At 44.5% G+C, this 57,671-nt stretch carries 39 protein-coding genes (2 of these 39 only partly in view); 17 read left to right on the forward strand and 22 right to left on the reverse strand.

The features are described from left to right. The 3 genes from J8L84_RS02020 to J8L84_RS02030 form a co-directional block, all read right to left on the reverse strand. Positions 1 to 553: the 5' portion of an HlyD family efflux transporter periplasmic adaptor subunit gene (locus tag J8L84_RS02020; protein ID WP_348771795.1), read on the reverse strand. The gene continues 512 nt to the left of window position 1, outside the view; 553 of the gene's 1,065 nt are visible here — the first part of the coding sequence; the start codon lies at positions 551 to 553; its stop codon lies off the left edge, out of view. A gap of 371 nt (positions 554 to 924) precedes the next feature. Then, positions 925 to 1,806: a 3-hydroxyisobutyrate dehydrogenase gene (gene mmsB, locus J8L84_RS02025; protein ID WP_211069219.1), complete on the reverse strand. Its 882-nt coding sequence runs from the start codon at positions 1,804 to 1,806 to the stop codon at positions 925 to 927. 33 nt (positions 1,807 to 1,839) lie between these two features. Then, positions 1,840 to 3,339 (reverse strand): CoA-acylating methylmalonate-semialdehyde dehydrogenase, encoded by a 1,500-nt coding sequence (locus J8L84_RS02030; protein ID WP_211069220.1) that lies wholly within the window; start codon positions 3,337 to 3,339, stop codon positions 1,840 to 1,842. A gap of 127 nt (positions 3,340 to 3,466) precedes the next feature. On the opposite strand from J8L84_RS02030, the gene J8L84_RS02035 reads away from it, so the two are divergent. Continuing rightward, the gene (locus J8L84_RS02035; protein ID WP_211069221.1) at positions 3,467 to 4,348 is read left to right on the forward strand and encodes a LysR family transcriptional regulator; all 882 of its coding nucleotides are present in this window, start codon (positions 3,467 to 3,469) and stop codon (positions 4,346 to 4,348) included. Positions 4,349 to 4,458: 110 nt separating this feature from the next. On the opposite strand, the gene J8L84_RS02040 is transcribed toward J8L84_RS02035, so the two are convergent. The 8 genes from J8L84_RS02040 to aldA all read right to left on the reverse strand — a co-directional run bounded on the left by J8L84_RS02040 (position 4,459) and on the right by aldA (position 20,635). Then, positions 4,459 to 6,552, reverse strand: a complete 2,094-nt coding sequence (locus tag J8L84_RS02040) for a TonB-dependent siderophore receptor (RefSeq protein WP_211069222.1) — start codon at positions 6,550 to 6,552, stop codon at positions 4,459 to 4,461. A 220-nt stretch (positions 6,553 to 6,772) separates the two neighbouring features. Further along, on the reverse strand, positions 6,773 to 9,358 hold the full coding sequence (locus tag J8L84_RS20350) for a hybrid sensor histidine kinase/response regulator (protein ID WP_211069223.1): 2,586 nt from the start codon (positions 9,356 to 9,358) through the stop codon (positions 6,773 to 6,775). 101 nt (positions 9,359 to 9,459) lie between these two features. Continuing rightward, a complete protein-coding gene (locus J8L84_RS02050; protein ID WP_247670491.1) occupies positions 9,460 to 11,499 on the reverse strand; it encodes a tetratricopeptide repeat-containing sulfotransferase family protein in 2,040 nt (679 codons plus the stop codon). Positions 11,500 to 11,679: 180 nt separating this feature from the next. Further along, complete coding sequence (locus J8L84_RS02055) at positions 11,680 to 14,208, reverse strand: TonB-dependent receptor (RefSeq protein ID WP_211069224.1); 2,529 nt, start codon at positions 14,206 to 14,208, stop codon at positions 11,680 to 11,682. A 117-nt stretch (positions 14,209 to 14,325) separates the two neighbouring features. Continuing rightward, positions 14,326 to 15,855: an aldehyde dehydrogenase gene (locus J8L84_RS02060; protein ID WP_211069225.1), complete on the reverse strand. Its 1,530-nt coding sequence runs from the start codon at positions 15,853 to 15,855 to the stop codon at positions 14,326 to 14,328. Positions 15,856 to 16,199: 344 nt separating this feature from the next. Further along, a complete protein-coding gene (locus J8L84_RS02065; RefSeq protein WP_211069226.1) occupies positions 16,200 to 17,828 on the reverse strand; it encodes a GMC family oxidoreductase N-terminal domain-containing protein in 1,629 nt (542 codons plus the stop codon). 7 nt (positions 17,829 to 17,835) lie between these two features. Continuing rightward, positions 17,836 to 19,059, reverse strand: coding sequence for a mandelate racemase/muconate lactonizing enzyme family protein (locus tag J8L84_RS02070; RefSeq protein ID WP_247670492.1), 1,224 nt, complete (start codon positions 19,057 to 19,059; stop codon positions 17,836 to 17,838). A gap of 151 nt (positions 19,060 to 19,210) precedes the next feature. After that, positions 19,211 to 20,635: an aldehyde dehydrogenase gene (aldA, locus tag J8L84_RS02075; RefSeq protein WP_211069227.1), complete on the reverse strand. Its 1,425-nt coding sequence runs from the start codon at positions 20,633 to 20,635 to the stop codon at positions 19,211 to 19,213. Positions 20,636 to 20,998: 363 nt separating this feature from the next. Here aldA and J8L84_RS02080 point away from each other — a divergent pair, with 363 nt between their 5' ends. The 3 genes from J8L84_RS02080 (at position 20,999) to J8L84_RS02090 (ending at position 24,238) form a co-directional block, all read left to right on the forward strand. Beyond that, complete coding sequence (locus J8L84_RS02080) at positions 20,999 to 21,763, forward strand: IclR family transcriptional regulator (RefSeq protein ID WP_211069228.1); 765 nt, start codon at positions 20,999 to 21,001, stop codon at positions 21,761 to 21,763. Positions 21,764 to 22,112: 349 nt separating this feature from the next. After that, positions 22,113 to 23,078 carry an NAD(P)-dependent oxidoreductase gene (locus J8L84_RS02085; RefSeq protein ID WP_129735676.1) on the forward strand — a complete coding sequence of 322 codons (966 nt, stop codon included), beginning with the start codon at positions 22,113 to 22,115 and terminating at the stop codon, positions 23,076 to 23,078. A gap of 263 nt (positions 23,079 to 23,341) precedes the next feature. Then, positions 23,342 to 24,238, forward strand: coding sequence for a LysR substrate-binding domain-containing protein (locus J8L84_RS02090; protein WP_211069229.1), 897 nt, complete (start codon positions 23,342 to 23,344; stop codon positions 24,236 to 24,238). Between the two features lie 37 nt (positions 24,239 to 24,275). Here the strand turns inward: J8L84_RS02090 and J8L84_RS02095 are convergent, their stop codons facing one another. After that, a complete protein-coding gene (locus tag J8L84_RS02095; protein ID WP_211069230.1) occupies positions 24,276 to 25,649 on the reverse strand; it encodes an L-serine ammonia-lyase in 1,374 nt (457 codons plus the stop codon). A 617-nt stretch (positions 25,650 to 26,266) separates the two neighbouring features. Here J8L84_RS02095 and J8L84_RS02100 point away from each other — a divergent pair. Beyond that, entirely contained in the window at positions 26,267 to 27,982 is a 1,716-nt protein-coding gene (locus J8L84_RS02100; protein WP_211069231.1) for a BCCT family transporter, read from the forward strand. 75 nt (positions 27,983 to 28,057) lie between these two features. After that, entirely contained in the window at positions 28,058 to 29,410 is a 1,353-nt protein-coding gene (locus J8L84_RS02105) for an MFS transporter (protein WP_211069232.1), read from the forward strand. 130 nt (positions 29,411 to 29,540) lie between these two features. Here J8L84_RS02105 and purU read toward each other — a convergent pair whose 3' ends face one another. From purU to J8L84_RS02140, 7 genes are all read right to left on the reverse strand, one after another. Further along, positions 29,541 to 30,431, reverse strand: a complete 891-nt coding sequence (gene purU, locus J8L84_RS02110) for a formyltetrahydrofolate deformylase (RefSeq protein ID WP_211069233.1) — start codon at positions 30,429 to 30,431, stop codon at positions 29,541 to 29,543. A gap of 38 nt (positions 30,432 to 30,469) precedes the next feature. Then, positions 30,470 to 31,069 (reverse strand): sarcosine oxidase subunit gamma family protein, encoded by a 600-nt coding sequence (soxG, locus tag J8L84_RS02115; protein WP_211069234.1) that lies wholly within the window; start codon positions 31,067 to 31,069, stop codon positions 30,470 to 30,472. Continuing rightward, positions 31,062 to 34,187, reverse strand: a complete 3,126-nt coding sequence (locus tag J8L84_RS02120) for a sarcosine oxidase subunit alpha (RefSeq protein WP_211069235.1) — start codon at positions 34,185 to 34,187, stop codon at positions 31,062 to 31,064. Before J8L84_RS02120 ends, soxG begins: the two co-directional genes overlap by 8 nt. After that, on the reverse strand, positions 34,184 to 34,477 hold the full coding sequence (locus J8L84_RS02125; protein WP_057794898.1) for a sarcosine oxidase subunit delta family protein: 294 nt from the start codon (positions 34,475 to 34,477) through the stop codon (positions 34,184 to 34,186). Before J8L84_RS02125 ends, J8L84_RS02120 begins: the two co-directional genes overlap by 4 nt. 17 nt (positions 34,478 to 34,494) lie before the next feature. After that, positions 34,495 to 35,745 carry a sarcosine oxidase subunit beta family protein gene (locus J8L84_RS02130; RefSeq protein WP_211069236.1) on the reverse strand — a complete coding sequence of 417 codons (1,251 nt, stop codon included), beginning with the start codon at positions 35,743 to 35,745 and terminating at the stop codon, positions 34,495 to 34,497. Between the two features lie 96 nt (positions 35,746 to 35,841). Further along, a complete protein-coding gene (glyA, locus tag J8L84_RS02135; protein ID WP_211069237.1) occupies positions 35,842 to 37,095 on the reverse strand; it encodes a serine hydroxymethyltransferase in 1,254 nt (417 codons plus the stop codon). A gap of 357 nt (positions 37,096 to 37,452) precedes the next feature. Beyond that, positions 37,453 to 38,550, reverse strand: a complete 1,098-nt coding sequence (locus J8L84_RS02140) for a hybrid-cluster NAD(P)-dependent oxidoreductase (RefSeq protein WP_211069238.1) — start codon at positions 38,548 to 38,550, stop codon at positions 37,453 to 37,455. 341 nt (positions 38,551 to 38,891) lie between these two features. Between J8L84_RS02140 and J8L84_RS02145 the strand changes: the two genes are divergently transcribed. The 9 genes from J8L84_RS02145 (at position 38,892) to J8L84_RS02185 (ending at position 51,780) form a co-directional block, all read left to right on the forward strand. Continuing rightward, positions 38,892 to 40,169, forward strand: a complete 1,278-nt coding sequence (locus J8L84_RS02145; RefSeq protein WP_211069239.1) for an aromatic ring-hydroxylating dioxygenase subunit alpha — start codon at positions 38,892 to 38,894, stop codon at positions 40,167 to 40,169. A gap of 364 nt (positions 40,170 to 40,533) precedes the next feature. Further along, positions 40,534 to 41,601, forward strand: coding sequence for a GlxA family transcriptional regulator (locus J8L84_RS02150; protein ID WP_211069240.1), 1,068 nt, complete (start codon positions 40,534 to 40,536; stop codon positions 41,599 to 41,601). Positions 41,602 to 41,914: 313 nt separating this feature from the next. Continuing rightward, positions 41,915 to 42,895: a dipeptidase gene (locus J8L84_RS02155; protein ID WP_211069241.1), complete on the forward strand. Its 981-nt coding sequence runs from the start codon at positions 41,915 to 41,917 to the stop codon at positions 42,893 to 42,895. Between the two features lie 2 nt (positions 42,896 to 42,897). Beyond that, positions 42,898 to 43,428 (forward strand): 4-vinyl reductase, encoded by a 531-nt coding sequence (locus J8L84_RS02160; RefSeq protein WP_211069242.1) that lies wholly within the window; start codon positions 42,898 to 42,900, stop codon positions 43,426 to 43,428. Positions 43,429 to 43,486: 58 nt separating this feature from the next. Beyond that, positions 43,487 to 45,547, forward strand: coding sequence for an NADH:flavin oxidoreductase (locus J8L84_RS02165; RefSeq protein ID WP_211069243.1), 2,061 nt, complete (start codon positions 43,487 to 43,489; stop codon positions 45,545 to 45,547). Between the two features lie 132 nt (positions 45,548 to 45,679). After that, a complete protein-coding gene (locus J8L84_RS02170) occupies positions 45,680 to 47,629 on the forward strand; it encodes a (Fe-S)-binding protein (protein WP_211069244.1) in 1,950 nt (649 codons plus the stop codon). Beyond that, positions 47,622 to 49,142, forward strand: coding sequence for an electron transfer flavoprotein subunit alpha/FixB family protein (locus J8L84_RS02175; RefSeq protein WP_247670493.1), 1,521 nt, complete (start codon positions 47,622 to 47,624; stop codon positions 49,140 to 49,142). Before J8L84_RS02170 ends, J8L84_RS02175 begins: the two co-directional genes overlap by 8 nt. Continuing rightward, a complete protein-coding gene (locus tag J8L84_RS02180; RefSeq protein WP_211069245.1) occupies positions 49,135 to 49,944 on the forward strand; it encodes an electron transfer flavoprotein subunit beta in 810 nt (269 codons plus the stop codon). Before J8L84_RS02175 ends, J8L84_RS02180 begins: the two co-directional genes overlap by 8 nt. A gap of 165 nt (positions 49,945 to 50,109) precedes the next feature. Then, complete coding sequence (locus J8L84_RS02185; protein ID WP_211069246.1) at positions 50,110 to 51,780, forward strand: L-lactate permease; 1,671 nt, start codon at positions 50,110 to 50,112, stop codon at positions 51,778 to 51,780. 116 nt (positions 51,781 to 51,896) lie between these two features. On the opposite strand, the gene J8L84_RS20355 is transcribed toward J8L84_RS02185, so the two are convergent. Further along, positions 51,897 to 52,052: a hypothetical protein gene (locus tag J8L84_RS20355; protein WP_247670494.1), complete on the reverse strand. Its 156-nt coding sequence runs from the start codon at positions 52,050 to 52,052 to the stop codon at positions 51,897 to 51,899. Between J8L84_RS20355 and J8L84_RS02190 the strand changes: the two genes are divergently transcribed. Further along, complete coding sequence (locus J8L84_RS02190) at positions 52,041 to 54,446, forward strand: DEAD/DEAH box helicase (RefSeq protein WP_247670495.1); 2,406 nt, start codon at positions 52,041 to 52,043, stop codon at positions 54,444 to 54,446. The genes J8L84_RS20355 and J8L84_RS02190 overlap by 12 nt on opposite strands. A 117-nt stretch (positions 54,447 to 54,563) precedes the next feature. Further along, positions 54,564 to 56,117: a DNA cytosine methyltransferase gene (locus J8L84_RS02195; protein WP_211069248.1), complete on the forward strand. Its 1,554-nt coding sequence runs from the start codon at positions 54,564 to 54,566 to the stop codon at positions 56,115 to 56,117. Here J8L84_RS02195 and J8L84_RS02200 read toward each other — a convergent pair. Together J8L84_RS02200 and J8L84_RS02205 are read right to left on the reverse strand one after the other, a co-directional pair. Continuing rightward, positions 56,101 to 57,519, reverse strand: coding sequence for a hypothetical protein (locus tag J8L84_RS02200; protein ID WP_211069249.1), 1,419 nt, complete (start codon positions 57,517 to 57,519; stop codon positions 56,101 to 56,103). The two genes, J8L84_RS02195 and J8L84_RS02200, sit on opposite strands and share 17 nt — an antisense overlap. After that, positions 57,520 to 57,671 carry the end of an ATP-binding protein gene (locus tag J8L84_RS02205; RefSeq protein ID WP_211069250.1) on the reverse strand. 1,993 nt of this gene lie beyond the right edge of the window, so 152 of the gene's 2,145 nt are visible here — the last part of the coding sequence; its start codon lies off the right edge, out of view; its stop codon occupies positions 57,520 to 57,522.

A 57,671-nucleotide genomic window follows, 5' to 3' on the forward strand; every position in this document is an offset into this window, starting at 1 on the left:
ACTTAGAGGCTTCAATGGTTGCGTCTGCAGCGGCCAATCTGGCCGACGCGGCATTTACGGCTGCCTTTGCGCTTTCTACCGTAGTTTGGTTATCTTCCGCCAACTGTTTTGACACGGCACCGGTTTTTGAGAGTTCATCAGTGCGTTTAGCGTGAGCTTCAGCCGCTTTTAGTTCGGCTTCGGTTTGCAATAACGCTGCCTCTAGCGCGACTTTTTCGCTTTCACGCTGTGCAATCGCCATATGTGCGGCGGCAACTGCACTTTGCGCCTGTACTCGCTGGGCATTGGCTTGACGCAATTGACCTTGAATAGTCGTGGTATCTAGCTTAGCGACTAGCATTCCTGCTTCTACTTGCTCACCTTCATCCACATAAATGGCTTCTACTCTTCCCGCCACCTTGGCAGCAATACCAATTTCAACCGCTTCAATTCGACCATTACTCGACACAACATCTTCTTGCTCTGCACCACCGAAGAAGGCGTTATAACCAAGCACTAATAATACAATTAACAAAAAAACTAAAACGAAGGGGGTCTTCTTCACTGTCTTCACGGCAACGCTTCCTGTGTAATAGATCTCGCTGCCTGAAGAGCGCGAGTAGTTTCACGGTGTGGGGAACGCATAAGCTGCCCCCGTGATTTAATCAATTATTGGCTTACTAGATGTAATGACTCATTTTACCTATTGGGAAAGAAGCATCTTTGTTCTAAATCAACAAAAGGCAGTGTTGACCGAGTAGTAGGTTGGCGTTTTTAACACTGGTATTGCTCAAAAGCGTGAGCGAGGGTAGTTGTACGGAAAGTAAGAGATTATAGAACCTGAGAAAGGTGCAAAAAATGAGATTCAGTCTCACGTTTTTGCACCTTAAATAACTAAGTTTCACACAAAGTTTTTAGCTAAAACCCTTGCTTTTAAGGCGTTGGCTAAAGGGTTTTGATAACAGAAGAAAAATCCAGCCCGCCGTTTTCTTGTGCTTTTTCACAATACTCCCGGTACAACTCAGCGGCTCTTTCACCCATAGGGACATTTGCCCCAACTGATTCAGCGCCCTGCATGGCTAAGGTTAAATCTTTCAACATTAATGCTGCAGCGAAACCACCTGCAAAATCATTGTCTGCAGGGCTAACTGGCCCTACTCCTTTTACTGGGCAGTAGCTGGTCATCGACCATGTTTGGCCCGACGCATTCGAGGCAATATCGAAAAACACCTGCGGATCTAAATCTAGCTTTTCTGCTAACTGAAATGCTTCACAGGTAGCAATCATACTGGCACCTAGCAGCATATTGTTGCAAATTTTTGCAGATTGCCCTGCTCCACACTCCCCCGCATGAATAATTTTCTTGCCCATAGCCGACAGCACTTTTTCAGCTTGTTCGAAGGCCGCGCTTTCGCCACCCACCATAAAAGTAAGAGTGCCGTCGCCAGCAGCTTTAGTGCCACCAGATACTGGCGCGTCTACCATGAGCAGGCCTTTCGCTTTTGCCATGCCGCCGACTTCCTTAGCAGTGGCCACATCTATGGTTGAACAATCTAATAGCAAGGTGCCTGATTTTGCATTGGGTAACACGGTTTCTTCGTATATGCCCTTAACGTGCTTGCCTGCAGGCAACATGGTTACCACCGCATCGCAGTTTTCCACAGCTTGCTTGGCAGATTCGGCTAATTGGCAGCCGTTGGTTTTAGCGACTGCCATGGCTTCATTACTCAAATCAAACGCCAATACGCTAAATCCATTTTTCACTAGGTTTTTAGCCATGCCCGAGCCCATATTACCTAGGCCAATAAACGCAATATTTTTAGTCATTATTCACTCCAGATTTATGTCGTTGGACTCGCCTTATTCCATCGTAGGAATAACAAACGCATTGTCGTTAGTATCAGAACCATCAGGCCAGCGCTGAGTGACCGTTTTCACTTTGGTCCAAAATTTCACCCCTTCCATACCATGCTGATTAGTATCGCCAAATGACGAACGCTTCCAACCGCCGAAGGTGTGATAGGCCACAGGTACAGGAATAGGTACATTAATACCTACCATGCCCACGTTCACCCGTTGCGCAAACTCTCTGGCGGCATGGCCATTTCGGGTGTAAATAGCCACCCCATTACCATATTGATGATCGCTTGCTAGCGATACCGCATGATTGAAGTCTGTGGCGCGAACAATTTGAAGTACAGGTCCGAAGATCTCTTCTTGGTATGAGCGCATCTCTGCCGTTACATTGTCGAACAATGTGGGCCCAATGAAATAGCCGTTGGTGTGCTCTGGTATTTGAGACGTGCGACCGTCGTAAATAAGATTCGCACCTTCCGATATGGCAAGTTCAATATACTCTTCAATACGTGACTTATGGGTAGTCGTTACCACAGGCCCGTAGTGCGCCGACTTATCTTCTGAATGGCTTACTTTAATAGCTTTAATGGCTGGAATAAGTTTGTCGATAAGCTTTTCTGCTGTGCCCTCGCCTACAGGCACTACCACAGGTAATGCCATGCATCGCTCGCCGGCAGAACCATATGCTGCACCCACTAAGTCTGCGACCACCTGATCTAAATCAGCATCTGGCATCACAATACCGTGGTTTTTAGCACCGCCCATGGCTTGAATACGTTTGCCAGCACGGGCTCCGCGTTCATAAACATAATTGGCAATGTCAGATGAGCCCACAAAACTGACTGCTTTTACCTCTTGATGGTCAAGCAGTGCATCAACCGCTACTTTGTCACCATGCACCACGTTCAATACGCCTTTAGGTAACCCCGCTTGTAGCATGAGCTTGGCTAATTCAACAGGTACCGATGGATCGCGCTCTGAAGGTTTTAAAATAAAGGCATTCCCGCAGGCAATGGCTACGCCGAACATCCACATGGGAATCATTGCTGGAAAGTTAAATGGCGTGATCCCCGCCACCACACCTAAGGGCTGGCGCATGGAATACACATCAATACCCGGTCCTGCGCTATCGGTGTACTCCCCTTTTTGCGCATGAGGTATGCCGCAAGCAAACTCAATAACCTCTAGCCCTCGTTGAATATCGCCGTGCGCATCAGATAGCACTTTACCGTGCTCGCTTGATAGCAACTGGGCAAGCCTGTCTTTGTCTTGCTCGACAAGGCGTTTAAATTCAAACATAACGCGTGCACGACGCTGGGGGTTTGTGGCGGCCCATTCGCGCTGGGCTTTTTGGGCAACGTTAACAGCGTGGTTTACCGTTTCCACAGTAGCCAGCGTAACGTGGGCTTGAACCTTACCCGTGTTAGGGGCGAACACATCGGCGTGACGCTCGCCGTCAGCAGTATAATCTTTGCCTTCAATAAAGTGCGTTATGGTTCTCATGGCTACCTCGACAACTAAAAAATAAAAACAGAATATTTACAATTTTGAAACCTTGCGTTAAAAACCGCAAGTCAATATAGTTACAGCACGGTGCTGCATTTTTGCAGCAACTCAAAAAGGTAATCGTGTGAATTGGGATGATTTAAGGCTGTTTCTTGGTTTAGCCAGAAATGGAAAAATTAGCATTGCTGCCAGAAACTTACAGCTTGACGCAACCACGTTGATACGTCGTGTAAAAAGGCTGGAGACCGCCCTAAATTGCAATTTGTTCGAGCTAAGTAATAAAGGCTATTTGCTTACCGATCACGGTAAACGCTTAGTTCACTACATTGAACATGCTGAAAGACACATTTTAGAAGCGAAAAATGATTTAACCGACGAGCGTCAGGAGCTTTCCGGCACAGTAAGAGTGAGTGCTTCTGAAGGGTTTGGTTCTTGGGTATTAGCCCCTGCATTGGCTGAATTTAAACAGCGCTACCCCGCTATTTGTGTGGAATTAGTGGCAAATAGCGGCTTTTTGAATATCAATAAACGGGAAGCCGATATTGCCATTTTGCTAGAAAAGCCCACGAAAGGCCTGCTGTATACCAAAAGGCTTACCGATTACCGCTTAAATTTGTACATGCATGAAGACCTAGTAGCAGCACACGGCGCCCCTAGCTCTATCGAACAACTAAGCCCCTTCAACTTGGTCAGTTATGTGCCCGATTTAATTTATGCGCCCCAACTTAACTTCATTGAAGAATCGCTACTTTCGCCGCTTCACGCCCTTAAAAGCACCAGTATTAATGCGCAATTTCAAATGCTTCGAAATAAAGCGGGCGTGGGTATTTTGCCTCATTTTATTGCCAAGAATGCCCATGAACTACAACCGGTACTGCAAGATAAAATAAACATTACCCGCACCTTTTGGCTAGCAACCCATCGCGATGTAAGGCACTTAGCCAGGGTAAATGTATTTTTAGATTGGTTGAACAATACCGTGCAGAAGCACGCTGATATATTCTGATTTAGTTTCAGGGTTATCGCGCTAATACTCACACCAACGCTATTTAGGATGGGTCAACATAAATAAAAAAAGCGCCCTAAGGCGCTTTTTAGCGTTTTATTTTATACCTTTTAGAATGCGTAAGTCAGGCTTACTGAACCATTCACTGGTGCACCATAAAAGCCTATGGTGTGTAGGCTGGTAATGTATTTTTCGTCAAAGATATTATTGATGTTTGCACGCAAGGTAAGGTCGTTGGTTACCGCGTAAGTTGCATAGGCATTCGCTAAGAAGTAGCTGCCCTGCTCTACGTTGTAATCGGTGTTACTAATTTCAGATTGCCATCTTCCGCCTAATCCCACCGTTAGCGCTGGTACTGCTGGCAGTTCGTAGCCTAATTGGAAGGTCACTACATCACGAGGCGCCCACAGGTTTGCGTCGTTGCCTGCTTCATCTTCCACATCAATAGCGGTATACGATGCCTGAACACGTAAAGCATCAGTAATCTGACCGACGACTTCCACCTCAAACCCTTCAGACTCTACCGACACGCCTTCGTAGTAGTACTGCTGATTTTCAGGGTTAATGCCTGCAAAAGAGGCTAAGTTGTCTTGTTCAGCAGTAAAATATGCAAATGTGGTCATTAAGGTATCATCTAACCACTGGGCTTTAACACCAGCTTCAAAGTTTTTACCTTTAGTGGGTGCTAAGTATTGGCCAGATAAATCATATTGCTCTTGCGGCTGATACACATCTGAATAGCTTACATAAGTATTGATGTTTTCGGTTACCGCGTAGGTCGCGCCGACGTAAGGGCTAGCCTCACTTTCTTCGTTATCGATTGCGGTACCCGCATTGTTACCACTGCGCTCAAAATCAATCGCATTGAAGCCCGCAATAACAAACAATTCATCGGTTAGGCTTATTTTTGTAGAGCCAAAGTAGCGGGTAAGATCTTGTTCAATGTCAGAATAAAGTACCGCGTCAAACCAGTCAGGCTCTGCAATGGCATCAAATGCATACGGGAACGCTGGGGTTGCGCCATAGGCAGGCGTATTGGCATAGTCGAAACCGTACTGATACATGGTATCGCTGCTTGAGGCATGGCTTACACCCACGTTCAATTCATGCTGGCGACCGAAAAGCTCGAAAGTACCAAAAGTACGCGCTTCTATAAGGTTTGAATCTATGTCTGAATCATAACGACCCGGCCAGCCTGCTAAACCTAAGCCAGTGTCTTTATCGATAGTACCGTAAGCATAAAATAATTTATCTTGTTCTTCGTAGCCTCGGTAGTTATAGCTTACTTTCACTTCCCAGTCGTTATCGAAAATATAGTCAAATTCTACGAATGCGTTGGTGTTTTCAGTGTCCCACATTGCCCACTCTTGCGCGGTGGTATCACTTACGTCCCACTCAGCTTGCGTGCCGTCTGTGTAATTGAATACTAGCCCGCCCCAATTGTTTCCATCGGTGTTAGCATCTTGGTAAGAGTAGCCCAAGGTAATAGTGGCGTTATCGGTAAGTTGCCCATCCACTACGCCATATAAAAAGGTGCGATCGTTCTCTAGGCCATCCAAGTAAGACGCTTTATCTTCTATAGCACCTACAAAACGTGCAGCCCAGCGGCCATCTTCGGTTAATAGAGTAGAGTAGTCAGCCTGCATGCGTTTAAAGTCGAACGACCCTGCGCTTACTGTCACTTCACCACCTTCTTCGTTGGTGGGGCGCTTGCGTACATAGTTCAGAGTACCTGATGAATTACCTACCCCCGTAAGCAAACCATTAGCACCACGAATAACTTCAATTTTTTCATAGCCGTAGGCTTCAAGCGCGCCTGTTACAATGCCCCAGTCGTTAGGTAGACCCACGCCATCAATTTGGGTATTTTTAATTTCAAAACCACGGGCGGTGTAGTTCGTTCGGTTCGTTTCCCACTCTTCTACGTTGATACCCGGTGCAAGTTTAAGTGCATCGTTAACATTGTAAGCACCAAACGACTGCATTAGCTCTTCAGAAATAAGGCTAATGGACTGAGGCGTTTCGCTTAGCTCCATTGTTAATCCGGTCGCCCCGCGACTAACACGATTTTGACGTACACCAACAATGTGAATTTTCTCGACCTGAGACTCATCTACCGTTGTAGTGTCTGGTTGCGTTTCTTGAGCGTTAATCGAAAAAGCAAGCGCTATAGGGGTAAGCGCAAAGAGCGTGGTCAGTTTCATTGTGTTCTCTACAGTGATTTTGGTTTAGTTTTTAGTCGCAGGGGATTATACGTAAGTAGATAAGAATCACAAATGATAATTATTAGCATTTACATAATTATCACAATACGCGATCTTTAAGTAAAAATGATCGTCATTGTGATGTATTCAAAATATAAATGAGGCAATTGAGTTGGCCGAAGAAGCTAGCGCCCTCGGCCATTGCTGGATAGGGAAAATACTAGTTGTCGGTAAGCCTCAACTTCACCTGCGTGATAAGATCTTGTTTCACCACGGGCTTAACAATATGCCCTTGCATACCGGCATCGATACAACGCTTTCTGTCAGCTTCCATGGCGTTAGCTGTCATAGCCAAAATAGGAATATTGTCCCAGGTAGCATTTGCGCGAATGTGCTCTGCGGCTTCTACGCCCCCCATAATAGGCATTTGCATGTCCATCAATATTAAGTGGGGTTTAAACCCACTCAGAAGAAGATCTAAACACTCTTGCCCGTTCTCGGCAAATTTAACAATAGCCCCTGCGCTTTTTAGCATTGCTCCCGCAACTTGCTGATTAATGGGGTTATCTTCTACCACCAGCACTAACCTTTTAGCCAGTAGCTTTTCATCATCTTCAACCACAGGATTTTGCGCTAATTCTTCGGTAGATTGATTACACGAGATAACCGTGTCATACAAAGTAGAAGGCGTGAATGGCTTGTATAAGAGGTCATCGAATAACACCAAGCTGTTTTTATCAAAGCTTTTTGTGTTGTGTGAAACCACAACTAAGTGGGTTATTTCTTTTTGTTCTTGCTGCCAGCTTGCCAATGCTTCTTTACTAATAACACTTAAGATGGCTTCATCAATGATAATGACCCTAGGTAAGCTATTCGAGGCTTTGTGAGACGTTAACTCTTCAACACTTTTCGCTACAAAGGACGGCCATCCAAGAACAGAACATTGACGCTGAATGCCAGTTTCTACATTCACATTTTGCGTAAGCACTATCGCCTGGTAGGACACGACATCTTGCTCACTTAAGCTTTCTGCTTGTGCTGCCGAGGCTTTTTTAAGTATAACATTAAAGTGGAATTTACTGCCTTTACCTTGCTGGCTAACTACACCAATCTTGCCGTCCATCATTTCCACTAACTGCTTGGCTATACTTAGCCCTAGTCCTGTTCCACCAAACTTAGTGTTGGTATCGCGGCTAGCCTGAGTAAACGCCCCAAATACTTGGTTGGCTTGCTTTTCAGTCATGCCAATACCCGTATCTTGAATCTCAAAACCTAACTGAACGGTATCTTCATTTTCGCTTAGCAGTTCAACGCTTAAGTTTACTTCCCCACGAGAGGTAAACTTAATGGCGTTGCTAATTAAATTACTGATAATTTGATTAAGCCTAACCGCATCGCCAACAACATGTTTAGGACATTTAGGATCAACATCAATCCACAGCTCAATGTGTTTACCGTAAGCGGCTCGGCCCATCATTTTACCAACCTGATTAAGCAAGCTATCTAAACGGAATGGGGCTTCAACCATATCGAGTTTGCCAGCTTCAATTTTAGAAAAATCGAGTACGTCATCAATAATTCGGCTTAACAAAGAAAAGCTTGTGATGGCTTGCTCTATATTATCATTGATTTTTTTGTAGTTACGCTCACCTAACGTGATTTGCAGTAGGCCATATACACCATTCATCGGCGTACGAATTTCATGTGACATTCTGGCAAGAAAATCGGCTTTGGATTTCTCGGCATTGTTGGCTTTATTTTTTGCCTTTATGGCAAGCTCTTTTTCCAAACTCAATTGATTAAGCAGTCGTATCAATAAGTATGCCAAACCTATTAAAAACAAAGCTGCGGCAACAAAGCCGAAAGAAATAAAGTGCTTGGTTCGCTCCAAATACGCCACGGCCTCAGTGGGCTTTTCCATGACTAACCAGTAGTAAGCATCTTCAATGTCTGTGTCGTCAGTATTTCTTTTACCAATAGGAATAATGCCGTGTTTGAATCGGCTGGTAAAATTGCCGTCTGGGGTAACATCTTCGCTGCCATTAAAGCGTTTTTCAAAACCTGGAAACTGCATACTTACTTGGTTTTTAGGCCTGTCGAGCAGCCAGCCCCACGCTGAGTTATTCGGAGAAGTTAAGAAGAATCCATCAGGGTTTATTAGCCAGTGTGCGTTTGTGAATTGCAGCTCTTTTAGGCGTGAAAACAATTCACGCAAATCAAAATTCAGTACAACTAACCCTAAAATTTCGCCATCAACGCGATATTTAGCAACACTTCTGATAGTTGGGCGATAAGGGAGCTCTATTATTCCCCGCTCCTTGTTTAAATCTAAGGGCGATACATAATAGTCTTTAGCTGACTCAACGGCCTCAATAAAATAATACCGTTCAGCTTTGTTTTGTAGGTCTTTGGTATCTCGCCAAATCAGGCTTTTGGCTGATTTTTCAGCACGTAGTTGCTCATTACCATCAAGCGCAATATAACGAATTTGCTGTAAACTTGGGTACGCATCGAAAAGTGCTGACCAATGTGCAGTAAGGTACCGCTTAGCATCGCCTTCAACGAGTGAATCCACAATGAGGCTACTTTTACTTTCTTGAATAGCGAGTGAACGCGCATCCAATATAACGTGGTTTATTTCGCTCTGAAAATTTTGATGAAGGACGTCGAATTGTTGACTGATAGCGTCATTACTAAACCGCTTAGTTTCTATCCACAAGATATTGGCTAATACTGCCAAGATACCTATAAATAATACGCAGAAAATAGAAATAAAGAGTGCTGATTTAGAGACTTTATTGACCACAATGCATCCTTTCGGGTTACTGCAACGGCTATCGTATTATACGAAAGTATAACACCTAAGTCGTAACGTACCGCAAATAAGCTAGCTTTGGCTATTAATGGCTACTTTAATGCTGACACCAAAGTACTTAATGGCTCTAAATCTGATTCAAAATGCTTCCATTGCTGCATTCCGCTTTGATAAATAGGCTGGCGAACCTGCTCAGCACTAGCCGTTCTTACTGAGCGTTTGGTTTTATAAAAATCTAAACAACTTTCTTCAAAGGGTAGCCCGCAAAAATCAAGCAGCTTACGTACTTGTTCTTCAAAATCGGTGACTACGTCTTCATATTGCATCTTTAAAATTTTACCTGGTAGCACTGTGTTCCAGTGCGCCATAAGCTCAACATAATTATTGTAGTACTTTCCAATATCTTCAAGGTTGTAGCTAAATTCCTGTCCTTCCGCAAACAACTGCTTAAAGATACTAAACCCGCATGACATGGGGTCTCGTCGCGCATCAATAATTATCGCATTGGGTAAAATGAGGTGAATAAGCCCGATATGCCTGAAATTATTTGGCATTTTATCTATAAAGAAGGGAGCACCTTGACGATAAACTTCGGTATCTCTAATAAATTCTTCGCCAAATTTAGAGAGCTGCTCCGCCGAAAGTTCAGCGAGAACTTGCGGGTAACGCTTAGGCTTATCAATACCGCCACGGCCATTTAATCGATGAGAAAGCGACATTATGTTAGGCAGTTCCATGGTGCCATCAACCATGGAATGGGAAGACAATATTTGTTCTAACAAGGTAGAGCCAGCACGGGGCAGGCCCACTATGAATATTGGTGTTGCCTGGTTCGTCAGTATGCTAGGGGGGTTCGAGGGAGGTGCGTGTTGCGAAAACAGTGCTGGCGTACATACTTCTATCTGTGCCTTACACTCAGCATCTACCCGCGCAGCTTGATAGCCTAATTGCTGCTTTTTAAGCGCATTCCCTTTGGCATAATAGGAAAAGGCTTGTGAGTAATCGCCAGTATCTTCAAATGCTTTTCCTAACGCAAAGCTTAAATGAAATCTATCTTCAAATGGGGTATTGGGCGCTTGTTCACGAGCTTGCATTGTCGTGATTTCATCGGTGCTAAAGCTGTATGTTTTAAGGTTCGCTAGGCTCCAAAATGCATCGCCAAAATTTTCTTGGCACGCACCCGCTTTTTGATAGGCGGTAACGGCATTGTCGGTGTCCCCGACCGTTTTATACGCATGCCCCAACATAATAAGTACACCTGAATTATCTGGTAGCTGATTGAGTATTTCACGATAAATATGAATAGCTTGATTAAACTCGCCCACGGCTTGGCTTTCGTTGGCCACGGCCATTTGATAGCGCACATCATTCGGTGACTTACTGCGTAAAAGTAGTGCTTGCTCTAAGGCTTTTTCATAGCGTTGCCTCTTATGCAGAACATTGACGTAATCTAATCGGGCTTGATGAAACTCTGGGTCGAAGTGCAAACAGCTTTCTAGCAAAAACTCGGCGTCGTCTAACACTTTATGTTTCACACCAATAACAGCAAGTAAGCGCATCGCTTCAGTATGTTTAGGCTGTTTTTTAAGGAAAAAGCGACATATTTCTTCCGCTTTAACCACGTTGTCTTCGTTTATTAAACTACTTACACTCACCAACGCTTGTGGCATGCCAGACCAATAATCCACTTGATTTTGGGCGTGATCCGCAGACCATATTTGACCCTCTGCGCGATATAGCTCGCTTAAATTTTTCCAACTCGCAATCAGTGCAGCATTCAGTTGTACTGCTTTTTCATAGGCACTAATGGCGGCTTGGCTATTACTCAGTCGGTAGTTGTGGCCTTCTTCTTGATAGGCTCTAGCGTAATTTGGATGGTAGCTTTTAAGTGTATTTAGGGTTGCTAATGCGAGCAGGGGCTGCTGTAAGTAACGCTGACATACCGCCGTTAAATACAGCGCGTCAATATTGTCTGGGTAACGAGTGAGTAGGCTTGATGTAATGGCTAGTGCGTTTGAAAATTGCTTTTTTTGCAGCAACAATTTGGCTTCAGTGAGGCTATCACTCATGCTACTAACATTACTAAACTGCTTAGTTTTAGCTTCAGAATTTTTGGGTTCAGAAACACCCATATACGTTACTCCAGCTCAATCGCTTATTGCACTAGTCTTAAATAAAGTGGCTAACTACCTATAAATATTGGTAAGTACCTATTTAGACAAACACAGATTTAGCATACATGACTTACGTTTATAAACAAAAAGCGGCTATGGGTAAGCCGCTCTTTGATACGTGTTATCTAGCTACTTACATTAGTTAAACGCATAAGACACACGCATACCAATGGTACGAGGGCGATTGGTGGTTACCCTTCTTATATCATCGATAGTGTTAATGTACTTTTCTGCAATCTCATCAGTAAGGTTATCAACGTAAAGTTCTACCCCCCACTCATCAAAGTTTGCACCTACTGAAGCATTAACTAACGTGTAGCTGTCTTGCTTTTCTCGGGCATCAATATACATAGAGCTATAGCTCTCGTCAGTATATTGAAGGGTGACTTGACCGTAAGCATCTACATTTTTCACCGTCCAATCATATCGTCCACGCAAGCTGTAGTTAAGCTCGGGCGACAATGCTAATTCGCTCCCTTCTGGAGCCAACGTAAACGATATACCGCTTACCAAATCAGTAATTTCTGAATGGTTGTTAGACACAGCGGCGAATAAAGTTAAGTTGTCGGTAGCTGTCCATGCTGCATCAAGTTCTATACCTAGAATTTCTGCGTCAGCCACATTGTCAGTAAAGGTTAATTGTAAGATGTTGGCGCTATCAAGAATAGCAACTTGGATGTTGTCCCAATCAATTTGATAGATTGCGCCGTTTATCTTCAGGTTACCGTTGTTAAACGTGGTTTTCCAACCCAGCTCCATGTTGACCACTTCATCACTTTCGTAGGTATCTGGTACCACGAAATCTTCAAACTCAGGCAGATTATTGGTGTTAATTGCCGGGCCAGACAGTCGGTTGAAGCCACCTGCGCGGTAACCTTCTGAGTACGTGGCGTACACCAAAATATCTTTACTGAACTGATAGTCCAACGTGAATTTAGTAATGGTGCCATCTTGTTTTAGCGGCGAGATATCAGCCAAGCTAACATCATAGTTACGGCCGTAGTCAGGGAAGTCTTCTGTCGCGCCGAACACGCTAGTATTGGCAAAGGCAGATGAACCTAAGAAGGTCGCTTCTAGTTCGTAATAACGCAACCCAGCTGTGGCGGTAAGTTTGTCGGTAATATCCCATGCTAACTCACCAAAAATAGCCGTTTGCTGTTCTTCACGGGTCAAGTCGTTGATGAAGGTAACCCCTGGCTCTCTGAAGTCTGGATTGTTCGCCGTAGAGCCTACGTTTGGTCTATTCTGGAAGAAACCTAGCTCTGGTGCAGCGGCGTAATCATACTCACCATCATGAGTAATAGTTTGATCGTCATAGAACAAGCCAAGCACACCACGTACCGGTTTATCGTACGGTGAGCTGAAACGAATTTCGTGCGTTAAACGTTCGTTAGTTACCTGACCTACAAAGCGCTTGCTTGGATCTAAACACTGTCTTACTTCGGTATAAGTACAGGTGTAATAATCGGCAGCAAATGCACCACTGTTGTTGTAACCAATGTAGTCTACGGTTTGATAGATATCGCGATCTAAATAACCACCGGTATAAACAATGTCTACGTACTCTAACTGTTTCTCAATGGTCCAAGAAGTTAAGTCGAAGCTATCTTCCAGCCTGTCATCATCGAAGCGTGCAACGTTCATTTCGCCTAACGTTGGATCGTAATCAAATACGCCATCAACGTCTAAATCTTGATGGGTATGTTGTAACAAGATACTGAAGTCAGCGGTTGGTTCCCAGCTTATGCCGAAACGAACCCCAATATATTCACTGTCGTTGAAATCGTCTTCAACAAACTCTTCATTATCAATTTCGGTATACGTTGCATCAACCCATTGGTCTTTTAAACCTTGCTCAACATCACCATTATTAAAAAAGTCTGGGTTTGCGTTGGGGTTAATAGTTGGGTCTAGCGTGAACGTACTGTAGACGTTGTCAATATAGCCACCTTGCTTATCATTGTATGCAGTAATACGTACCGCCAACTCATCTTCAATGATAGGAATATTGACAAAGCCTTCAATCGAAGTGCTGTCATCGCCGCCTTTAGTTTGTGAATAGTCTAGTTCGAATCCAGCATCAAAACCGCCAGAATCCGGCTTGTTGGTGATGATACGTAAAGCACCTGCTTGTGCACTAGCGCCAAACAATGTGCCTTGTGGACCTGCTAGTACTTCTAAACGCTCAACGTCGGTTACGTAAACATCTAAGTTACGCCCTGTTGCACTAATAGGCATGTCATCTAAGTATAAGCCTACTGTCGGTGCTGGGGTAAATTCAGTTCCGGTAATACCATTATGACCTAGTGCTAGACCGCGAATATAAACGTCAGACTGACCTGGACCACGCCCCCCCATACTTGCGCTAGGGATCATTTCTATATAATCATCGAACTTAGAAATGTTGTTTTCTTTAAGAGCCCGTTCGCTTAGTGCGGTGACTGAAATAGGTACGCTTTGAATACTTTGAGCCCGGCGGGTTGCCGTTACTTCAATAAGCTCAATAGCTGCCCGTTTGGGCTTTTTAGTGGGTTGTGTTTCCTCAGCAACTTGTTCAGTTGCTTGCTGTGTTTCTTGAATATCCGCAAACGCTAGAGGAACATCTACAGCAGCCGCCATCGCTATACATACTGCATAATTGACTTTCGTCTTTCTTAACATTCTCATGAATATCTCCAATTTTTATTATAATTCTCTTACACACTCGTTATGTTGTTACTTAGGGTACTGCTTGTGTTTTTATTGCCTTACATCTTTATTATTTGAATTCGTTTTGTGCTGCTTTTACGCTAGGTTTATCCACGTAGACTTGCTTTGGGTGTAAGCGGTAAAACACTCAAGGGATTTATCTCTAGAGTTACCCGACTGCTTGTAACCACCAAACGGTTGGGTCATATCACCGTCACCAAAGCAGTTCACCCAAATAACACCAGCCTCAATCGCTTTTATCATTCTGTGGGCGGTATTTAAGTCAGAAGTCCATAAGCCCGCCGCCAATCCATATTTAGAATCGTTCGCAATCTTTAACGCTTGCGCTTCGTCATCGAAGGGAATTAACGCCACAACAGGGCCGAAAACCTCTTCTTGAGCAATAGACATCTCTGAGGTGACTTGGGTAAATAGTGCTGGCTGTATATAGGCGCCATGCTCTAAGCCTGAAGGCACTTCTCCGCCAAACGCCAGTTTTGCGCCTTCTTTATTACCTGCTTCAATTTTTTCCAATACGCCTTGGCGTTGTTGAAGTGAAACCATGGGGCCCAAACTCGTGGCTGGATCTAATGGATTGCCCGGTTGGTATACTTCACGGCTCTTCTCAATAAATTTTTCCACAAAGGCATCGTGAATGTCTTTGTGAACCAGCAGTCGAGAACCTGCGTTACATACTTGGCCTACGTTGTCGTAGATGCCAGCAATGGCAATATCTACAGCTTGATCTAAATCAGCGAGATCAGGCATGAATATTTGCGGGCTTTTGCCCCCCGTTTCTAACGCCACACGCTTCAAATTCGATTCACCGGAGTACGTCATGAGCTTTTTGCCAACCGCGGTAGACCCCGTAAAACTTATTTTGGCTACATCCATATGCAGTGCTAATGCCTTACCGGCAATATGGCCATAACCATTTACGACATTAAAAACGCCTGCAGGTCCGCCAGCTTCAATAAACAGCTGAGCAAATCGCGTGCAACTCAGCGGAGCTTGTTCTGAAGGCTTCAATACAACGCAGTTCCCTGCAGCTAACGCAGGTGCCACCTTCCAAATGGCCATAAGTAGCGGATAATTCCATGCCGAAATAGCCCCCACTATGCCTAGTGGTTCGTGCTGAATCATATGTAATGCATTATTTTCGGTGTTGGTAACCGAACCACTTACCTTATCAATACACTCAGCAAAAAATCGCAGTGACACTGACACTTCGGGTATATCAATAGTTAAGCAATCGGTAATGGGTTTACCCATGTCTAAACTGTCTAGCAATGCGAGCTCGCCCGCATGTTCATCCACCAAGTCAGCCAATCGCAAAAGTACATTCATGCGTTCACGAGGAGGCATGTGTCTCCAGCGCCCATCATCCCATGCCGCTTTACAAGAACTTACGGCTGCATCGACATCTGCATCACTTGCTGATGCGACCTTAGCGTTAACTTCGCCATTGGCTGGATTGATGGAATCGAAGGTTTCGCCACTTCTTGCAGGCACATAACTACCATTTATGAATAAGTCAGACTGTATTTCCAATTCTTCTGCAATACTCACCCAATCTTCGAGTGAAAAGTTCGCAGGATCTGAGTTATTCAACAACGTGGATGGCATATATAAAACCTCTCAAAACCTTTTTGCTCATTTATTCATCAATCATAAATCGAAATATAACAACGGCACAATTGAGCATTATTTGATTATTCATTAAAATTTCTAACCTATGCGCAAGTCGGTTAAAAATTTTCACATATAAATAGCAATTTTGACGTTTCCGTCTTTAATATCACTGTTATTTTTATTAATTTTCGACACAACAAGTGAATAGAATTAAATTAAAAATATTAACGCTAATAAAAAATTAAATTCACTATGACGCAATAAGTACTTTTTGGTCGTTTATAGAAAATATAGCTAAGCTTAAATTTACTTTTTATAAAAAATTCAAAAAGTAAAAACTAATGATTACGTTGATCTTCTAAAATTAAATCGGCGCCTTTTTCAGCCACCATCATTACTGGTGCGTTGATGTTGCCCGACGTGATATTTGGAAAAATGGAAGCATCTACAACACGAAGACCGGTAACACCATGAACTTTCAGTCTTGCATCTACGACCGCATTACTTTGTTCAGGCCCCATGGCACAGGTTCCGCAAAGGTGGTAAATCGACCCGCCTTGCTCTCTGAAGTACTGCAGCATGCTATCGTCATCATTAACGGTAACACCCGGTTTTACTTCTTCGGCGGTAACCGCTTTTAATGCGGGAGCTTGCATTAAGCGCCTGATGAGTCGGCTCCCCTGACGCACTTCTTCTAGGTCTTTCTCGGTAGATAAATAATTGGGACGGATAAATGGCTTATCGCTGGGATTGTTCGATGACAACTCTACCGTGCCTTTACTGCTAGGTCGGCAAGAATTAAACGCGACTAAAAACCCTGAATAGGGGTCCGGCGCTAACTTAGCATTAGGGTCGGCTGGAATTTGATATGACATGGGGTTGAAGTACAACTGAAGATTAGGCAGCGTTTCGGTATCTGACCCTTTTACAAAGCCTCCACCTTGATTAACGCTTATCGATAAAGGTCCGCTACGTGTAAACACATATTGTAGCGCCGCTTTAGCTTGCCCGAACAACGACCCCAAGTCGTCGTTCAATGTTTTTACTTTTGCTTTGAAGTAGTAACTAACACATAAATGGTCTTGAAGGTTTTGGCCTACAGCAGGGGAATGCGTTACAACAGGAATACCATACTTATCGAGTAAGCGAGTATCTCCAACCCCTGAAAGCTGGAGTAATTTTGGCGAATCTACTGCGCCAGCTGACAGCACAATTTCTCTTTTCGCTTTGAGGGTTTGCTGAACACCCGCGGTATTTACTTGTACACCATAAGCATGGTTGTCTTCATTGAATAAGACTTTTTCGACCACCGTATCGCGCAATACATGCAAGTTAGGGCGCTTTAGTGCTGGTTTGAGGTGCGCCGAGTTACTGCAATGGCGAAAGCCTTTGTAAATATTGGCATCGTAAATACCAATTCCTTCAAACTGTGCACCATTGAAGTCGTCGTTTAATGTGAAGCCAAGCTGTTCAGCACCTTTCAAATAATGACTACAAAAAGGATGTGCCCCTTTTTTCATTTGAGTAATACCCACCTTTCCGCTGCCAGAATGGTGTTCGGTGTCGCCTAACGGGTGTCGCTCTAGCTTCTTAAAATAAGGTAATACATCGGCATACGACCAGCCTTCGTTGCCAGCTTTTGCCCACGCATCGAAGTCTGAAGCTTGTCCGCGCACATATATCATTGCATTGATGGAGCCCGAGCCGCCTTGCCCTTTACCACGAGGGGCATACATTTTACGCCCCGCCATGTTTGGCTCTTCTTCACTGTAATACATATAATTGTAGGTAGGGTGATAGTAGGTTTTCGCAAAACCAATAGGCAACTTAATCCAAGGTAAGCGGTTTTTCCCCCCAGCTTCAATCAAGAGTACGGAATAGTCACCAGACTCACTTAGCCTATCAGCAAGAATACATCCTGCTGACCCTGCACCGGTAATGATAAAGTCGTACTCAGAGATACTCATGTTTGCCCTACCGTTTCCAGTCTTGATTAGACTGTTCTTTCACATCGTAGGGCTTGGCATCCATGGATAAATGTAGTGCTTTGCCTGTGTAGGGCGAATGTGCTTTCACCACATCCATATTTAACTCAACACCCAAGCCTGGCTGGGTAGACGGAATTATGTAGCCGTCTTTCCATTCAATCTTTTGTTGTAGAACGTCGGCATGAAAACCGTCCCACGTCATAATACTTTCTTGAATAAGGAAGTTTGGCGTAGCAGTGGCAAGCTGCACACTTGCAGCCGCACCAACTGGGCCATTGTATAAATGAGGCGCTATCTGGGCGTAATGCACTTCTGCAATACTGGCTATCTTCTTAGCCTCTAGTATGCCGCCTACTCGGCCCAAATTCATTTGCAAGATAGACGCGGCGCCATGCTTAAGTAAATCGAAGAACTCGTATTTCGTGGTTAGGCGCTCGCCGGTAGCCACTGGAATGCTGGTATTTTTGGCGACTTCGGCCATGGCCGATGCTTGACTAGGAGGAACAGGTTCTTCAAACCACAAAGGATCGAATGGTTCGAGGCGCTTGGCTAAACGAATGGCCCCTGCTGGGGTCATTTGGCCATGGGTACCCATGAGTAAATCGCACTTATTACCTACCGTTTTGCGAATTCGCTCGCAAAAAGTAGCGGCTTTATCGATAGCTTCTAAGGACAGTTGATGACCACAGTAATTGCCATAAGGCCCTACGGGGTCAAACTTCAATGCGGTGAAACCTTGCTCCATATTCTTCTCGGCACATTCAACCGCCAAGTCAAGATTGTCGTAATCGTAATCGCCGTCTTCATTTTCAGGATATAAGTAAGTGTAAGTACGAAGTTTATCGTGAATTTTTCCACCGATAAGTTCGTAAACAGGCTTGCCTGCTGCCTTGCCGATAATATCCCAGCACGCCATTTCTAACCCGCTGACCACGCCCATCATGCTTAAGTCGGGGCGCTGTGTGAAACCGCTAGAATAGGCTGCGCGAAAGAAGCGCTCTACATGGTGGGGGTCGAAACCTTTTAGGTAGCGATCGAACACATCTTCAATAGCATGAGTCATTACACTAGGGTGAAAGGTAGCGGCGTAAACCTCACCAACACCTTCAATACCACAGTCGGTTCTAAGTGAAACAAAAATCCAGTACATACCCCCTACGTGAGGCGGCGGCGTAGCAACGACATAAGATTCACAAGAAACAACTTTCATGGTTTTACCTTTTTTTCACCCGCACCAAGGTGCGAGTTTTTATAAATTGTGTAACGATTTGGCACTGTTGCCAGCAAAACTGATATATAAGCGCTAATTTTTAACGAACGAGTACTAACGTATTAGCGTTGAATAAATTATTGATTCAACGCTAGTATTTAAGAACAACTAAGCGAGTTTGCGTGTATTCCAGCATGCCATGTTTACCATCGTCGCCCCCTAAACCTGATCGTTTCCACCCAGCGTGAAAGCCTTGATAAGGGTCGGAAGGAGTACGGTTGATATACACTTCACCCGCTTCCATTTCATTCGCCACTTTCATTGCGGTACGATAGTTTTCGGTATAAATCACAGACGCCAACCCGAACTGGTGATCGTTGGCTAACGCCAGTGCTTCATCCACATTCGAATATTTCAAAACAGGTAATACAGGCCCAAAAATCTCTTCTTGAACGATTTCCATATCTTGGCGGCAATTGGTCAGTAAGGTCGGCGGGTAGAAATAGCCTTTGCCTTCAGGAATGACGCCACCAAGCTCTAGGTTAGCCCCATCATCAATGGCTCTTTCCACCATTTGATGAATGTTCAAACGCGCATTGCCATTAACTAATGGCCCCATGAAACCAGGGTTGTCTACACGGCTACCAAACTGTTGGCTTTTCATGTTTTTATGTAGTAAGGCTACAAATTCATCGTAGATATCTTCGTGTACGTAAGCCCGCTCTACCGCCGTACAAAGCTGGCCGCAGTTGGTATTTTTAGAACCTACTATTTCCCTAGCCGCTTTTTCTAAGTCGGCATCTGGCTCAACAATCGCGGGGGTTTTTCCGCCTAGTTCCAACGACGATTTAGCAATATTAACTTGCGAGTACTCTAGAACCTTGCGTCCAGCGCCAACGCTTCCCGTAAGGGTAATCATGCCCACTTTAGGGTGTGTACACACCAATTCCGCCGTAGCGTGGGTCATGGTAAGTACGTTCACTACGCCCTTGGGAATGCCCGCTTCTTGAATAACTTTGGCAATGGCAAATGCTGAACAAGGCGTGTTGTTACTAGGCCTAACTACCACCGTATTTCCGGTAATAAGCGCCGGTGCAATTTTGCGAAGAAATGTGTAAACAGGATAGTTAAACGGGATTAATGCCACCACAACGCCAATAGCTTCTCGTTGCAATAGCAGGTTTTCATCTGGGGTATCGCTGGGAATAATTTCGCCTTCGATACGGCGCGCCCATTCAGCATGATAACGAGTTATATCAGCGGCATACACAGCTTCGTTGGTCGCATCTTCTAGACTCTTCCCTGACTCTTCAGCCAGTGCAGCACCAATATCATCTTTGCGTAATACCAGGGTGTCAGCCAACTTTTGGAGGTAACCACCACGTTCTATGCTAGTAAGTTTTCGCCATGCGCGCTGTGCTTCTGTAGCACTTTCAATCGCAGATGCAGCTTCTTCTGGGCTTGCCGCAGGGACCTGAGCAATAAGCGCTTCAGTTGCAGGATCATAAACGTCTATTAATGAATTTTGAGTAGAGCTAACAAATTCATTGTTAATAAAGTTCTTTTCGATTCTCATTGGGCAGGCCTTAAATCTTAGTTAATCCATTGTAAGCAGGGTTAAAATTTCAAGTCAAACTTTTATTATATTTAGAATATTGATTCCATATATGGAAAAACGAGTGGTGTATTTCTTGTTTTTTGAGGTCAGATTAATGCACGAAATAGTAAACTTTTGTTTATTTCATGCGTTTATATAGCCGAATAGCCGTCGCTTTAAATTGCCTCCACCTAACTTTACAGCCTATAGGGCTTTATTTACCTACATATAGCTGAGTTTTATCTTAAGCTAATCTTAAATTTGCCTTGCTTGCCTGCTGGCCTTACTACACCAGATAACGTAAGATTATTTTTTTATATATAAAATAGTGGCAAGTGGTCGATGGAAACGTTAAAAGCAAAATCAAAAGCGCCGGCTGTAGATGCCTCTATTTTAATGATGAATTTAATTGCTACGTCATCATACCCTTTGACCCTTTCGGAAATTTGCTCTCAGCTAGATATGCCGCCGGCCAGTGGGCACCGTATTATTAACGCGTTGTTAGAACATCAGATGATTGCATTGGATCCAAATCGTAAAAAAGCCTACTGCATTGGTTCTAAAATCTTTCAAATTGCGTCCACCATATACAACAAACAAAGCATCATCCCGTTCTTCTATCCCGTGGCTGAAATTTTAAAAAACGAAATTCATAAATCTATTTTTTTATATTCCCCAGTAGGCAATCGGGTGGTAACAGTAGCAAAGGTAGACTCTTCACTGAGTGGCCCTTTAACCTTCCATTTAGGGCAAACCACCGCCATGCACTGTTCTGCATCTGGGGTGGCCATTTTGTCTATGCAATCTCCAGTACTACAAAAAAATTACTTTGATGTAGAGCAAAAGCACGACCCTAGCATCACCAATCAGTTGCCAAAGATACACGAGGAGTTAGCGCGTGCTAAACGCTTGGGGTATGCGGTTACTCAGCGAGAGAACGGTAGCCATTATTGCTGCATTGCCGCGCCAGTATTGAATTTGAGAAACGAGCCTATTGCGGCAATAAGTGTAGTGATAAACGCTGATTTTTTAAGTAAACAAAGCGCCCGAGACTATTCAAAAAACCTTGTGCAAGCCGCTCGCCAGTTGTCTGCCCACATCGTTTAGCTATAGCGGCACCCTTTAGTATCTATCCATTAATACTGTCACGGTGCAAAGGCATACTGTTTCCTATACCTCTTCGTTTTCCTATACCTCTTCGCTTTTTAAACTTCTTCGTTTTGCCCGCTTCATTCCTATTTCGTCCTTACCTCACTTTTGCTTTCCCCCTGCTTTGTAGGGCCTCGGATAACCAAAAAGTGATTGGTTAGAAAAATTAACCATACACCCAAAATTAATCATTTTTACCTAATCCATTTTTATATAACTATCGGTTTTCTTGAAGTTATACGAACTTCAACAGGCCAACAGCTGTGCTTTGCAATGGCACACCGCAATATAATAAAAAGGTAAACACATGAAGATAGGATTCATCGGATTAGGTAATGTGGGTGGCAAATTAGCAGGGAGCTTAATACGTAACGGCTGCGACCTTACCGTTAGAGATTTAAATCCAGAATTCGTCGCAGACTTTGTTGCACGTGGCGCCAAGTCTGCCGACTCAGCAAAAGAGATAGCTGAAAAGTGTGATGTTATATTCACATGTTTGCCTTCTCCAGCCGCGTGTTCTCACGTTATGGAAGCCGAAGACGGCGTGTTGGCAGGTATTAGCCCAGGTAAGATTTGGCTAGAGATGAGTACAACCGATGAAGCTGAAGTTCGCCGCATTGGCGCCTTGGTAAAAGAAAAAGGTGCCATGCCTGTCGATTGCCCCGTATCTGGAGGCTGCCATCGTGCCGACACGGGTAACATCTCTATTTTTGCAGGCTGCGACCGTGAAGCGTTCGATACCGTTCTACCTATTTTGACCATTATGGGCAGACGTGTGCTTCACACAGGCGAGCTTGGTTCAGCATCAACCCTAAAAGTAGTAACTAACTACCTATGTACTGTGCACCTTGCTGCATTGTCAGAGGCATTAACGGTTTCTAAAGTGATGGGTATGGACATGAACGTAGCCTATGAAGCCATTAAGGCGTCGTCGGGTAATTCATTCGTTCACGAAACTGAATCTCAGGTAATACTTAACGGTAGCCGTGATATTGGCTTTACTATGGATTTAGTATCTAAAGATGTGGGTCTGTTTGATGAAGTGGCAAAGCGCGCAGGCATACCTTTAGAGCTTGCACCTTTAATGGTAGATATATTTAAAGATGGTGAAGAGCGCTACGGCCCTCGTGAATATTCGCCTAATATCATTCGCAGAATGGAAGATGCTTGCGACGTTAAAGTACTTGGTAAAGGCTTTCCGGCGTTTATGGTTGACGACGAGCCAGAAGAAAAAGGCTACGAAGTTGTGGTACCACTAAGAAGCGATTACTAAAGCCAATATTTCCCTTTATCGATCGCTTAACTAAGCGTTAAATAAGAAGTAAATAGGAAAAATTGCACTAGGCGGCACCTTTATTAGAAGGCAACCTGAACGGGTTGCCTTCATCTTATTGGCTTAAGATTAGTACCTTTAAGCATATGTGTTTAGGGGTAAAAACAGTTGCTTCAGCGAGTCTATCTGTAGTTATTAGTTGGATTTTACGCCATTGTTTGGTAGTTATGTTGTGATAATTTTTCAATGATAAAGGTCTTTAAATGGAACGTCGGTTACTTCCGCCACTCAGTACCATAAGCGGTTTTGAGGCCGCTGCACGCAGGCTGAGCCACCGCGCTGCGGCGGAAGAGTTAAATTTAACGCATCCAGCAATTAGCCATCAAATCAAAAATTTAGAAGAGAATTTAGGGGTAAAATTATTTAATCGCGACGGCAGAAATGTCATTCTTAGCGATGAAGGAAAGTTGTTTTACCCCTATGTTTTAGAAGCACTTGAGCAACTTGCTTTAGGTGTCGCCACGGTTAAAAAAGCGGTAGAGCACGCGCCACTGCGAGTACAAACTTACGTCACCCTATCTATACGCTGGCTGGCTCGCCGATTACCCGCTTTTCACGATGAACACCCCACGGTGAATGTTCAACTTGATACCTATGCTTCGAAATGGGAGTTCGACGAAGAGTCTTCCGATGTAGGCATAGTGTTTTGCGAAACCACGCCTTCAGACCGGTATCATTGGGCGCCCATTTTCGACTCCCGTGTATACGCGGTGTGCAGCCCAACCTTGCTTGAAAAATACAACGGTAAATTAACACCCGAAGATTTATTAGATTTACCCCTACTGTCTGTAGAAACCGAAGTGGATTATTGGAAGCGGTGGTTTGAGAGCGCTAATCTTACACCCAATGTTATTACACCCTATATGGTGGTAGATACAAAAGCTGTTGCCCTTGAAATGGCCATTAACAATGAAGGGGTGGCGTTGGTGAATGGGCCCTTTATAGACGACGATTTACGCATGGGTCGATTAGTAAAACCCTGTGAGCATGAAACCACGTTTTCTGGAAGCTGGGGCATTATTTGCCGCAAGGAAGACAAAGACAAACCTGATGTTAAACACTTCTTTGACTGGATGCTAAAAATCACTTCCCAGATGTAGTGTAAGGCCTGAAAGTCTTATTTGCCGAGGGCACTATTTAGCATTCTATAATATTGACCGCTAGGCCTCCGCGAGCGGTTTCCTTGTATTTTGACTTCATATCATTGCCGGTTTCAAGCATGGTTTTAATCACTTTATCGAGAGAGACTTTTTGATCGCCGTTGCCCCGAAGCGCCAGTCGAGAGGCATTAATCGCTTTTATTGCTCCCATCGCGTTTCTTTCAATACAAGGTACTTGTACTAAGCCACCTACAGGGTCGCAGGTTAGCCCTAAGTTATGCTCCATGCCAATTTCAGCCGCATTCTCAACTTCGCTTACCGTGCCCCCAAGTATCTCGGTTAACGCTCCAGCGGCCATAGAGCAAGCCACACCCACTTCACCCTGGCAACCTACCTCAGCCCCAGAAATAGACGCATTCTTCTTGTATAAAATGCCAATGGCCGCTGCCGTCAGTAGATACCGTACCGCAATATCTTCATCTACTGGGCGAACAAACTTTTCATAGTAATGCAGTACGGCAGGAATAATACCCGCCGCACCATTAGTAGGGGCAGTAACCACTCGGCCACCTGCCGCATTTTCTTCATTTACTGCCAATGCGAATAGGTTAACCCAGTCCATTGCCTGCATAGGGTCGCAGGTACGTTCATTTTGAAGTCGGCGGAATAACTTAGGGGCACGCCGTGTCACTTTTAAGCCACCAGGTAAAATTCCCTCGTTGGCAATACCATTAGATACGCAGGTTTGCATGACCTGCCATAGATGCCATAGCTTCTGTTTAACTTCACGATTACTACACACTACGCTTTCATTCGCCAGCATCAGAGAACTAATACATAACCCGTGTTCTTTACATAAACGCAGTAATTCAGACGCAGAGGAAAAAGGGTAAGGTACGCTTTTATCGTCTTGTTCCACCGCAGCGGCCTTTTCTTGATGAAAGTCTTCTTCCCGCAATATAAAACCGCCACCAATGGAATAGTAACTTTGACTAGCAACGATGCGTTGCCCTTGAAGCCCATGGAAGGTTAAACCGTTTGCGTGAAGGGGCAGTGTTTTACGGCGATGAAATACAATAGCGTTTTCACGCTTAAAAATAACTTGACGCTGACCATGCAATTTTAGCCATTGTTGATGTGCAATATCAGCCAAATTGCGCTCGACACTTTCTATCTCGATAGACTCTGGGGTAAAACCTTGAAGGCCCAATATAACCGCCTTTCCCGTGCCATGCCCTTTACCCGTTTGCCCTAGCGAACCAAACAACTCTACACGTATCTCATCAACCTGTTCAAACAGTTGAAGGTGTTTAAGCTGTTCACAAAAGGCGATACCAGCTCGCATGGGCCCAACGGTATGAGAACTTGACGGCCCTATACCAATACTGAACATATCGAAGACGCTGATCATGGCTTACTCGTTAAATTAATTTTTACCCTGAATGGCCGTCTATTAAAGCACTGTAGATATGTTTCACTTTTCCAATCAAGACATTTACCGGTTCATATAAGACATACAAATTTTATTTCTATATACTAAAAATTGGTTTGTATTAATTCCAAACTAAAAAAACGTGAAAATTGGTAAAGCCAGAGAAAAACTCAGATCTAATTAAAAAATGCTAAATGATTTACAAGCTTAAAAATTAATTTTTATAACCAGATAATCAACGGTAGTAATTTTTTAAATTTGTAGCGACGTATTTAGAAAGTTATGAGTCGTTATAATCAATATATCAACACCCTTGAATGCTAATCTGGCACGAAGAGCGCTATTCAAGAATAATAGTGAACATACTCACTGCCATTATTTGACTACAACAATGGCATCATTAATAAGCAATAACCGAACAAGGTTTGTTCACTTTTCGCAATCGACAAGAAGTTTGGTGAGAACAAAAATTAGGCACAAACGCACATTCACACTGTGATTGCCATTTACAATATACATTCACCAAATCTTGGCTTTACCTTAAAAATTTAAAGCGCTGCTTCGTACAGCAAACAATAAGTAAAAGAAGGTAAAAAATGTCTCATAATGCAGCTAAAGCATTAAATGCAAAAAAAGCCCTAGCTAAAACGCCCCCTACATGGCTACGCTTCGATTTTAAAAACGATATTAAACACAGCGTATTTTGGCCTCCCTTTTTGCTCCTTCTCGCCGCCATGGTTTTCAGCTTTGTTGATTTAGCACACTTCTTGCGCGTGGTTACCAACATAAATGATTGGATATTAGATACCTTCGCATGGTTGTTCAGCTTTTCTACGCTGTGTTTGCTGCTCTCACTTATCGCCACTTTTTTCTCCCCTTTAGGCAAAATTAGAATTGGTGGTAGCCGTGCTACGCCATTGCTCTCTAAATGGCAGTGGTTTTCTATTACTTTGTGTACCACTTTGGCCACCGGCATTTTGTTTTGGAGTGCGGCAGAGCCCATGTTCCATTTCTATGAACCGCCCGTGTCACTCAATATTGAAGCGCAAAGTGAAGCGGCAGCGGTATTCACCATGGCCACCATGTTTATGCATTGGACGTTCACTCCCTATGCAATCTATTGCTTGCCGGCATTGGTGTTTGCCCTGTGTTTTTATAACTTACAAATGCCTTTTTCTCTTGGTTCGTCACTAAGACCATTTTTAGGTAAGTTGATCACCCCAGCTACCGGCAAAGTTATCGATGCTATTGCACTGTTTGCGTTAGTTGCCGGTATGGCTTCATCGTTAGGCACAGGGGTGTTGATGTTAAGCGGCGGGTTAGAGTCGGTATTAGGGCTGCCCAATACCAAAACCGTAATGGCATTAGTGTGTGCCGCCATTGTTATTACCTTCGTGGCATCTGCGGTAAGTGGATTACAAAAAGGTATTGCTAAGCTATCTAACCTGAACGCTAAAATTTTTATCGTCGCTTGTATATTTGTGCTTTTCTTTGGACCCACCAGCTATGTATTTTCGTTAGGTATTGAAGGGTTAATTGACTATGGCACTCACTTTTTTGCTAGAAGCCTAAATACTTACACAGGGCCGAACGACGACTGGCCAAAATTATGGATAGTGTTTTATTGGGCAAATTGGTACGCATGGGCACCCGTGGTAGCGTTATTTTTAGGAAGAATTGCCCGTGGTTATACCGTTAGGCAGTTCATTGTCGTGAACTTAGTACTGCCTGCCTTATTCGCCATGATATGGATGTCTACCTTTTCTGGCAGCACCTTGTTTTTTGACCAAGAACTAAATGGCGGTATTCGCCAAGCCATGAACGCAAACGGGGCTGAAGGCGCTATTTATTCGCTATTCGATAACCTGCCAATTAGCGCTATTGTGGCTACGATTTTCATTTGTATCACGTTTATTTCTTACGTCACTGCGGCGGATTCTAATACCGATACCATGAGTAATTTATGCTCTGCAGATACTAATGAACCAGAGACTAACGAGCCAGAAACAGCCGCTAATGTTGAATGCGCCACAGATACTACCGAAGAGGCGAGTGCAAACTCTGGCTCATTGTTAATGCTGAAGTTCGTGTGGGGCATTAGCATTGGCGTTATCGCGTGGGTAATGGTGAGTTTTGCCAGCATTGATGGCATTAAGATGATGTCGAATTTGGGCGGTTTGCCTGCCATGTTTATCATTATATGCGTAAACGCTTCATTATTCGTGCTGGTATACCGCGTAGTTCGTGGCAATATGCTGGAACCGAAGCCAGCTAAAAACCACAGGAATATAGACCCTCCTGAAGGTTTTTAACTATCCCTAATTAACCGGTTACAGAGATGGCGTTAGAAAACTTACCTACTGGCGCCTCTTATATTGAGTAGAGTTATGCGCGTTTTACTTCAATCCATGTTTTCGTTGCTGCTTTCTGCGGCCATTTTACTGATAGGCCACGGTTTACAATATACCCTTGTGCCTTTGTATGCCGTTAGCCTTGATTGGGCGCCCTCTACCATAGGCTATATCGGTTCTAGCTATTTTCTTGGCTTCGTATTTGGCTGTTTAAGTGTGCCAAAGCTTGTGGCTAAAGTAGGTCATATCAGAGTGTTTACTGTATTAATTGCCTTAACTACGGCCTCTATGCTGTTCATTGGCATGGTGAACCATTTTGAATCGTGGTTGATAGCGCGATTGCTGATGGGTTGGTCGATGGCAGGTATCTACATGGTAATTGAAAGCTGGCTAAACGAGAAAACCAGTACTGATCATCGCGGCAGTATACTATCGATATATGCGGTTATTACGTTATTCGCTATCTGTGTAGGGCAATTGTTGGTCGGTTTCGATATTGGCTTTGAAAGGCTATTCATGCTGGCTGCTGCACTATTGGTATTAGGTATATTACCTATTGGGTTGACCTCTCGCACAGCGCCAAACCCTATCCCAGATATAAAATTTAGCTTCAAACGTATTATGTCGGTTTCGCAAATTGCCATGGTAGGTGCCTTCCTTGGCGGCTTTGTTACGGGTGGATTTTGGGCATTAGGGCCAGTGGCCGCAGACAGCAATGGCCTTGATGCCGGGCAAGTGGGTATTTTTATGGCCGTCACCCTGTTAGGAGGGGCCGCATTGCAATATCCATTAGGTCGATTATCTGACTTTATCGACCGACGCCTAGTTATTGCGGGCTTAGCTATAGTTGGCTTCATTATTTGTATTATTGCTGTACAGCCATTTTTTGAAGGCCCATCATTTATATTCATCACCATGTTTTTATTCGGCGGTTTAGTCTTTCCGCTTTATGCACTGTGCTTAGCCCACGCGAACGATAACACCGACCTTTCGGTGATTGAGATTGGAAGTGGTGTGTTAATGATGAATAGCTTAGGCAGTGTATTTGGGCCAATAGTGGTGTCTTCGTTAATTAAATACACCCAGCATGCCTTATTTATTGTGTCTGCCCTCGCCTTCTTCATTTTGGCTTGCTGGACGGTATACCGCATTAAATTCCACAAAGTGGATCGGGAGCACTTCACCCCGTTCGTTAACGTTAGCAAAACGACCCATGAGGTTATTGAAGTGGGTATTGATGAAGCAGAGCATGTTGATTCTGAAGTAGCTTCTGCTGTTAAGTCAGTTTCAGAGCCAGAACCAGTAACGGAATACGTGACCGCTTCTGAACCAGAACAAGACGCTGCAATAGCAGCTTATGATGAGCACGAACCAAAACCAGGTGCTTAGGCTAAACCTTAGAAGGCGCGCAAGCTTAATAAGCAGGCTTTAACGTAAGTCATTCCGGCTGGGCTAACGTAAGAAATAAAGATTGGGGCTAAGCAGTAAAAACTTACCCCAAACTTATACTGCCGTGGCGTTATTTAGTGAACACCACGGTTTTTTGGCCATAAAGAAATATGCGATTTTCAATGTGATTTTGCACCGCGCGAGCCAGAGTTAAGCACTCTACATCACGCCCCTTTGCGGCTAAATCTTGCGGCAAGAAACCGTGATCGACCGTTTCCACTCCTTGGCTAATAATAGGCCCTTCATCAAGTTCATCACTAACATAATGAGCCGTAGCGCCTACTAACTTAATGCCTTTTTCATAAGCTTGATGGTAAGGCTTCGCTCCTTTGAAGCCGGGTAGCAACGAGTGGTGAATATTAATCGCTCGGCCTTTTAGCTTCACGCACATGTCGTTCGACAACACCTGCATATAGCGGGCAAGTACCACTAAATCCGTATCATATTGCTGAATAACTCCCCACACCAAGGCTTCTTGTTCAGCCTTAGTTTCGCTGCTAATAGGAAAGTGGTAGTAAGGAATATTGTGCCATTTTGCTAGGCTGTCGCAGTCCGGGTGATTAGACACTATAGCTTGAATATCAACGGCTAAACTGCCCACCCGCCAACGGTATAACAAATCATTTAAGCAATGATCTTGCTTCGACACCATGATCACAATTTTAGGTTTATATGCCTTTGCGACCAACTGCCATTGCATCGAAAACTTATCGGCTTGCGGGCTAAAACCTTCAAAGAAGGCTTGTCTGTCGAAGTTCGCACCATTGTCGGGCCGAAATTCAATGCGAATAAAGAACTGTCCGTTTTCGGTATCGTCAAACGAGTGAATTTCGGTAATGTAGAAGCCGTTTTGATACAAATAACGGGTGACCACATCTACCGTACCCAATTTACTTGAACAGCTAGCGGTAATAATTTGTGCTTGCGCGTTTTGTTGTTGAGTATTTGTAGGCAGCGCCATTGCTGTTCCTTTCACGAAATATAAAGAGGTAGACCCAATTATAGGGTTACACGCAAACCATATTCTTTGCTGCTTTCCTGTAACCACAACCAAAAGTAGTCGGCAAAGCTTCGGCGTACGATAAGCTGAAAACTGTCGTTACCAGTGCGGCGAATATGAGTAGACGATTTAGCGAATGCGGTACCGATAACCTTTCCAACAGGAAACTGCTTAAGGTGAAAATCGTAGCCCGTTGATTTTTGCAGTACCTTAATACAATCAGGCCCGCTGATCTCAAGAATAGTTTGCCCGCCACTAATATCAGACACCGCAAAGTGTCCAGTGATACTTTCCCTTAGAGCCGCTTCTGTTGCTTCTTCTTTCCCGCCTTCAACAATAATGAGCCACTCATCAGGCGATAACCACATAATTGTAGCGTTATCATTTTGTAGAGACGTGCAAGGGGTTAGCGGTAGCGTTAAACCCAGTGCTTTTTCTACGCCGTTTTTAAATTCTGGACTGTCGCTATTGCCTCGTAGATTAAGGTGCCCCAGCAGCTTAGCTTCACGAAGAGACACGCCGCCTTCGTTCGTTACACTGGCTAAAGACTCAAAATCTGCATGGTACAAAGGTGACTGTACATTAACGATATTAGACATTTTGACGGTCTCCTTTGGCATCATAAAATACGGAACTGCATATCTCGGCTTCCACTGTGGTGCCATCGGCCAGAGGGACAAAAACAGACTGCCCCATGCGTTCAAGACCTCCTTTCACCACAGCCAGTGCAAAAGAGTGACCTAAGCACGCACTGTAATAACTAGAGGTAACATGCCCCACCATAGTCATAGGAATACTTTCGTTGGGGTCGAACACAAGCTGCGCGCCTTCGGGCAATACAAAGTTTTTGTCTTTTGGCTTTAGGCCAACGAACTGCTTGCGATCGCTGCGCTGGTTATCTTCTCGGATCCACGAGCGTTTACCTAGGTAACTGAATTCTTTTTTCTTCCCTACCACCCAGTTCATGTCTAAATCTTGCGGCGTTACCGAGCCATCGGTATCTTGCCCCACTATAATAAACCCTTTTTCAGCCCTTAAAATATGCATGGTTTCCGTGCCGTAGGGGGTTATATCAAACTCCTCTCCGGCGGCCATTACCGCTTCCCAGGTATGAAGTCCATGGTTGGCTTGCACGTTTATTTCAAAAGATAATTCACCCGTGAACGAAATACGGAAGATACGCGCCTTCACGCCCGCCACTTCGGTGGCTATCCACCCCATGTAAGGAAAGGCCTCGTTGCTCACATCAGCATCAGTGAGTTTTTCCAACACCTTACGGCTATTGGGGCCTGAAATCGTCATGGTAGACCAATGATCGGTCACTGTACTAAAGTACACTTCTAATTCAGGCCATTCAGTTTGATGCCATAGTTCTAGCCAGCTTAAAACAGCAGGCGCACCGCCTGTGGTGGTGGTCATTAAGAAGCGGTTGTCGTTAATACACGAGGTTACCCCGTCGTCAAACACCATACCGTCTTCTTTACACATTACCCCGTAGCGACATTTCCCTACGGCTAACTGGCTCCATGGGTTGGTATAAACACGGTTTAAAAACTCTCGAGCGTCTTTGCCTTGAATATCTATTTTGCCAAGCGTTGAAGCATCTAAAATACCCACGCTATTTCGCGTGGCTAAGCACTCACGTTGAAGTGCTTGCTGCATGGTTTCCCCTGGTTTAGGGAAATACCATGGGCGCTTCCATTGGCCTACATCTTCAAACTCTGCACCATTCGCTAAATGCCAACTGTGCATAGCGGTAAAGCGAGCGGGGTCGAAAAGATGCTTCACATCACTGCCCGACAGCGCCCCAAAGGTAACCGGCGTATACATAGGCCGAAAAATAGTGGTGCCGGTTTCAGGAATCGTTTTACCCAATGACTTGGCGGTAATTGCCATGCCATTAATGTTACCTAGCTTGCCTTGATCGGTACCAAACCCCAGTGCGGTATAACGCTTAACATGCTCGATAGACTCAAAGCCCTCGCGGTTCGCAAGCTCAATACCTGCGGCGGTCACGTCGTTTTGGTAGTCGACAAATTGTTTAGGAGCACGACTGGTAGGTTTCACATGAGGAATATGAAACAGTGCCATAGCGGGTGCTTCAACGGGCTCTTTGATAACAGGCGTACTGCTTGGCTTTACTAGTTTTAGCTTCGGAACTGGTTCAGCTGAAGGTTCTTGATCCGCTGAAGGCTCTTGATCCGCTGAAGGCTCTTGATCCGCTGAAGGCTCTTGATCCGGTTTACCGGTTGCCGCTTGTGATGCTTTAACGCCGCATTGCATACCTTCGTTCAACACCTGCGTTAACGAATATACGCCGTTAACGCCGCCACAGATAAGCTGTGCTTGCTCGGTTTTTCCTGGCACAAAACCTTGAATGTCATCTCGCCATACAGGCTTGCTACCCGTGTGCGACGATAAATGCAATACAGGGCTCCAACCGCCAGAACTAGCGACGGTATCGCAGGTGTAACTCACCACTTCACCCTCAACCTTGTCGCCATTGCTGCTAATCGGTGCCACTTCCACCGATTTAACCCGCTTACTGCCCTTCACGTTAATAATGGCGTGGCCGAATAAAACCTTAATGCCGAGCTCAATGGCTTGTTTAACTAAATCGCCTTCAGTACCTGCTTCTGGAGTAGGCCGTGTATCAGCTATTACCGCCACTTCTTTACCAGCATCATGCCAAGCTATTGCGGCTTTATAGGCATTGTCGTTGGTGGTCATTAAGGCCAATGCATTGCCAGGTACTACCGCATAACGATTAATATAAGTAGAAACCGCAGACGCCAACATACAACCCGGCACATCATTATTACCAAACACCAATGGCCTTTCGTGCGCGCCCGTGGCCAAAATAACGTGTTTAGCCCGTACTTTATGCACCCGCTGACGGGTGCCATTGCTATCGGTTTCACCAATATGATCGCTACGGCGTTCGTTAATACCTAAAAAGTTATGGTCGAAATAACCAAATACGGTGCTGCGTGGAAGTAGCGTAACGTTTTCATTTTGCTCTAACTCGCTTAGGGTGTTGGCCACCCATGCAGATGCACTCATGCCATCAAGCAATTGGGTAGAGCACAGTAAACTGCCACCCATTTCGTTTTGTTCATCAGCAATAATAACGCGGCTGCCTGCTTGCGCTGCGGCTAATGCTGCAGATAAACCAGCAGGGCCAGCCCCTACTACCATCACATCACAATGATGATGCATTTTGTCGTAGGTATCTGGGTCGGGTTGTAATGGGCTACTGCCTAAACCTGCACCTTTGCGAATAATTTTTTCATACGACATCCACATAGACTGCGGAAACATAAAGGTTTTGTAGTAAAAACCAGGGGGCATGGCTGCGCCGCCTACTTTACCTACCGTTTCCATTAAATCGAAATCTACATTAGGCCAACCGTTGGTGGCGTTGCACACAAGGTTTTGATACAGCTCGGTTTGCGTTGCCCGCGGGTTGGGAATAGTAGAAGCGTCGTTCGAGCCTATTTGAAAGATGGCATTGGGCTCTTGGGCATCAGCGGTAATAATGCCCCTTGGGCGGCTATATTTGAAACTTCTGCCTACTACATCAACGCCATTAGCTAATAATGCAGACGCGAGGGTATCGCCCTCAAAGCCCTGATAAGTTTTGTTATTAAACGTGAAATTTAAGGTTTTAAACCGATTAATGCGGCCACCTTGTTCAAGACGGTTTACTTGGCTCATTGTGTGTCCTCAGCAGTAATACTGGGCTGCTGCCCCATTTTGTAAGTTTCGAGTATTTTGTAGGTCACGGTGTGTCGGGTCATATTGAAGAACTTTCGACACCCAGTGGCGTGCACCCACATTTCATGGTGTAAACCACGGGGGTTTTTGCGGAAGAACAGATACTGAGACCATTCTTCATCAGTTAACGACTCTGGCGCTAAAGGGCGCACAATGTGGGCCTGACCGTGGGGGTGAAACTCTTCTTCTTCGCGATATTCTTCGCAATAAGGGCAGTAGATATGTAACATGTTTTAATCTCCCTGGCTTAGTGCGCAACACCGGCAGCGCCGTGTTCGTCAATTAGTTTGCCCGATGTGAAACGGTTCACGTCAAAGGCCTTAGCAAGTGGGTGTGGTTCATCTTTTGCCACTGTGTGTGCAAAAACATGGCCCGATCCCGGCGTCGCTTTGAACCCACCGGTGCCCCAACCGCAATTAAAGTACAGCCCCTTAATATGGGTTTTTGAAATAATCGGGCAGGCATCAGGGCACGTATCAACAATGCCGCCCCACGCGCGATTAAGCCTTACCCGGCTAAAAATTGGGAACATTTCGATAATGGCAGAAATAGTATGCTCAAGAATATTGAATGAGCCACGTTGCCCGTAGCCCAAGTAGCCATCGATTCCCGCGCCTATGACTAAGTCGCCTTTGTCCGATTGACTTACGTAACCATGTACATGGTTAGACATAACAACCGTGTCGAGTATGGGTTTAATCGGCTCAGACACCATGGCTTGTAAAGGATGAGACTCCAATGGCAGCTCCATGCCAACCATTTTGGCTAGCGTACCCGAGTTGCCTGCGGCTACGCAGGCAACTTTATCGGTAGAAATGAAGCCACGATTGGTTTCTACACCACAAACTGCTCCGTCTTTACGACGAATTCCGGTTACTTCGGTTTGCTGCAATAGGTCTACGCCTAGGGCATCTGCGGCGCGGGCATAGCCCCATGCCACGGCATCATGACGGGCTGTGCCGCCACGGGGTTGCCACGATGCCCCCATAACGGGGTAACGTGCGTTTTTAGAACAATCAAGAATTGGCACAAGGTCTTGTACTTCTTGGCCATTAAGTAATTGAGAGTCGATACCATTAAGTCGGTTAGCACTGACTCTTCGCTCAATGTCACGCATATCTTGTAATGTGTGACCTAAGTTCAGAACGCCGCGCTGACTGAACATTAAGTTGTAGTTTAAATCTTGGGCCAAGCCTTCCCACAACTTCAATGAATGTTCATACAAATGCGCCGCTTCATCCCATAAATAATTGGAACGAATAATGGTGGTATTACGCGCCGTATTGCCGCCGCCAAGATAGCCTTTTTCAACCACAGCAATATTGGTCATGCCATGCTCTTTTGCCATGTAATAGGCCGTGGCCAAACCATGACCACCACCGCCAACAATAATGGCATCGTAGTGCTTTTTAGGCGTTGGGTTTCGCCATACTCGTTGCCAGTTTTCGTGGTGACTCAAGGAGTGCTTTAGCAGTCCGAACCCAGAGTATTTTTGCATGGTTCTACCTTTCATTCATTGCGCGCAGCAATATCTGTTTATTAATGCCAACCCTACTTCTGTAGGCTGCTAGTCATAGTAAAAATGGCTAAGATGTTATCGATAGACGGGATGGGCTTCACATAGCGCCAACACGTTAGCGCGTACGGTGGCTATCGTATTTTCGCTATGAATGTCGTCTAACACATCGCAAATCCAATGGGTTAGGTCAGTCACCTCTTCAATTCCAAACCCTCTACTTGTGATAGCTGGCGTACCTATACGCAGTCCGCTGGTTACAAAAGGCGATTGGGGGTCGTTAGGCACTGAGTTCTTATTCACCGTAATATGTGCTTTACCAAGGGCGGCATCAGCATCTTTACCGGTCATATTTTTATCAATTAAATCGAGCAAAAATAAATGGTTATCGGTACCGCCCGACACCACTTTGTAGGTACGTTTTTTAAATACATCAGCCATGGCCCGGGCGTTGTCGATAACCTGCTTTTGGTATTCAACAAAGTCTGCTTCCATGGCTTCTTTAAACGAAATAGCTTTGGCTGCAATAACATGCATTAGCGGGCCACCTTGGCCGCCAGGAAAAACCGCAGAGTTAAATTTCTTTTCTAAAGCTTCATTGTGCTTGGCTAAAATAAGTCCGCCACGAGGGCCTCGAAGGGTTTTATGGGTAGTGGTGGTGACTACATCGGCAATGGGTACTGGGTTAGGATACTGCCCGGCGGCTACTAAACCTGCCACATGCGCCATATCAACAAAAAACCACGCACCTACTTCATCGGCAATATCGCGAAAACGCTGCCAATCTACTACGCGAGAATAAGCCGAAAAACCTGCAATAATCATTTTAGGTTTGTGCTCGTGCGCCAACGCCGCTACTTGGTCGTAGTCGATTTCACCGGTGGCTTCATTTAAGCCGTATTGCACAGAGTGATAAATTTTGCCGGAAAAACTAACTTTTGAACCGTGGGTTAGATGCCCACCGTGCGCCAAACTCATGCCTAATACCGTATCGCCTGGCGCGAGTAACGCCATAAATACTGCGGCGTTAGCTTGTGACCCAGAATGAGGTTGCACATTCGCGTAGTCAGCCGAAAACAACGCTTTGGCTCTATCAATAGCTAATTGCTCTACTACATCAACATGTTCGCAACCGCCGTAATAGCGTTTACCAGGGTAGCCTTCGGCATATTTGTTTGTTAGCTGAGTGCCTTGGGCCTGCATCACGCGGGCGCTGGTGTAGTTTTCAGACGCAATCAGTTCCACATGATCTTGTTGGCGTTTTTCTTCGTTAAGGATGGCTTGCCAAATTTCATTGTCGTACTCAGCAATCTGATCGTCTTTGTAAAACATTATGCTTTCCTCAGCACCGACAGCAGCGAACATTGTCGTAAATAAATGTGAATGTAATGACACTAACTTTTGGACGAAGGCGCTTTGTATCTAGCTGATTCAAGGTGAATCTTTTTGCCGTTTAGTTCGACTTCTTGTGCAGCATATTAGCCCTCGTTTTACTGGTTAATAGTTCTGCTAACGCCACAATTGCCACCATTAGCGACATTTTTTCATGGCATAAAAACTTGGATTAATTCACCCTCTTAGCTTGTAAAAATGGCTTGTAAAAAAAGGGTTATCAAAAACAAAAAATTCCGGGCTGGCCGGAATTTTTAAATAGGAAGGTAATCAGTATGGCAATACTAATATGGGCGTTTAATACTCTATTGCCACATCGCCTTTCGGTATGCTGCAGCAACTTAAAATGTAGCCATCTTCCACATCTTCATCGGTAATACCGCCGTTGTGTGACATTTCAACCTCGCCAGCTGTTTTCTTCACCATACACGTGCCACACATGCCTAGCCCGCACCCTTTGGGAATATGCAAGCCCACCAGCGCAGCCGCAGTATGCACGGTTTGATCGGGTTGAATCTTGATTGATTTACCGCTGTTACTAAACTCAACTTGCAATAAGTCGTCGGTATCAATGTCGATATTGGCGTTATCATCGGCCTGTTGCTGCGCGTCTTCATGAGCTTCGGTAGGCGGCAAGCCAAAGCTTTCTTCATGGTAATTTTCCATGTTGAAACCTACTACCGTGAGCAGCTTTTTAATGGCATCCATGTAGGCTGGCGGTCCGCAGCAAAAAATAGTTCGCTGCATAAAATCAGGGGCAATAATTTCTAGTTGGCGCTGGTCAACAAATCCATAATAACCATTCCAACTTTCACCATTTTCGTAGCGTTCGCACACAATATTTAAATTGAAGTTGTCGATGCGCGAGTCCATTAATTTCAGTTCGCGATAATAAATGATGTCTCTGGGTGTTCTGGCGCTGTGAACGAAGGTGATATCTACGTTAGCATTGGTGTCGTACCACCAGCGTGTCATCGACATAATAGGCGTAATACCTACCCCGCCAGATAGCAATAAGACTTTGTCGCTGACAATATCAAAGCAATTAAATGCACCCACTGGGCCGTGAATAGTGAGTAAATCACCCAGCTTTAAATTGTCGTGCATCCAGTTAGATACTTGGCCGCCAGGTATGCGTTTTATGGTAACGGAAAAGCTGTAGGGCACAGAGGGTGACGACGAAATTGTGTAGCTACGAAATACTTGCTCACCGTTTATTTGCAATTCAAAGGTAACAAACTGCCCCGGCTTGAAAAAATGCATAACCGGCGAGCTTGCCTTAAAGCAAAATGTGCGCACATCCATGGTTTCATAGATAACGTTAACGCACTGCACTTCATGGCGCCCATTGGCCCAACTTTGCGTATTTACATCGGTTAAAAAATTCTCGCTCATTGCGAACACATTCCATAAAACTAAACGGGATATGCGCTCAATATCTACTAGTAAGAAATGCCCCACTTATTCAAAAACGACAAGCCTATAACCAATAACACCAACAGTAAGAATCCAAACTCGCTTGCGCAAATTAAACGGATTAAGAAAAAACGCGACAGGTCGGAATTGCACGCTAGTTTTGTCGTTTTTGGCAATGCTTTAATCACTAAGGCGCTGCAAAATCAAAAAATTCAGGTAGAGCACATGTCGAACATACAAAGGCTCTGTAAAAACCAACTCTCCACCAGCCTAACCATAAAAAAAAGCTGGACACCATACAGGGCAAGGAAACACATAGAATGGCAAACCTAAATATTATACCGAGTTCGACAATACCTTGTACCAAAGAGCAAGCGATAGCGGATAGCCTAAAAGCGCACCCTGTGTCGTTGTCGCTACCCCAGCCCTTCTACACCGAACAAGCCAACTTCGATGTTGAAATGGAGCAAATCTTTCAAAAAGAATGGTTATTTGTAGGGCTTAGCTGCGAAATTCCTAAGAAAGGTAATTTCATGACTCAGCAAATTGGTAATAGCTCTATCACAATAGTGCGCGATCAAAACGGCGAAGTACGCGCATTTCATAATGTTTGCCGCCATCGTGGTTCGAAATTATGTTTAACCGAAAAAGGTAAAGCGGCCAAGCTGGTATGTTCGTACCATCAATGGACGTACGAACTAGATGGTAATTTACTGTACGCTGGCACCGACATGGGTGACGATTTTGATAAATCGAAATTCGGTTTACACCCCGTTCATTGTCGAAATGCGGGCGGGTACATTTATATTTCGCTTAGTGACAACCCAACCAATATTGACGATTACTTTGAAGATCTTGCCCATTACCTTGAACCCTACGATTTAGAAAATGCAAAAGTGGCCGTTGAAAAGACCATAGTAGAAGAAGCAAATTGGAAGCTAGTGATAGAAAACAACCGTGAGTGTTATCACTGTAGCGGCTCGCATCCAGAGCTTTTAGGCTCGTTATTGGAATGGGATGATACTGAAGATCCAAGAGCCAGCGATGAGTTTAAGTTTCTAGTAGCATCGAAGCAGGCGTTATGGGACGCAGAAGGAATTCCTCACAAGCATGTTTCTCACGGGTACGCCAAGCGCAACCGCATTGTTCGCATGCCGCTAAAAGAAGGCACTCATGTAATGACGGTAGACGGCAAGCTGGCCGTTAAAAAATTGATGGGGCGGATAAAAAACCCTGAGTTAGGCTCTATGCGCATTTTGCACCTGCCGAATTCGTGGAACCATGCGCAAAGTGACCATATTGTTGCCTTTCAAGTTAAACCCCTTGGACCACGTAAAACCGAGGTAACAACAAAGTGGGTGGTACATAAAGACGCGGTTGAAGGCGTAGATTACGACCTTGATAGACTCACCTACGTATGGGATGAAACCAATAAACAAGATAGACGTTTGGTAGAAAACAACCAACAAGGTATTAATTCAATAGCCTATCAACCAGGGCCTTATTCTGCCACTTATGAGTTTGGGGTAATTAACTTTATCGACTGGTTTAGTTACACCATGCAAGTGAATATTGCGGCGTCGACAACTCGCAGTTAAGGGCTTTAACTAAAAGGCCTTAACTGAAAGACATAAAATAAGAGGTTTAAGCTAAGAGGCCTAAACCAACCAGCTTTCACCATACTAATTTTATCAACCTGTACACACAAACTAACGAGAGTGCACATTCGTTGTAGAAAAAACTTTCGTTATGTGTAATAAAACATCAATAACTTTGTGTTTTGAATAAAAATGACGCAATTAGAATAGATAAAGTCGTTATTTTTATACTGCATTTGCCTGTAGTGATTCAATAATCGTCACCTAGCCTCATCGCTAATCTGACGGTTATTTGAATCAAATTTTGATCAAAAAATAGACCCACTAAAAATAATAAAAACATGGCAAGCTAGAGGCTAATGCAATGATACCTATACAGACAAAGTACGAAGGAAAGGGCGACCGTATTCGCCATATCGGTTTTTTGTTACTGCCAAATTTCACCATGATGGCATTAACGTCTGCCATAGAGCCTTTGCGCATGGCAAACCACCTTTCAGGTAAAACCTTGTACACCTGGGCTACCATAAGCGCCAGCGGTGAACCCGTTGTCGCCAGTGATGGCTTGAGTGTGAACGTGAGCGCCCGATACGAAAACCATGAAAGCTACTCGGCGGTAATGGTTTGCGGCGGTGTGGCGGTGAAAGAAGGTATTACCAAACTCGATTTGAACTGGTTAAATTATTTAGCCAGAAAGAACGTTATTTTAGGTGGTATTTGCACGGGAAGTTATGCATTAGCAAAAGCGGGATTGCTAGATAACGTAAACTGCACTATTCACTGGGAAATGCTAGCCAGCTGGCAAGAAGACTTCCCAAAAATTAAAAGCACCAACCAACTTTACACCATTGAACATAAACGTTGGTGTAGTTCCGGTGGCACTGCCCCTATGGATTTGATGCTTTGCCTTATTGGCAGAGAATATGGAAAAGAACTGCAAATTGCGATTTGTGAAATGTTCGCCCACGAACATATTCGCGACGAATCAGAAATGCAGCGTATTCCGCTTCAGCATGTTGTAGGTGCTAACCAGTCTAAGCTTCAAGATATAGTGCATTTGATGGAAGCCAATATTGAAGAGCCTTTGAACCTAAACGAGTTAGCCGGTTTCGTGAACTTGTCTCGCCGTCAGCTAGAACGTTTGTTTCAACGTTATTTGCATTGCTCACCCCATCGGTATTACATGCAAATTCGTTTAACCCGCGCAAGGCAGCTTATTAAGCAAACCAATATTTCTATTATTGAAGTGGCGATTTGCTGTGGGTTTGTTTCTACCCCTCACTTTAGCAAGTGCTATCGAAACGCGTTTAAGATACCGCCTCGAGAAGAACGTGCAAACCGAGGCTTACAATTCGACAACGCCAGCGGCGAATCGACATTTGGCACAGTGCAACTTCATTCATTTCCCGTGCATCAACTAGAGTGTGGTTAATACTCAACCACACCTACTCACTCACCTTCTCACCCATCAAGTAAACACTCACTTACCCATAAAGATACCGATATTGGTAAGTGAGAATTCCCTCAGACAACTTTCTACTTTTCTTTTTTGTATAAGTACCACTGCGCTTACCTGCCCTCCCTTTTCGCGAAAAGCTTATTTTGACTTATCTGCAGGGCACGACGCATTTAGCAAATAATGAGTCGCATTAGCCCTAATCGGCCATTTTGCTAGTGCTATTCTAATTTCCAAATTGTAAGCACGAAGCACATTTTAAAAGCGGCTTTTAGTTAAGGAATATCCCATGCAAGACGCAAAAGAGTTGCACGACAGCTCGATAATATTCGACGGTCTAGTGATAGCCAAATGGAACCGAGATTTGTTTGAAGACATGCATCGCGGCGGCCTAACCGCCGCGAACTGCACCGTGTCTGTGTGGGAAGGTTTTAAAAGCACCATAGACAACATTGTGGAATTTAATCAATACTTTGAAACCGACAGCGACTTGATCATGCCGGTAACCAAAACCGCTGATATCGCCACCGCCAAAGCCCTTGGTAAAACCGGCATTATTTTGGGTTTTCAAAATGCGAATGCCTTTGAAGATCAAATTGGCTATGTAGAGATATTCAAAAAGCTGGGCGTAGGCATAGTGCAAATGGCCTACAACACGCAAAACTTAGTCGGTACGGGTTGCTATGAACGCGACGGCGGCTTATCCGGTTTTGGCCGTGAAATTGTCGCTGAAATGAATCGCGTAGGCATAATGTGCGACCTAAGCCACGTAGGCCCGCAAACCTCAATTGAAGTCATTGAAGCATCTACTAAACCTGTGTGCTACTCCCACTGCTTACCTTCAGGTTTAAAAGATCACCCCCGTAATAAGTCAGACGAAGAACTTAAATTCATTGCCGACAGAAACGGCTTTATTGGCGTAACCATGTTTGCCCCTTTCTTGGCAAAAGGCATCGATTCCACCGTAGATGACTATGTAGAAGCCATGGACTACGTGATTGATATTGCAGGAGAAGACTGTGTAGGTATAGGCACAGATTTCACTCAAGGCCACGACAAAGCCTTCTTCGATATGCTAACTCACGACAAAGGCTACGCACGTAACCTCACTAACTTTGGAAAAATTGTGAACCCACTTGGTATTCGTACCCTTGGCGAGTTCCCCAATTTAACCGCCACCATGTTAAAGCACGGTTGGTCGGAGCAAAAAATCAAAAAGGTGATGGGTGAAAACTGGGTTAACGTTTTAAAACAAGTGTGGGGAGAATAATTATGTCGTATCACAGCCCTGAAATGCCAATACAAGTAGACGATGAAACCGGCGTATGGACCACCGACGCCCTGCCCATGCTTTATGTACCACGTCACTTTTTTGTGAATAACCACATGGGTATTGAAGAAGAAATTGGCGCAGAAAAGTATGCCGACATTCTTTATAAAGCGGGCTATAAATCGGCTTATTACTGGTGCGAAAAGGAAGCAGAGGCCCACGGTATATCGGGCGAAGCGGTATTTGAGCATTACATGAAGCGTTTATCTCAGCGCGGTTGGGGTTTTTTCATTACCGAAGCTCTCGATTTAGAAGCTGGTACTGCCCGAGTTCGCTTAGAAAATTCCGCCTTTGTTTATCAGTACGGCAATGTGAACCGCAAAGTCGATTATATGTTCACCGGCTGGTTTGCAGGCGCTATGGATCAAATTGCCCAAAGCCTTGGCTACTCGGTAAAAACCCAAGCTGTACAAACCCAATGCGCGGCCGAAGAAGGCTGTGACTATGGCATTTTTGAAGTGTCTCCTTTGTAGCCACAACCATATTGATTGAAACACGCAGTCGCGAAAATGTATTTCTTGAGGGAACACCATGGCGCAGTTTGAAGCCTTATTTAAGCCATTAGCAATTAATAAACTGACTATTCGAAACCGAGTAGTAAGTACGGCTCACGCAGAGGTGTATGCCACCGAAGGCGGTATGACCACAGAACGCTACGTAAAGTATTACGAAGAGAAAGCCAAAGGTGGCGTTGGCCTTTGTATTTGTGGCGGGTCGAGCGTGGTGTCGATTGATAGCCCTCAAGATTGGTGGAAGTCGGTTAACTTATCTACCGATCGTATTATCCCTCATTTTCAAAATTTAGCCGATGCCGTGCACAAACACGGCGGCAAAATTATGATTCAAATTACCCATATGGGCCGACGTTCTCGATGGGACGGGGGCAATTGGAGCACCTTACTTAGCCCAAGTGGTATTCGTGAACCAGTACACCGTGCTACTTGTAAAACCATTGAAATAGAAGAAATGCAGCGCATTATTGGCGACTTCGCCAAAGCTGCTGGCCGGGCTAAAGCCGGCGGTTTAGATGGCATTGAGCTTTCTGCAGTGCACCAGCATTTAATCGATCAATTTTGGAGCCCTCGGGTAAACCAGCGCACCGATGAATGGGGGGGTAGCTTTGAAAACCGCATGCGCTTTGGCATGGAAGTATTAAAAGCCGTACGTGGAGAAGTAGGCCGCGATTTCGCCGTAGGCTTGCGTATTACTGGCGACGAATTTCATGCCGATGGTCTTAATCACGATGACATGAAAGAAATAGCGGCGTATTACAATAACACCGGGTTGCTCGACTTTTTCAGCGTAGTGGGCTCGGGCTGCGACACCCACAATACCCTTGCTAACGTTATTCCTAACATGAGCTACCCACCAGAGCCGTTTTTGCACTTAGCAGCAGGCATTAAAGAAGTGGTGAGCGTGCCTGTTATGCACGCCCAAAACATTAAAGATCCTAACCAGGCGCAGCGCATATTAGAAGCAGGCTACGTAGATTTTGTAGGCATGACACGGGCGCACATTGCCGACCCGCACCTCATTACCAAAATTAAGCTTAACCAAGTAGATCAAATAAAGCAGTGCGTGGGCGCGAACTATTGCATAGACCGCCAATACCAAGGGTTAGATGTACTGTGTATTCAAAATGCAGCCACGTCCCGCGAATCTACCATGCCCCATATTATTCAAAAAACTGACGGCCTTATTCGCACAGTAGTGATTATAGGGGGCGGCCCTGCGGGCATGGAAGCGGCTCGCGTTAGCGCTGAACGCGGCCACAAGGTAACCCTAATAGAAAAAAGCAGTGAGTTAGGCGGGCAGATTACGATTGCCGCCAAAGCGCCACAGCGAGATCAAATAGCCGGCATCACTCGCTGGTTCACCTTGGAACTTGCACGCTTAGGCGTAGATGTACAACTTAATACCGCCGCCGACGAAGCCAGTATTCGCGGGTTTAATGCCGATATAGTTATTCTGGCTACCGGCGCAACACCGTTTATTAACCAAAACCCGCATTGGGGTGCTGATGACGGCTTAGTGGTTAGTTCGTGGGATATTTTAAACGGCCAAGTAACGCCAGGTAAAAACGTATTGGTGTACGACACCATATGCGAATTCAGCGGCTTATCGGTTGCCGACTTCTTGGCGCACAATGGCGCATTAGTAGAAGTGGTTACCGATGATATTAAGCCAGGTGCAGCGGTAGGCGGCACCACCTTCCCTACTTATTATCGCAGTTTATACGAGCGCGAAGTCATCATGACTTCTGACTTGTTGTTAGAAAGAGTGTACAAGGAAGGCGACAAGCTTGTGGCCGTGCTTGAAAACGAATACACAGGGCAACAAGAAGAACGGGTGGTGGATCAAGTGGTAGTAGAAAACGGTACTCGCCCCGACGAACTGCTGTACTACCAACTAAAACAAGACTCTCGTAACAAAGGGCAAATAGATATTGAAGCGCTATATGACGCTAAACCTCAGCCTATGCTTGCAGAAGAGCAAAGCGGTTATTTGCTGTATAGAATTGGCGACTGTGTAGCCCAGCGTAATACTCATGCCGCCATTTATGACGCCCTAAGGCTATGCAAAGATTTCTAATTGGGCGGCAAGTTACAGCATTCACCGCCAACTTTTGCATAACCGCTATTTCGATAACAGCGCTACACACAGCCAACCCACGCTTGCGGTTGGTTACAAAAAATAAGAAACCTAACCACCGCGGGTGTTGTCATGTTTGCTGATGATTTTTTACCGTCTGTATTATTTGTACTGCTGCTAGTGTCGGTACTGCTTACGCTAATTGGCGCAGGCCGCCGCGTGCGTTTGTGGCGACAAGGACAAGCATCTACTGTGCATTGGGCTGGGTTACTTTCCATTCCACGGCGCTATTTGGTAGACCTTCATCATGTAGTCGCTAGCGACAAATACATTTCAAATACCCACGTGGCCACCGCAGGCGGCTTCGTGCTAACCACTGTTTTAGTGCTAAGCATTTACCTATTCGGCATAACAGGCCCTGTTTTAAATTATGCGTTGCTAGCCAGTAGCGCGCTCATGTTTATTGGCGCAGTGTTTGTATTTTTACGGCGCAGGAACCCACCGCCTAATTTGTCAAAAGGGCCTTGGTCGCGCCTGCCTTATAGCTTGTTAACCTATGCAAGTAGCTTCTTTATTTTAAGCTTACCCGCCACCGGCTTATTTCCCGCAAACACAGGCGGTTGGTTATTGGCCGTGGTGTTATTGCTTGGTATAACCTGGGGCGTGGGCGAAATGTATTTGGGCATGGCCTGGGGCGGGCCCATGAAACATGCCTTTGCTGGCGCGCTGCATTTGGGCTTTCACCGCCGGCAAGAACGCTTTGGCGGCGGGCGCTCAACGGGTCTTAAAAGCATTAACCTTGAAAGCACTAACCTTAAAACCGAGAAGCTAGGTGTAGAAAAGCCTGAAGACTTTAAATGGAACCAGCTACTTAGCTTCGATGCATGCGTAGAATGCGGGCGATGTGAAAAAGCCTGCCCTGCCTTTGCCGCAGGCCAACCACTTAACCCCAAAAAGCTTATTCAAGATATGGTAGTTGGTATGGCGGGAGGTAGCGACGCCCAGTTTGCTGGCAGCCCTTACCCTGGCGTGAAAACGAGTATAGACAAAGCAGGCACTTATAAAGGCAGCCCGATTATTCCTATTGTAAACGTGCTAGTGCCATCTGAAACCGTGTGGTCTTGCACCACCTGCCGCGCCTGTGTTCAAGAATGCCCCATGATGATTGAACATGTAGACGCCATTGTTGATATGCGCCGGTTTGAAACCTTAGAAAAAGGCCAAACACCGGGCAAAGGTGCTGAATTGCTCGAGAACTTAAAAACCACCGACAACCCCAATGGCTATGCGCCTAACAGCCGAATGAACTGGGCAGCAGATCAGAACTTACCCGTATTTGGCCAACAGGTAGAACAAGCAGACGTATTATTGTGGATAGGCGATGCCGCGTTCGACATGCGAAACCAACGTACCTTGCGTGCCATGGTAAGTTTATTGCGCGCGGCTAACGTAGATTTTGCAGTATTGGGCGATAGCGAATGCGACAGTGGCGACCCAGCACGCAGGCTAGGCGATGAAGCCACCTTCCAGCGTTTGGCGAAAACCAATATTGCCACTATGGCGCAGTATCAATTCAAGCATATTGTTACCGCCGACCCCCACGCCTTTCATTGCCTTAAAAATGAATACGGTGATTTTGGCGGCCATTACGATGTGTATCATCACACTGGCTTTTTTGCCGATTTGGTGAAAAATAAAAAGTTACACCTAAGCACCGACAAAGCCTTATCGCTTACCTACCACGACCCCTGCTACTTAGGCAGATACAACGGTGAATACGACGCCCCTAGGTACTTACTTGAAGCGATGGGCATTAGCATAAAAGAAATGGAGCGGAGCAAAACGAAAGCACGCTGTTGCGGCGGCGGTGGCGGTGCCCCCGTTACCGATATACCCGGCACACAACGTATTCCCGATATGCGAATGGAAGATGCCAAAGCCACCAAAGCTGACATTATTGCCGTAGGCTGCCCGCAATGTAGCTTAATGCTAGAGGGCGTTGTAGAGCCACGCCCTCAAGTAAAAGACATTGCCGAGCTGATGGTAGACGCTTTGGTGTTAGAGAGCACAGCCGATGTCTAATTTATTTCGTCGCGACCCGAGAGCCCAGTGGATTGCCCGAAACAGGCTACATCCATTACATGTACCTGAAGGCCAGTTAGCTCAACGCGGCCCTACCGGATTATTGCGTAAAAATGTACATGCCATCGGTTTTATTGGCCCAAATGGCCTAAAGCGCATTGATAGGTCCGGCGCTGCGGATTCATTTAAACAGCTAAACAGACAATCGGCTCAAGGTAGTAAGTCAGCAGCACAACAAGAGGTTGTGCTACCGCTACACAAAATAGATAACCCAGACTTTTATATTCTAGTGGTGGTAGACGGCGTTTCGGGCAGATTATCTAGCCACGACAAAGATACCCTAGGCTTAGCTCATAAATTGGCAACCCAGGGCGCTCATCTTGATAATGGTGCTCATATTGAAAATAGCGTGATTGTCGAAAATAACGCGGCTTTTGATAAAGGTACTGGAGGCAACGAAGCACGCACAGGTGCAGGTGTAGATGCCGGCGCGGGTGCAGGCGAAAGAACAGGCGCAGTAGTCGCGGTATTCTTCGACACCATTACCGAAGAAAAGCTAGATACCGCAGGCATAGACAGGCTGGTAAATTTTGAAGGCAATGAATATCAGCACTACAACCCAGAACAGCGGTGCAACGATTTATACAAGCTAGTAAACCAGATAAATCCTAAACATATTTTATTTCCAGATAGCATTCATGGCGGAGCAGATTTAGGCCGCCGACTAGCCGCAAAGCTTGATATCACGGTGGCCAGCAATGTGTGGAAAGTTAATGGTAACCAAATAGTATGCCGAGGCTCTGCAGGCAAAACCGACATAACCCGCCCCATAACAAATATTATGCTGGCATTAGAAGAATGCAATGAGCCGGTGAGTGATACTAGGCACGAATGCAAAGTGTTTGAGCAGCCACTTATTCCGCCTCCTAAACAGGCACCTGATCAAACACTAGAACAAGCGATAACAAATACCTACGAACAAAAAATTACAGACCTAGGCAATGAAAGCGTGAACCCTAACGATATTAATTTGGCCGAAGCTGGGTTTATATTATCTGGCGGTAATGGCATTACCGATTGGGATCAGTTTCACCACGCAGCCGCTATATTGGGCGCTACCGAAGGTGCAAGCCGTGTAGCGGTAGACGATGGCTTTATGCCACGCGAGCGACAAGTAGGCGCAACCGGCACCTGGGTTACAGCAAAGGTGTACATTGCGGTAGGTATATCTGGCGCAATTCAGCACATGCAAGGCATAGCACAGTGTGAAAAGGTCATTGCCATTAATACCGATGATAGCTGCGACATGGTTAAACGCGCCGATTTAAGCGCCATAGGGGATAGCCAAGAAATTCTAACCGCCTTGCTTGCATTGGTGCATAAGCCCAAAAACGATTTAACACGGGATTCAAAAGGCGACCAAAAAGTCGAACACACCGCCCCTCGTGACACTTCCGGCTTAAACACGCATCAAACTACGCCTAAGCATGCAACGGAGGCTCAACATGCATAAGCTGCTTGAAGAAAATGTGAACATGACGGTGTTAGTGTCTATTGGCGAGCACCCGCTATCGAAGCGCCCAAGACGTGCCGAGCAAGATGCTAGAGCGTTAGAAATTGGTCTGAATTCGCCTGATGCCAACCTACAGGTGATGCACGCAGGCACTGCGAATAATGCGCAAACCCATACCGTATTAAAAGACTATTTAGGTATGGGACTACCAGAAATTAAAGTATTAACCGTACCACAAGAAACCGATAGCCTTGCCGCGTTAACTAGCAGTTTCACTGATAGCAGTCCCGATATAATACTGGCAGGCATGCGCGCCGAAAATGGCGAATCATCAGGCATGCTGCCTTACTTATTATCTGAAAAGTTAGGTATGGCAGTAGTACCCAGCATAACCGAGATATTAAGCGTAGATAAAAAAGCTGGATTCGCAGAGTTACTTCAAGCCTTGCCAAGAGGCCAGCGCAGAAAAGTAAGCGTAAAACTGCCCTTTGTGGCTACCGTTGATATGGCAGCCGCAGCACCGCGCCAAAGTGCTTTTGGCGCAGCCATGCGAGGAAAAATTACTGTAGTGGACGCCATTGCTACTGACACTACCACTACAAACGATGAGCCCCCCCAATGGAAAACAACCCCAGCTCAACCACGCCCTAAACGGCTTAAAATAGTGAAAGCTAAAACCGCCGCCGATAGATTCAAAGCCGCCACCGCCAAAGCCCAAGGTGGTGGAGGAAAGGTTATTTATAATAACCAAGAAGCTGCCGAAGCTATTTTTAAAATGCTAAAAGAAGAGAAGGTACTGTAGACGGTATATTAAGCATTAAGCCTAGTGCGAGGCAATCATCGCCAAAGTACGACCTGGTTATTACATCGCGCCGCGGCACTGGTACTACTGCTTATGCTAATAATTTGGTAAGTTAATAAACAGCTTACCAAATATAATGCACGCATTAAGCGAAGCCATCTCACTATGATGAACTTAGCATTCTCTTATCTTCCTCTTATTTTGCTTATTACCTTAATGGTAAAAAAGAACCCTATGCCATCTAGCAAAGCCTTACCTTTAAGCGCTTTGGTCGCTTACATAGTGGTGCTATTGGTATTCAAACAAGATGCAAGGTTAGTGAATGCCAATGTAATAAGTGGCGCATTGCTAGCACTTACCCCGCTGTCTATTATCGCAGGCGCTATATTCCTTTTTAAATGCATGGAAGTTACCGGTGCATTAGCTATTTTACGCAAAGCGCTAGACGGCGTAAGTGCAAACCCTGTAGCCCAACTAATGATTGTGGGCTGGGCGTTTATGTTTCTAATTGAAGGTGCCAGTGGCTTTGGTACACCCGCCGCCATTGCCGCGCCCATACTTTACAGCCTAGGTTTTCCCGCCTTACGGGTGGCGCTGTTCTGTTTAGTGCTTAATACCATTCCCGTTACGTTTGGAGCCATGGGCACACCCGTATGGTTTGGACTATCGCTACTAGAACTTCCCCAACAAAGCGTGCTTGAAATAGCACAGCAAGCTGCTCTTATTAACACCATAGCCGCCCCCATCATTGTGATATTGGCATTGCGGTTAGTGGTGAACGGTACCGCCCACATTAAAAAGAACCTGCTTTTTATTCTACTTTCCACCTGCGCATGCACCCTGCCCTATTTGGGGCTAAGTTACTTCGGTGTGGAGTTTCCATCGTTACTCGGCGGGTTAATTGGCTTAGTCATTACGTTGTTACTGGCGAAATATAAGATAGGAACAGAAGCAACTATTCAACCAGCTGCTAATCGACCAGAAGCCATCGAACACTCCCCAAAACAAACCCCAGAACAACCCCCAGAGAATACGGTACCACTAAAAACGTTAATAAAAGCCGCGTTCCCGCTATGGGGCACTGTGTTACTTTTGGTATTAACTCGCCTGCCCGAACTAGGGTTAAAAGCGCTTTTACAAGCCACCGAACCTGCGTTACACATTAGCCTAGGTTTTTTAGGCACCTTTCATATAAGCACAAGTTTAGTGGCCAGTTTAACCGGCATTTTAGATACCGCGGTAACTTGGAAACATAGCGTTTTGTATATTCCGTCGGTTATTCCTTTTGCGGTAACAGGTAGCATAACCTTGTGGCTATTTCGCCATTCATCCGGCTCGAACTCATTAAAAACAGCAAGCCAACAAACCCTAACGCGCATGCGAACACCTTTATTCGCCATGCTAGGCGCGCTTGTTTTTGTGAACATGATGATGCTTGGCGACAGTTCTGGCCAAAACAGCGCAGCGGTTGCCCAAATAGGCCATCACTTGGCACAAATAACGGGTGCAAACTGGACCTTCTTCGCACCACTTTTAGGGGCGCTAGGTTCATTCTTTTCAGGGTCGGCCACTATTTCGAATTTAACCTTCGCGGGCATTCAAACCACCATTGCCGGACAACTGTCACTACCCCTTACCACCATACTGGCACTTCAAAGTGTAGGCGCCGCCATGGGCAACATGGTGTGCATAAATAACATAGTGGCCGTTACCGCTATTCTGGGTTTGCAAAACCGCGACGGCGACATTCTAAAAAGCACCTCATTGATACTGGCGGTGTTTGCTGTAGTGGCCGGGGGTATGGGGGTGTTATTGGTTGGGGTTAATGGTTTTTGATAAAGGTTAACTGTATCTCTAGCGATTCGAAGATAAATACAATAATGTTCACACGACGTGAAGAAGGAATTAATCATGGATAGAATTAAATGACTTTATCAGACTACCTACGAAGTCTAGGTTTTCAACAGATAGATTCTCAATTCACTTCTTACCTTTTCAGTGATAACAGCCAAAAAGTCGGTATCATCATCGATACGCAACTGTATGGAGCCAACAAACCCAGCTTTCGCTACCACGAATACACTTCGTGGCAAAACATGTTGATGCATAAATTTGAGCGTCTATACCGCTTTATTGACAGCGAAGTACACGAAGACAGATTGCTAATTGGTGCAATATTAAATGACAGTACTGATGAATATGATTTTCGGCAGTTTGGCGCTGACAGACAGGTTAGTGAAACAGACCCAACTCGCCCAGAATATAATTTTGAAAGTCTATTTGAGCAGGTTTATGGTTCAAAATATCTGCATGCTTTAGAGCGAGAATATCAGTATGTAGACTTGTTTGGTAAAAGCCGATATGTGGATTACGTTCTTAAAACTATTGATGGCGAAATTGCCATCGAGCTTAACGGTGAAAGCTTTCACCATCCACTGCACATCAGACAAAGCCGTTATCAATCCCAGCTACTTAAGCAAAATTCGCTTATGAAAGACGGTATCAAAGTATATCGCTGGTCTAATGCTGGAATGGCTGATGAGAAGAAGTTTGCAGATCAAATTCGCCTCTACTTTGGAGAAGAAGAAAAATTTTGCGGTAAGCCAACAGCAAGCCAATTTAGAAACATTAGTTTTTCACTTTTCAAACACCAGAAAGATGCGCTTTTAGATATTGAAAATGGCAGAGCGCAAGGTAAAAATACATTTTTGCTAGTACTGCCGACTGGAACCGGAAAAACCGAAGTATTTATTGCAGACCACAGCAATCAAAAAAAACTGGGCAACGCTGATAGAGCATTGGTCATCGTTCCGTACAAAGACTTACGCGAACAAACAAAAGCACGGTTCACAGAACGAGATCCCAACCTCATAGTTTCCTCCAATATTTTGGACTCATCAGCTGATGTAATAGTGCAAACGACTCAAGCAATACAACGACAATTTGCTTCACTTACAACAAATTATTTTGATTATATTGTGGTGGATGAAGCTCATCATGCCCCTGCACAAGGTCTCAGACGAGTATTAGAACACTTCAATCCAAAAACGTTATTTGGTTGCACCGCTACGGATAAAAGACTCGACCAAAAAGATCTTGCTGAAATATTCGGTCGATACCAATTGAACATGACACTTGAAGAGGCGATTAAGCAAAAGCTATTACCGCCAATCCGCGCGTTTCGTTTGGAAAGTAATATTGATTTTTCTCAGGTTAGATTTAACGGAAAAGAGTTCGTTAAAAGCGACTTAAACAAGCGCGTTATCTTACCCTCACGAGACCAACTTATTGTAGACGTACTCTCAAAATACTTTACTCAACAAGATGCTGTAACAGGTCAATCTTTAGCAGCGCTGCAAGGTGTTATCTTCTGCGTTGACGTGAAACACGCCAATCGATTAGCTGCACTTCTAAATAAACACAATATTAGTGCTGAAGCCGTTTCTGCAAATAGCAGAGAAGGATTAAAGAAGTATAAAGAAGGTAAGGTACGTTTTTTATGTGCTTGCGATTTATTGAATGAAGGATGGGATGCGCCCAACACCTCCATTGTTGTAATGGCACGGCCCACAATGTCAAAAGTGTTATATATGCAACAACTTGGCAGGGGAACTCGCAACCACCCCGGAAAGGAAGCACTTTACGCGATTGATGTGGTAGACAGCTATGGCCCCGCGCTGCAACCATGGAGCTTGCACAGTATATTTAATCTTGATGGCTATAAGCCCTTCGCTGACATATTTAATCCAAACGAGGCGCTCGTAGGTGAAGAAGTGATTCTTGATCACCTTTACGAACACGAGCGCAAACTTCATCCCATCAAGCTATTTAACTTTGAAGACGAGTTTGGTGATTACATTAATGATGAACAGCTCGCTAGGGAGCTTTTTGTATCAACAGGTACAGTCAAAGCTTGGGTAAAAAAACAAAGTTTAATACCAGACAAACAGTTACCGTTTGGTAGTCATATGCTTAATTACTATGAGCAAAGTAGAGTCAACGAAATACGCGAGGAGAAAAATCTCAAATACCGCAACGAAGACACACGAAGAGATGATTTTTTCGAGTTTTTAGAACAACGTGATTACACGTTTTCGTTCAAAATTGTATTCCTGCTATTGATGCTAAAGCATGTCGATAAAACTGGAGAAGCGAGCCTTTCGCTATTGAGAGCAGATTATCAGTCATTTTATAAAAACTTATTGACAAAATACGGTAAAGCAGAAAAAAACAACAGCCCTCTAAACAGCGAAGAGTTTCTGAATGACAAAAAACAGTTAACTAAAAGTATTCTTCAAAATCCATTCGAAAAATTTGAGCGAAAAAGTTTTATGTACCATGCCAAAGATTTAGACAAACTAGCGTTTGATGCTGCACTGTGGGATAGGCTTGAGAGCAGCGATATAGAGTTGATTAGGAAGCAAATGTTTGAAGATGGAGAAAGTTACTTCAATAAACATGTTAAAGGTGGCACGTTTGAAGAGGAACTCTTTAGTGAGTAGAGTTTCTTATTACCAAACTAGTGAGATTAAGCCCTTTAAAAGCAGAATAATATTAATATTGCTCAAAACTTTTGGCCTGGTATTATTGCTCAGCATTTTTTTAATATAGTGGCTATCGTGAAAACGGGTGAAGTATTAGTAATCGATTTGTTTGCCGGTCCGGGTGGATTAGGTGAAGGAATATCTTCGTGCCGACATGAAAATGGAAGTAGTCCATTTCAAATCGGGTTATCTGTTGAGAAAGACCCACACGCGCATAGAACGCTAACAACAAGGGCATTTTTCAGAAAAGTAAAAGGTTTACCTAGCGGCTTAGATGATTACTATGAATATGTTAGAGGCAACCTTTCCAGAGAAGCACTGTTTCAACGCTACCCTGAACAAGCTAGAGAAGCGAGTATTGAAACTCTAGAGGGGCCTAGGGAGCTAGGAGTTGATAACAATTTAATTCATGAACGTATCCGGCAGTTAACGGAAAAGCATAGTGGACCAACGGTAGTAATCGGTGGTCCTCCATGTCAGGCTTATTCATTAGCCGGCAGATCTCGCAACGCTGGTATCAAAAACTATAAAGCTGAAAAAGATTCTCGCAACTTTTTATACCTCCAGTATTTAAAAGTTCTATCTATCGCCAAGCCAAACGTATTCATCATGGAAAACGTTCGCGGAATTCTGTCTGCAAAATTAAATGGCAAAGTCATGTTTCCGCAACTTTTAAAGGATTTAAGAAATCCAAGTAGAGTAACTAAAGTAAAGAATGGTCCCAAATACAAGATATACTCACTCGTGGTAAATGCAGAGAACCCCGACAATCCTCAATATAAAGACTCAAGAGATTTTCTCATTAAATCAGAGGAATATGGAATTCCCCAGGCTCGCCATAGAGTGATTTTAATTGGTGTTAGAGAAGATATAAAAGATTCACCGTCAACACTGGAAAAAGCAGAAGATACGATTAGTGTAGAAAGTGTGCTAAGCGATTTACCGCCTCTAAGGAGCGGATTTTCTAAGAAAACAGAGAACGAGCAACAGGCTTGGACAAGAGTTATTTCTAAAAATGCAAAACATTTAAAAAGATTACTCCGGAAGACTGGTCTTTACTCAAATAAAATTATCGATGACCTAGACATAGAGCCAATTAAGAAGCTGGATAGAGTTGAATCTCAACATGAAAATATCGAAGAAACCAAACTCACATCACCCCTGAAAGATTGGTTATTGGATGAAAATCTAAAGTGTGTATTGAATCATGATACTCGAGGCCATATGGAGTCAGATTTACTTCGTTATGCCTTTTGTGCTACGCATGCAAGGTTGAATGAGGGTGTGTCACCAAAGTCGAGAGACTTTCCTAAAGAATTAGCACCTAACCACAAAAATTGGGAGTCGGGTGATCACGCTGACCGCTTTAGGGTCCAGCCGGAAAATTCATTTGCAAAAACAATTACAAGCCATATCTCTAAAGATGGTCATCACTTCGTGCATTATGACCCTAAACAGTGTCGCAGCCTCACGGTTAGAGAGGCTGCTCGTTTACAGACATTTCCAGACAACTACTTTTTTGAAGGGGGTAGAACACAACAATATGTCCAAGTAGGAAATGCTGTACCACCTTACTTGGCACAGCAAATAGGCAAGGTTGTTTTAGATTTATTTAGTCAAAACGAGTAATGCCGGGCCGCGAAGAGTACTGTGCACATTTGAAAGAAATATCAGACAATATTTGATCTTTTAGTCTAAATAATGGTTCACCAAACCAAGAGTTTTCGTATTGTCTTTTGTTAACCATTGAAGATGCTTTTGTGCCGATTTGATACTTAAAACTTAACTTTAAAATATAAATCACATTATCGATTTGAATTTTTGGAAGTCTGTAGATGCCCTCGTGAGAAGTACTCCGTTCGACGCCTTCATTATTGGTGAATATTGTTAACTTTTCAAACTCTTCCGGTACCAGCGCAGCTAGTAGATATTGATGCAGCTTAGTTTTTTTTTGCGCCTGGTCGCAAACAGCTGATAGCTCGATAAAACCTAATCTAAGTGATTCACGAGCTTTTTCACGAAATTTTTTAGGTGTGATACCGTCTAACCCTTCAATGTCATTTGTAGTAAGAAACTCGTCGTGAATGATAGATTTTAAATTGCTCCCTAGTTTATCTTCAAATTTATTTAAGTTTTCGGAAGTCGCTCTAACATTAGGACTGAGTTCTACAAAAACTCCTCTACAATCCTTACGGAAGGTTGGAGCTACTCTCTCCAAATGATAAAAAGTATTTAACGAGGACTTTATTTTTTCATCTAGGACTTGTCTTTCTCCAATCAACGGAACGGCTGACGCCCACAAATCCTCATTCGAATTTGAAACTTGAAGCTGATCTTGTAACAGCGGCGAAAGTCCTAAATCTATTGCTAAAGATGGGTACTCAGAAGCATTCTTTAATCCAACTGTTTCGTTTCCAATTAAAGCCAGTGCTTTAGTAAACTGCTTTTTATGTAGCTCAGTTTTTTGTGCAGGTTCACAACCCGAAGGCATTGTTAATTCATACAGCGCATTAGAAGTTTTTTGTGCTGCACATGTTATTCTGTTCTCCCAATCACTGAGTGCATTGAACAAAGGGCTATTTTTTATAAGAGTTTCGATCTTCTTTTTAAGTTCTAAAGGCTTATCTTTATATTCAGACTTACTGATAATATCCCAATATATTGGTAAATTGACCTCACTATGAAACCTTTCTGTTAATTGCTCTACTACATCTTCAACTAACTGTTCATTTTTGGACCAAAATAGAAGGATGTATGGACCAAAGTCTGTTATCGGTTTTAAAACCTTAGCAATTGGCCCTACTAATGTCTTTGCATTTAAGCTTCCTGTTTCAGTCAAATTTAAATCAGTAATTATTACCCTTGGTTTAACATTTTTGAGGTCTATATGATCGATGCCTGACTGATTTTCAGCTTCATTTCGATAATGAATTGGAATACATGGAATTCCTGCAGCAGATATACTATTCAGTATTTCATATAGTTCATCTTCTTTATCGTCAATTAAGACAGTCCCTAGTAAATTCAACACCTACTTTTCCTTTTTAAATATTAAGACAGCAGCTGCACCATTATATGCGCCAGCGACATCTAGTTCTTTTGCATCACATATTAAAAGCTTCCCACCAATGGTTTCCATGACTTTGTCTACGTAATATAGGCCGACTCCCATCCCACTAGGTC

The sequence above is a fragment of the Alteromonas sp. MMG017 genome (genome assembly GCF_018100795.1).
GTDB lineage: Bacteria > Pseudomonadota > Gammaproteobacteria > Enterobacterales > Alteromonadaceae > Alteromonas.

Coding starts and splice junctions, on each gene's coding strand:
- purU (WP_211069233.1), bottom strand. CDS start 30,431: ATGGCGCTGCCTACAAATACTCAACAACAAAACGCGCAAGCACAAATT.
- mmsB (WP_211069219.1), bottom strand. CDS start 1,806: ATGACTAAAAATATTGCGTTTATTGGCCTAGGTAATATGGGCTCGGGC.
- J8L84_RS02065 (WP_211069226.1), bottom strand. CDS start 17,828: ATGAGTATCTCTGAGTACGACTTTATCATTACCGGTGCAGGGTCAGCA.
- soxG (WP_211069234.1), bottom strand. CDS start 31,069: ATGTCTAATATCGTTAATGTACAGTCACCTTTGTACCATGCAGATTTT.
- aldA (WP_211069227.1), bottom strand. CDS start 20,635: ATGAGAATCGAAAAGAACTTTATTAACAATGAATTTGTTAGCTCTACT.
- J8L84_RS02145 (WP_211069239.1), top strand. CDS start 38,892: ATGGCAAACCTAAATATTATACCGAGTTCGACAATACCTTGTACCAAA.
- J8L84_RS02080 (WP_211069228.1), top strand. CDS start 20,999: ATGGAAACGTTAAAAGCAAAATCAAAAGCGCCGGCTGTAGATGCCTCT.
- J8L84_RS02140 (WP_211069238.1), bottom strand. CDS start 38,550: ATGAGCGAGAATTTTTTAACCGATGTAAATACGCAAAGTTGGGCCAAT.
- J8L84_RS02150 (WP_211069240.1), top strand. CDS start 40,534: ATGATACCTATACAGACAAAGTACGAAGGAAAGGGCGACCGTATTCGC.
- J8L84_RS02055 (WP_211069224.1), bottom strand. CDS start 14,208: ATGAGAATGTTAAGAAAGACGAAAGTCAATTATGCAGTATGTATAGCG.
- J8L84_RS02090 (WP_211069229.1), top strand. CDS start 23,342: ATGGAACGTCGGTTACTTCCGCCACTCAGTACCATAAGCGGTTTTGAG.
- J8L84_RS02125 (WP_057794898.1), bottom strand. CDS start 34,477: ATGTTACATATCTACTGCCCTTATTGCGAAGAATATCGCGAAGAAGAA.
- J8L84_RS02175 (WP_247670493.1), top strand. CDS start 47,622: ATGTCTAATTTATTTCGTCGCGACCCGAGAGCCCAGTGGATTGCCCGA.
- J8L84_RS02030 (WP_211069220.1), bottom strand. CDS start 3,339: ATGAGAACCATAACGCACTTTATTGAAGGCAAAGATTATACTGCTGAC.
- J8L84_RS02085 (WP_129735676.1), top strand. CDS start 22,113: ATGAAGATAGGATTCATCGGATTAGGTAATGTGGGTGGCAAATTAGCA.
- J8L84_RS02060 (WP_211069225.1), bottom strand. CDS start 15,855: ATGCCATCCACGTTGTTGAATAACTCAGATCCTGCGAACTTTTCACTC.
- J8L84_RS02190 (WP_247670495.1), top strand. CDS start 52,041: ATGTTGATGCATAAATTTGAGCGTCTATACCGCTTTATTGACAGCGAA.
- J8L84_RS02120 (WP_211069235.1), bottom strand. CDS start 34,187: ATGAGCCAAGTAAACCGTCTTGAACAAGGTGGCCGCATTAATCGGTTT.
- J8L84_RS02130 (WP_211069236.1), bottom strand. CDS start 35,745: ATGCAAAAATACTCTGGGTTCGGACTGCTAAAGCACTCCTTGAGTCAC.
- J8L84_RS02170 (WP_211069244.1), top strand. CDS start 45,680: ATGTTTGCTGATGATTTTTTACCGTCTGTATTATTTGTACTGCTGCTA.
- J8L84_RS02105 (WP_211069232.1), top strand. CDS start 28,058: ATGCGCGTTTTACTTCAATCCATGTTTTCGTTGCTGCTTTCTGCGGCC.
- J8L84_RS02070 (WP_247670492.1), bottom strand. CDS start 19,059: ATGAAAGTTGTTTCTTGTGAATCTTATGTCGTTGCTACGCCGCCGCCT.
- J8L84_RS02155 (WP_211069241.1), top strand. CDS start 41,915: ATGCAAGACGCAAAAGAGTTGCACGACAGCTCGATAATATTCGACGGT.
- J8L84_RS02100 (WP_211069231.1), top strand. CDS start 26,267: ATGTCTCATAATGCAGCTAAAGCATTAAATGCAAAAAAAGCCCTAGCT.
- J8L84_RS02040 (WP_211069222.1), bottom strand. CDS start 6,552: ATGAAACTGACCACGCTCTTTGCGCTTACCCCTATAGCGCTTGCTTTT.
- J8L84_RS02185 (WP_211069246.1), top strand. CDS start 50,110: ATGATGAACTTAGCATTCTCTTATCTTCCTCTTATTTTGCTTATTACC.
- J8L84_RS02095 (WP_211069230.1), bottom strand. CDS start 25,649: ATGATCAGCGTCTTCGATATGTTCAGTATTGGTATAGGGCCGTCAAGT.
- J8L84_RS02180 (WP_211069245.1), top strand. CDS start 49,135: ATGCATAAGCTGCTTGAAGAAAATGTGAACATGACGGTGTTAGTGTCT.
- J8L84_RS02160 (WP_211069242.1), top strand. CDS start 42,898: ATGTCGTATCACAGCCCTGAAATGCCAATACAAGTAGACGATGAAACC.
- glyA (WP_211069237.1), bottom strand. CDS start 37,095: ATGTTTTACAAAGACGATCAGATTGCTGAGTACGACAATGAAATTTGG.
- J8L84_RS02050 (WP_247670491.1), bottom strand. CDS start 11,499: ATGGGTGTTTCTGAACCCAAAAATTCTGAAGCTAAAACTAAGCAGTTT.
- J8L84_RS02165 (WP_211069243.1), top strand. CDS start 43,487: ATGGCGCAGTTTGAAGCCTTATTTAAGCCATTAGCAATTAATAAACTG.
- J8L84_RS20355 (WP_247670494.1), bottom strand. CDS start 52,052: ATGCATCAACATGTTTTGCCACGAAGTGTATTCGTGGTAGCGAAAGCT.